This window comes from Ferdinandcohnia jepli, from assembly GCF_047246645.1.
GTDB lineage: Bacteria > Bacillota > Bacilli > Bacillales > Bacillaceae_L > Ferdinandcohnia.
This window is the reverse complement of sequence record NZ_JBFOKR010000026.1, coordinates 1-51,315: the sequence shown is the minus strand read 5'-3', so window position 1 is coordinate 51,315 and position 51,315 is coordinate 1. Positions and strand designations below refer to the sequence as shown.

Sequence of the window (51,315 nt, the reverse complement as noted above, 5' to 3'; positions counted from 1 at the left end):
GTTGGGGCATTGCCCCTGTGAGAGTAGGACGTCGCTAGGCACGAGAGAAAGACCAGCTGGAATGGCTGGTCTTTTTTTGTTTTTTTATAAAAAGGTTTTAATGTAACTGGTGTTTTTTATTTGTTTGAAATGGTTAAATATTATGACTTGTAAAAATTGCTAAAATGCATAAATTTTGATTAACATGCACAAATTCAATTTAACGCGCATAAATCCAATTAACATGCACAAATCTGATTTAACGTGCATTAATTCCAAATAACAAGCATAAGTGGTTGGTACAAGGATCCCGCTGTCTAAACAATTGATGAGGGAGTTACTGGGTCCTTCAATATAGGAGACTAAATTCTATATAACCACCCATATTAATAACAAAAAAGAGCAAATAGTAACTTTTCACCAGTAATTGATAAACCTACATGAGAGTTACTTTTTTCGAGAGGAAGCCAGTTAAAATTAAGCTGGTAGATACCGACCGAAATATCGCTAAAAACCGTAAATTTCAATTAAAAATCGTAAATCCGAATTAAAAACCGTAAATTTCAATTAAAAATCATAAATCCAAATTAAAAATCGTAAATCCAAATTAAAAATCATAACTACTATCCCTAAGAAGAATACAAGACATTATCCAACTAACAAGTCCCCTATCTAGCTTAAAATACTAAAAAAACACCAATAAACCCAAAATAAATAGCTACTTTCTTCAATTTAAAAACCATAACTCGAAAATAAAAACCCGTAAGTTAGTTTTCATGACAATTTTCAAGGTTACATTACTCATTTTTCGCAATAAGGATACTAAATTTATCGCAATCAGCTCTTCCGTATAATGAAACTCCAATAAAACCTCCCAAGAACAAAAGATTTTTACTAAAACCTTTCTATACAGGCAAAACTACCACAAAGACCGGAAAGCCTACATAAATCAAAGCAAACCTATCAAAACCTACACTTACCAAAGTAACCCCATGCTATCCACCACAACCACCAAATAACCTCTAACAACCAACCGCCCTATTCCACAATCCATCATAATAATGCACTACATCCCTAGGCGTTCAAGACTATTCAATAAATAGTAGGATATGCAAATCATAAAATAATGTTTGTTTCGTATAAATATAAAACACTCAATTTTTCTGTTTTGCTTTAAAGGTAAATAAGGGATTGTATCGAATTACATACTAAAGTATAAAGTGTATTTCTACTTCATAGGGGGATTAGAATGGCAGAATTTCTTGCAACTTTCCAAAGCGAAGATTTTATAACGATGTCTATTCGTATATTCATAGCGGCTTTATTATGTGGCCTTGTCGGATTAGAAAGGGAAGTAAATAAACATCCTGCAGGATTTCGTACACATCTACTGGTAGGGGTTGGATCATGTTTAATGATGTTAATGTCTATTTATGGTTTCCAACCTTATCTTGAGATGAGCGAAAATGTAAGATTTGATCCCGCACGTATTCCTTCATATGTCATAAGTGGGATTGGATTCCTGGGAGCAGGGACAATTCTTGTTCGCGATGCAACTGTACGAGGTTTAACTACTGCTGCTTCTATTTGGGTTGTAGCAGGATTGGGTCTGATAATTGGCTTGGGTATGTATGCACCAGCAATTCTAACAACGATAGTGGTTTTACTAAGCTTAATATTTTTGAATCGTCTGGAAGAATACTTTTTTAAATCTACAAAGAGAAAGAGAGTGCATATAATAATTAATGAAGATGTCTCTTCCTCAGGTGAAGTACTTCAACTATTTAAAACACATGGTTTTAGGGTCAAAGATTTTAACTTGAAATATTCAAAGGATAGGGATGAGGCTAACTGTCAATTTACAATAGAAGTTGAAGTCTCAAGTAAAAAAGAACGTGTTAGATTGTACGAGGAGTTTTCTAGATTAGAAAATGTACAAAAAATATTTTAAAAACAAGTTTAGAGCGGTACTTACTTTGGTAAATATAGATGGTATGAGTATTTATGAAGCAAGTACCGTACCTCGACTGTGAAATATAAGTGATTAAATGATAATTAAATTACCTTTCCTACCCGCATAAATAAAACGGCTCGCCAATCGCAAGTTTTCTTTTTCTAATTATAAAAACGCACATCAGTTGAAAAAATAGTTCAATCAATTTATATTATAGTTATAGTCAAATATAGTCAAAGTCAAGGTGAGGTGTGGATAATATGAGAAATATATCAGATATCATTGAGCAGTATTTGAAGAATGTTCTTGATATGAGTGATCGAGCGATAGTTGAAATAAAAAGAAGTGAGATTGCAGATAAATTTGAATGTGTCCCATCTCAAATTAATTATGTCATCAATACACGTTTTACTTTAGAACGAGGCTATCTTGTGGAAAGTAAACGTGGTGGCGGTGGATACATTCGCATCATGAAAGTGACAGCAAATGATGATTCTCAACTGCTTGAACAACTTGTTAGATTGATTGACCGAAGAATATCACAAACAAGTGCAGAAGATGTCATCGTACGCTTAGTAGAGGAAGAGGTCATTTCTAAAAGAGAAGCAAAGATAATGCTGAGTGTTATCGATCGCTCTGTCTTATTTATAGAGCTACCACATCGAGATGAGTTACGAGCCAGAATGTTAAAAGCTATGCTCACAACTCTTATGTATAGGTAATTCGCTAAAATATGGCCGCTCTAAACAGATTAAAGCGTAGAGTAGGAGAGGTGTTAACATGATATGCCAAGATTGTAATAAACGTCCTGCGACACTGCATTTTACTAAGATCGTAAACGGAGAAAAAACAGAGGTACATCTATGTGAACATTGTGCTCAGGAAAAAAGCGAGATGTTTATGTTTTCAGGAACCTCTGGGTTTTCAATTGATAATTTATTAGCAGGACTTCTTCATATTGAACCGTTAAAAGGTACTAAGACAAATGCTTTTCAACAAAATGAAATTTTACAATGTGAAAATTGCAAAATGACATTCCCACAATTTGCGAAGGTAGGTCGATTTGGCTGCTCGAATTGTTACTCAACCTTCGAAAAACAACTTACCCCAATTTTAAAAAGGCTACATTCTGGTAATACAAGTCATACTGGGAAAATTCCTAAGCGTATCGGAGGGACATTCCATATACGTAAGGAGATTGAACAACTAAAACAAAAGCTGAAAGAATATATTTCTCAAGAGGAATTTGAAAAGGCTGCAGAAACCCGTGACCAAGTAAGAGCCTTAGAAAAAAGAGTAAGTGGGCATGGAGAGGGGGAGGTTTAATCTATGTCACTTGAACGATTTATTAAGCAAGCCTTAAGTTCTTGGATGAGCCAAGAGGGTCCTGATTCAGATATTGTACTTAGTTCAAGAATTAGGTTAGCTAGAAATTTTAAGAACATCCCTTTTTCAACCGTATATTCTAATGAAGAGGCACAGCAAATAGTTGAAATCTTTCAGGAGAGATTTTCAGGAAGAAGTTTTCCTTCAATAGGAGACTTTGAATTATTAAAGGTTAATGAACTACAACCTATTGAGAAAAGAGTGCTTGTAGAAAAACACTTAATAAGTCCTCATTTAGCGGAGGATTCTCCATTTGGTGCATGTCTTTTATCTGAAAATGAAGAAGTAAGTATTATGATTAATGAAGAGGACCATGTCCGGATTCAATGTTTATTTCCTGGTTTCCAATTATCCGAAGCACTAGAAGTGGCAAACAATTTAGATGATTGGATTGAAGAACAGGTAGATTATGCATTTGATGAAACAAGAGGATACTTAACAAGCTGCCCTACAAATGTAGGTACCGGTTTACGAGCATCAGTTATGATGCATTTACCAGCATTAATTTTGACTCAACAAATGAGTCGGATAATCCCAGCTATTAACCAACTAGGTTTGGTCGTTAGGGGGATTTATGGAGAAGGTAGCGAAGCATTAGGGAATATCTTTCAAATTTCCAACCAAATCACACTAGGCAAAACGGAAGAAGATATTGTAGAAGACTTAAAGAGCGTAGTTACTCAACTGATTTCACAGGAACGTTCAGCGAGAGAGGCATTAGTAAAAACCTCCACGATTCAGTTAGAAGACCGAGTTTTTCGTTCATATGGGACTTTAGCAAACAGTCGGATTATCGAATCAAAAGAAGCTGCTAAATGCTTGTCAGATGTCCGATTAGGTATTGATCTTGGATATATAAAAAATATCTCTAGGAATATACTTAATGAATTGATGGTTCTTACCCAACCAGGGTTTTTACAGTCATATGCAGGAGGGTCGCTACGGCCAAATGAAAGGGACATTAGAAGAGCGACGCTAATTCGAGAAAGATTAATGCTTGAAAATAATAAGACTACTGACATGGAGGGTGATGAGTAATGATGTTTGGAAGATTTACAGAGCGTGCACAAAAGGTATTGGCGTTAGCACAAGAGGAAGCTGTACGTCTTGGTCATAACAATATTGGTACAGAGCATGTGTTATTAGGTCTTATTCGAGAAGGAGAAGGTATCGCAGCAAAGGCGCTATTAGCACTTGGATTGGGACCGGAAAAAATCCAAAAAGAAGTAGAAACATTAATTGGTAGAGGCCAAGAGGGTTCGCAGACAATTCATTATACACCTAGAGCGAAGAAGGTAATTGAGCTATCAATGGATGAAGCCAGGAAGCTAGGGCACTCGTATGTTGGTACTGAACATATTTTACTTGGTTTAATTCGAGAAGGAGAAGGTGTCGCGGCAAGAGTATTAAATAACCTGGGAGTTAGCTTGAATAAAGCCCGCCAACAGGTGCTGCAGCTGCTAGGTAGTAACGAATCTTCGTCAGGCCACCACGGTGGTGGAGCAGCAAATGCCAACACTCCTACATTAGATAGTCTTGCGAGAGATCTAACAGCGATTGCCAGGGAAGGAAGTCTTGACCCGGTTATTGGAAGAAGTAAAGAAATTCAGCGTGTTATTGAGGTATTAAGTAGACGTACTAAAAATAATCCAGTCTTAATAGGTGAGCCTGGTGTTGGTAAGACAGCAATTGCAGAAGGATTGGCTCAACAAATTGTAAATAATGAAGTGCCGGAAACGTTACGCGATAAACGTGTAATGACGCTGGATATGGGTACGGTAGTTGCTGGTACAAAATACCGCGGAGAATTTGAAGATCGTTTGAAAAAAGTGATGGATGAGATTCGTCAAGCAGGAAATATTATTTTATTCATAGATGAACTTCATACATTAATTGGTGCAGGCGGAGCTGAAGGAGCTATTGATGCTTCGAATATATTAAAACCTTCACTTGCTCGTGGAGAACTACAATGTATCGGTGCAACTACATTAGATGAGTATCGTAAATATATTGAAAAAGATGCAGCGCTTGAGCGTAGATTCCAGCCAATTCAAGTTGATGAGCCAACAGTAGATGAGTCTATTCAGATTTTAAAAGGATTGCGTGATCGTTATGAGGCACATCACCGTGTTTCCATCTCTGATGAATCAATTGTTCAAGCGGTTAAGTTATCAGATCGCTATATATCAGATCGATTCTTACCAGATAAAGCAATTGACCTAATTGATGAAGCTGGTTCAAAGGTTCGTCTACGTTCTTACACAGCTCCACCTAACTTAAAGGAACTTGAGCAAAAACTTGAAGAAGTTCGAAAAGAAAAAGATGCTGCTGTTCAAAGCCAAGAGTTTGAGAAGGCTGCGTCATTACGAGATACAGAACAACGCCTACGTGAACAATTAGAGGAAACAAAGAAAACCTGGAAAGAGAAGCAGGGTCAGGAAAACTCTGAGGTTACAGTAGATGATATTGCAATGGTTGTATCAAGCTGGACTAGAATACCGGTCTCTAAACTAGCACAAACAGAAGCAGATAAATTATTAAACATGGAAGATATTCTTCATTCACGAGTAATTGGTCAAGAGGAAGCAGTAAAGGCTGTCTCCAAAGCAGTAAGACGTGCTAGAGCGGGCTTAAAAGATCCTAAGCGTCCTACTGGGTCATTTATTTTCCTTGGACCAACAGGTGTGGGTAAGACGGAACTAGCTCGAGCGTTGGCTGAATCAATCTTTGGTGATGAGGACGCAATGATTCGTGTAGATATGTCAGAATACATGGAGAAACATTCAACTTCCCGTTTAGTAGGTTCTCCTCCAGGGTATGTAGGATATGATGAGGGTGGACAATTAACAGAAAAGGTACGCCGTAAGCCATATTCCGTAATCCTGTTAGATGAAATTGAAAAGGCACATCCAGATGTATTTAATATTTTACTCCAAGTACTAGAAGATGGCCGCTTAACAGATTCAAAAGGTCGAACAGTTGACTTTAGAAACACAATTCTAATCATGACTTCAAATGTAGGTGCTGATACATTAAAACGAAATAAATATGTAGGATTTAATGTACAAGATGAAAATCAGGACTATAAAAATATGAAGAGCAAAGTAATGGATGAACTAAAGAAAGCATTCCGTCCTGAATTCTTGAACCGTATCGATGAAATCATTGTCTTCCATTCACTTGAGAAAAAGCATCTCAAGGAAATTGTGACACTTATGTCCGATCAATTGACAAAACGCTTAAAAGAACAAGACATTGAACTTGAACTCACTGATGCGGTAAAAGAAAAGATAGCCGAAGAAGGATACGACCCAGAATACGGAGCACGCCCACTACGTCGAGCTATTCAAAAGCAAATTGAGGACCGTTTGTCTGAAGAGCTACTAAGAGGTAATATTGAAAAAGGCAAGAAAATCATTATGGACTTTGACAACGGAGAATTTATTGTTGGTGGTTCAAAGGAAACGGTAAATAAAGCATAGGGAAAAGAAATAAGCACAGAGGGGTATACATCAAAATTTGATTTTAATGTATACCTCTTTTTTTAACAGTATCATGAGTGAATTAGGATGAGACTATGTCAAAGTATAAACTAATTACTCAAGATTTATTCTGCTAAAAAGCTTTTCTTGTCTAACTGCCAATTCAAATAATTACAATCTATTGAAAGGACTAACAAGATGGCAAAAACAAAGACTAAATTCACTTGTCAAACATGTGGATATGAAACACCAAAATGGATGGGAAAATGTCCAGGTTGTAACGCTTGGAATACATTAGTAGAAGAAGTTGAACAAAAGTCAACAAGAAGAGGGGCATTTGCACATTCAAGCCCTACAATTCAACGTAAGCCTTCACCGATTACTTCTATTCAAAGTGAAAATGAGCCTAGAATGTATACAACCAATAAGGAATTTAACCGAGTACTCGGTGGCGGAATTGTACAAGGTTCTCTTGTCTTAATAGGTGGTGACCCGGGGATTGGGAAATCAACCTTATTACTACAAATATCCTCACAATTAGCGTCCCAGAAAAAGGTTCTCTACATATCTGGGGAAGAGTCGGTTAAACAAACGAAATTGCGTTCCGACCGATTGGGGATTAATTCCGAACAATTGTTCGTTCTTGCTGAAACAGACTTAGAATTTATTTCCCAGACAATTGTCGAATTAGAGCCTTCATTTGTCGTAATCGATTCCATACAGACAATCTATCATTCTGAAATAGCTTCAGCTCCCGGTAGTGTATCACAGGTGCGCGAGTGTACCGCTGAGCTTATGCGGATTGCGAAGTCGAATGGCATTGCTATATTTATAGTCGGACACGTAACGAAAGAAGGAAATATAGCAGGTCCAAGGTTATTAGAACACATGGTAGATACCGTTTTATACTTTGAAGGGGAGCGTCATCATACTTATCGAATATTACGTGCTGTTAAAAACCGTTTTGGTTCGACAAATGAAATGGGTATCTTTGAGATGAAAGAAACTGGTTTAGAGGAAGTGGCAAATCCATCTGAAATTTTTCTGGAAGAACGTTCGTCTGGTTCAGCAGGATCAATTGTTGTTGCTTCTATGGAGGGAACACGACCAGTATTAGTGGAAGTACAAGCACTTATTTCTCCAACAAGTTTTGGTAACCCACGAAGAATGGCAACTGGTATTGACCATAACCGAGTTTCTTTATTAATGGCAGTACTGGAAAAAAGAGCAGGACTACTATTACAAAACCAAGATGCCTATTTAAAAGTAGCAGGAGGAGTAAAGCTAGATGAACCAGCTATTGATTTAGCGGTAGCACTGAGCATTGCATCCAGTTTTAGAGATCAGCCGTCAAATCCGACTGATGTAATAATAGGTGAAGTGGGCTTAACTGGCGAAGTAAGACGTGTATCAAGAATTGAACAACGGGTCCAAGAAGCAGCAAAACTTGGTTTTAAACGAGTCATCGTACCAGAGCGCAATCTGGGGGGGTGGACTAGTCCAAAGGGAATTGAAGTAGTTGGGGTAAGTGATATTAGACAAGCTATCCAACATACACTAGGAAGATAACGGAAAAATAAAAGTGAAACATTTTGTTACTCTAAATCGTATATAAAGTATTATCGTTTTTTTATGTGTAAAATAAAAAAATGGTAATAATTTTATAGACATTTAAAAATAATATATTAGTATCGTTTATCTTTAATCAGTCAGGTTCACCCCGACTGATTAAAGGTAAAGCCTCGGCGGATGCCTCGATTTTTCAAAGTGAATTTTTCGAGCAAGCCCGAAAAAAATGGGCGCAAATACACCAAGGCGCATTTGATTACAATCTATGTCATTCTGTTTACATTTTAAAAAATCTATTTAATGTAGGTTTCAATTAATATAAAGTGATTATAATGATAAGAGGAGGTGAAGGAATGTTAAAACGTATTGTACAGCTATTTTTTCTAATTGTTGGAGGAATGCTTGGAATTGTATATCTTCCAGACTTACTGGGGCTGTTAAATATCGACAATATTCCATATTTGAATAATTCATATACGCTTGCGATTTTAGGTGCTATTATATTATTTATTGCTACTTTTTGGTTAGTAGATTATATCGTGGGTCTCATCAAATGGTTAGAGGAATCGTTGATTAAAGCTCCAGTAACAGACGTTCTTTTTGGTAGTTTAGGATTAATATCAGGTTTAATTGTTGCATTTCTAATTGTGATTCCATTAGATCGCATTAGTTTTTCAGTTGTAAATACGGTTCTTCCTATTTTCATTACACTTCTCTTAGGTTATCTCGGATTTCAGGTTGGTTTCAAGAAAAGAGATGAACTTGTAAATCTATTCTCGATTAATCGAATGAGCAAGAAAAAAGGGGTAGACGAAGAGGAAGTTAACCAACAAGCTAAAAAACTGAAAATATTAGATACAAGTGTTATTATTGATGGGCGAATTGCAGATATTTGTCAAACTGGTTTCCTAGAGGGAACGATTGTGATTCCAAGATTTGTGTTAGAGGAATTGCAGCATATTGCGGATTCTTCGGATGTGTTAAAACGAAATCGAGGCAGACGAGGACTTGATATCTTAAATAGAATTCAAAAGGAACTCTCCATTAAGGTGGATATCTATGAGGGAGACTTTGATGATATCCAAGAGGTTGATAGTAAGCTAGTGAAGCTTGCAAAACTGACTATGGGTGTAGTGGTAACGAATGATTTTAACCTTAATAAGGTTTGTGAACTACAAAATGTAGCTGTTTTGAACATTAATGATTTAGCCAATGCCGTCAAGCCAGTTGTACTTCCTGGTGAAGAACTAAGTGTTCAAGTCATTAAGGATGGGAAAGAGCATAATCAAGGTGTTGCCTATCTTGACGATGGTACAATGATTGTTGTAGAAGAAGGCCGTGATTATATCGGCAAACGTATTGATGTTCTCGTAACAAGTGTTTTACAAACATCAGCTGGTCGAATGATATTTGCAAAGCCTAAGCTACTAGAAAAAGCATTATAAAGCAGCCTTTATTTTCAAACTGATAGGAGCGTTATTCGATGAATTATCAGGTTGTCATTCCTGCGGCAGGTTCAGGGAAAAGAATGAATGCAGGGAAGAATAAACAATTCATCAAACTGCAATCAATACCAGTGATTATTCATACATTAAAGGTGTTTGAACAGGATCATCTTTGCACTGGAATTATATTGGTTATTAATAAGGATGAACAACAGGAATTTGAGTCATTATTGAATGAATATCAACTACAAAAGGTTATTGCACTTGTACACGGTGGTAGTGAACGTCAGCATAGTGTATATAATGGGTTACAGGAAGTAACGAATGCTACTATTGTTTTAGTGCATGATGGGGCAAGGCCTTTTTTAAAGATTGATTTGATTCATAAGCTAGTAAATGCGGCTGAGGCGCAAGGAGCTGCTATTTTAGCAGTGCCTGTAAAAGATACGATAAAACGTGCATCTAGTGATTTAATTGTTAATGAAACGGTTGAGCGTTCTGGCTTGTGGGCGGTACAAACCCCACAAGCTTTTCATGTTTCTATTTTGAAAGAGGCACACGAACTTGCTAGGCAAAATGATTACTTAGGAACTGATGAAGCAAGTTTGGTTGAACGTATACCCAAAAACGTTACCATTGTAGAGGGCGACTATTTGAATATTAAACTTACAACACAGGACGACCTATTATTTGCTGAAGCAATTTTACAAAAATGGACAACCTAGCTTTCCATTTTTTATTAGATAATAAATTATATAATTTTTAACTTACTTTTGATGTCTAGCTCCAGCGCCTAGCCCTCGAGGTCGCTTCACCCCTCCTGCGGAGGAACAGCCTCCTCGTCAGGGTTCCAGCGCTTGTCGGACTTGCACAGGATGTGCTGACTTCTACGTTCGCCACAGGACGTGGCGGTTATTAGTAGAAGTTCTACTTTTAAGGCGCTTGCGTTTTTATTAATAAGGGGGATAACAATGTTTCGAATTGGACAAGGATTTGATGTACATCAATTAGTAGAAGGACGTCCGTTAATTATTGGAGGTATAGAAATACCTTATGAAAAGGGACTTTTAGGACACTCTGATGCTGATGTGTTACTTCATACAGTATCTGATGCGTGTTTAGGAGCTATTGGCGAAGGTGATATAGGTAAGCATTTTCCTGATACAGATCCTGACTATAAGGATGCAGATTCAGCCGTATTAATGGCTGATGTATGGAAACTAGTAAGAGATAGAGGTTATCAATTAGGAAATATAGATTGTACGATTATTGCACAAAAACCTAAAATGGCACCTTACATAGAACAAATTAGAACTCGAATTGCTGAGCTATTAGAGGCAGATGCTTCACAAGTAAATGTCAAGGCTACAACAACAGAAAAACTTGGATTCACAGGACGTGGTGAAGGTATAGCAGCACAGGCGGTTGTCTTACTTCAGAAGGCAGAAAGATAATTTTATCTTTATCGAACTCCGAGTTCTTGAAGGTGTGGGGATAAAAGCAGTAAAATTAGTGGGATTCATCCCAGACTGAATTTAGCTATAGCCTCCAGAAGATGCAAGAATTGATTAAGTTGAAATTTTAAAAGTAAGCTTAAAAAGAACGGGGAATAATTCCGCTGAACACATTAGATAAAGTTCGCTTTGACACGAGTCAAAGTAGTGGTAAAATAGCTTTTAGAAAAAGCGAAGTTGTAACGGAGGGTACTATAAAAATGTCAAATAACATACGAGTGCGTTATGCACCAAGTCCAACCGGACATCTACATATTGGTAATGCAAGAACTGCATTATTTAATTATTTATTTGCAAGAAATCAAAACGGAAAGTTTATTATTCGTATCGAGGATACAGATAAAAAACGAAATATTGAGGGTGGAGAAGAAAGCCAATTAAAATATTTAAAATGGCTTGGAATTGATTGGGATGAAAGTACGGATGTCGGTGGAAATTACGGGCCATATCGCCAATCAGAACGTAATGACCTTTATGAGAAGTATTATCAAGATTTACTTGACCGTGAATTAGCGTATAAATGCTATTGTACGGAAGAGGAAATTGAAAAAGAACGCGAAGAGCAAATCGAACGTGGTGAAAATCCTCGTTATTCCGGTAAATGTCGCAGCCTGACAAAAGAACAGCAAGAGGCTTTAGAAAAGGAAGGTAGACAACCGAGTATACGCTTCCGAGTACCGGAAGGAAAAGTATATCAATTTAATGATATGGTAAAAGGCGATATTTCTTTTGAATCAGAAGGTATGGGAGACTATGTAATTGTAAAAAAGGATGGAACACCAACCTATAATTTTGCAGTTGCTGTAGATGATCACCTTATGGAAATATCACATGTTTTACGTGGAGAGGACCATATTTCAAATACTCCAAAACAAATAATGATCTATGAAGCATTTGATTGGACTATTCCAACCTTTGGCCATATGACATTGATTGTAAATGAAAGTCGTAAGAAATTAAGTAAGCGTGATGAGTCTATTATTCAGTTTATTGAGCAATATGAGGAGCTGGGTTATTTACCAGAAGCGCTCTTTAACTTTATTGCTTTATTAGGATGGTCACCGGGCGGAGAAGAAGAAATTCATACAAGAGAAGAATTTACAAAAATCTTTGATCCTAGTCGATTATCTAAATCACCTGCAGTCTTTGATACACAAAAGCTTACTTGGATGAATAATCAATATATAAAAAACTTAGATGTAGAGCGCCTTGTTGAAATATCTTTACCACATCTAATTAAAGCTGGTCGTGTGAAAGAAGCAATGAATGATCAAGAAAGACAATGGGCACATGACCTAATTGCACTTCATCAGGAAAAAATGAGCTACGGCGCTGAAATTGTAGATCTTACCGAACTTTTCTTTAAAGATGAGGTTGAATTTGAAGAAGACGCAAAAGAAGTGTTAGCGGGAGAACAGGTACCAGAGGTATTAAAGGCATTTTTACAAGAAGTTGAAGGGCTGGAGAGCTTTAGTGCAGACGAAATAAAGGCTGCTATTAAAGCTGTTCAAAAAGCAACTGGACAAAAAGGTAAAAACCTCTTTATGCCAATAAGAGCTGCAGCTACTGGGCAATTACATGGACCTGATTTACCACAAGCAATACACCTGTTAGGTAAACAAAAAATTATTTCTCGCTTAAGCGGGCTAATTAGTTAACATATTGCTAAAAATATAATATAGTATAGATAATTAAAAATCCAAATTGTAAAAGTGTTGATAAGGAGAGTAAATAAGCCTTTACATTAAAAGTGAGTGTTACATATTGCACCACGAAAAAGAGAGAACCATCACCGGCTGAAAGTGGTTTATGTATAAAGTCTTATTGAAATGCACCTTTGAGTCTTTTGTTGAAACTCATACTTGAGGAGTAGGTAAAAGCGGAGCTCACCGTTATGAGATTAAGTTGAGATAGTGTTTTTACATTGTCTAAACAGAGTGGAACCGCGCATAAAAGCGTCTCTGTGTATATCACAGAGACGCTTTTTTTATTTGGTTTTGTTTTTGGGTTATGAAAAATCAAGGAACGGGAGGGTAGGTAGATGTTTAAAAAAATGAAGGAAGACATTGAAGTTGTATTTGAGCAGGATCCGGCTGCTAGAACATATCTAGAAGTTATGCTCACTTACTCAGGATTACATGCTATCTGGTCCCATCGCATTGCGCACAGTTTGTTTAAGAAAAAATTATACTTTTTAGCAAGAGTTGTTTCACAGGTAAGTCGTTTTTTTACGGGAATCGAGATACATCCAGGTGCAAAAATCGGGAAGCGATTTTTTATTGACCATGGGATGGGTGTTGTGATTGGTGAAACATGTGAAATAGGAGATAATGTAACTGTATTCCAAGGTGTCACATTAGGTGGAACTGGAAAAGAAAAAGGAAAACGTCATCCGACAATTAAAGACAATGCTCTAATTGCAACAGGTGCAAAGGTATTGGGGTCAATCACAATTGGTGAAAACTCAAAAGTTGGAGCGGGCTCAGTCGTGTTACAGGATGTACCTCCTAATTCCACTGTTGTTGGGATACCAGGTCGAGTAGTGATACAGGACGGTGTTCGTATTAAAAAAGGAAAGGATTTAAATCATAGTGATTTGCCAGATCCAGTGTTAGATAAATTTAAAGAGCTAGAAAATGAAATAAATCGACTGAATCAGGAGATTCAAAAGAGTAAGGAAGGTGTAAAGGATAATGCCCATTCAAATATATAATACATTAACTAGGAGAAAAGAAGAATTTAAGCCAATTGAAGAAAACAAAGTGAAAATGTATGTGTGCGGCCCAACAGTCTACAATTATATTCATATAGGAAACGCACGTCCTGCAATAGTATTTGACACAGTTAGACGCTATTTTGAATTTCGCGGTTATGATGTAAATTTTGTTTCTAATTTCACGGATGTTGATGATAAGTTAATCAGAGCTGCCAACGAATTAGGTGAGGATGTTCCTACGATTGCAGACCGATTTGTTGCTGCTTATTTTGAGGATGTGTCCGCATTAGGCTGCAAAAAAGCAGATGTTCATCCTAGGGTAACTGAAAACATTGATATCATCGTTGAGTTTATTCAGGCTCTGATTGACAAAGGCTATGCATATGAATCTAACGGTGATGTGTACTATAGGACGAGGGAATTTAAGGAATATGGAAAGCTTTCACATCAGTCGATCGATGAGCTTCGCCTTGGAGCACGTATTGAAGTAGGTGAGAAAAAACAAGATTCACTAGATTTCGTGCTATGGAAAAATGCCAAACCTGGTGAAATTTATTGGGAGAGTCCATGGGGGCAAGGACGTCCCGGATGGCATATTGAGTGCTCTGCAATGGCTCGTAAGTATCTTGGAGATACAATTGACATTCATGCGGGAGGGCAGGATTTAGCATTCCCACACCATGAAAATGAAATTGCTCAATCAGAAGCTGTAACCGGTAAGACATTCGCAAATTACTGGATGCACAATGGATATATAAATATTGATAATGAGAAGATGTCGAAATCACTTGGAAATTTCGTTTTGGTACATGATATTATAAAGGACATTGATCCTCAGGTTTTACGATTTTTCATGCTTTCTGTTCACTATCGACATCCAATCAATTATAGTTTAGATCTTTTGGAAAGTACGAAAAATGGACTCGAGAGATTACGAACATCTTATACAAATTTAAAGCACCGTGTACAAAGCAGTACGAATTTAACAACCAATGATGGAGAATGGCTAGAAAAGATAGCAAATTTTAGAACTGAATTTATTCAATCAATGGATGACGACTTTAATACAGCAAATGCAATCTCTGTATTATTTGAGATGTCAAAGCAAGCGAACTATTACTTACAGGAAAAAAATACATCTGAAAAAGTAATCGAAAGCTTTATAAAAGAGTTTGAAGTACTGTTCGATGTAATAGGTCTTTCTTTAGTTGTCGAAGAAGAAATACTCGATGAAGAAATTGAAGAACTTATTGAAAAACGCATTCAAGCGCGTAAGGAACGTAATTTCGCCCTGTCTGACCAAATTCGTGATGAATTAAAAGCAAAAAATATCATTCTGGAAGATACTCCACAAGGTACTAGGTGGAAAAGAGGATAAGCGATGTCTTTTTTAATAGAAAATCAAGTGGATAGTTATCAACTCAATAGTCTTGCCCTTGCGTATATGGGTGATGCCGTTTATGAAATGTATGTACGGCATTACCTTTTAACGAAGGGAAATGTACGACCAAATCAGCTCCATAATCGGGCAAAACAATATGTTTCGGCAAAGGCGCAATCCGCGGTTATCCATCAAATGCTAGATAATGACTTTTTTACAGAGGAAGAACAAGGGGTTGTACGAAGAGGAAGAAATGCTAAAAGTGGGACAGTTCCCAAAAACACTGATGTTCAGACATATCGATATAGCACTGCATTTGAAGCTTTAATAGGCTACCATCATTTACAGAGTAATGCTGAACGAATTGAAGCCATTGTTTTGGAGGCTTTTCGAATTATTGAAAACTAAGAAAGGAGGAATAATGATGTCTAGTGATTTTATTATTGGTAAAAATCCAGTAATTGAAGCGTTACGATCTGAAAGAGAGATAAATAAAATCTGGATTGCTGAAGGTTCGAATAAAGGTCAAATGAATCAGGTTACAACCCTTGCTAGAGAAAATAACGTATTGGTACAATTTGTACCTAAAAAGAAGATTGATCAAATGGTGGAAGGAAATCACCAAGGTGTAGTAGCACAAGTAGCGGCATACGAATATGTAGAAGTGGATGATATCCTTGCTGCTGCCGTTAAGAAGAATGAATCACCTTTTATACTTCTTTTAGATGAACTTGAAGACCCGCATAACTTAGGATCAATACTTCGTACAGCTGATGCAGTTGGTGCACACGGAGTAATTATTCCAAAACGAAGAGCAGTAGGTTTAACTTCAACAGTAGCAAAGGCATCAACTGGAGCGATTGAGTATGTACCAGTAGCACGAGTAACCAATTTAGCTCGTACGATTGATGATTTAAAAGAGCGTGGGGTCTGGATAGTTGGTACAGATGCTAAAGGAAAAGACGATTATCGAAACGTTGATGGGAAAATGCCGATAGGTCTTGTGATTGGTAGTGAAGGTAAGGGAATGGGTCGACTAATTAAAGATAAATGTGATTTTCTTCTGCGACTTCCAATGCAAGGGAAGGTAACCTCTTTAAATGCTTCTGTAGCTGCGAGTCTTCTAATGTATGAGGTATATCGTAAACGAAATCCATTAGGAGAGTAATTTATATGGATATCCTGTTGGTAGACGGTTACAACATCATAGGTGCTTGGCCGGAATTAAGAGGACTTAAAATAAAGGATTTCGCATCAGCAAGGGATTTACTAATAGAAAAAATGGCTGAATACCAAGCATACACAGGATTTAAAGTTATTGTTGTGTTTGATGCGCATCTCGTGCCAGGTATTGAAACGAAAGTAAAGACAAGAAGAGTTGAAGTTATTTACACACGAGAGAACGAAACAGCGGATGAACGGATTGAAAAGTTAGCCAAACAACTAAGTAATATTAGAACACAAATCCATGTTGCAACATCAGATTATACGGAGCAATGGGCTATTTTTGGACAAGGGGCATTACGCAAGTCCGCAAGAGAATTATTGACTGAGATGGAGGTTATTGAGTCTCGTATTGAACGTAAAGTTAAAAAAGCATATAAAGAGAAACCTACTTCCAAAATACCATTAAGTGAAGAAGTTGCAGAAATTTTTGAAAAATGGCGCCGAGGACAGCGATGACCGGTTGACGCCTGGAAAAACAGTCCTGTATAATATTTCTATATAAAGAATTTTCTTGATGCAAGATAGTAACATTTTTGTATTCAGCAAATTCGAATATCTAGCAACTTCTAAATGGCAGGTCGGGGGGATCGGTGTGAGTTCAAGCTTCGATGATAATGGCAACAGGTTGTATTATGACCGACTAGAGGATGAGGAAGTCGTAGAATTGGTCCATACGGGTGAAAGTGAAGCTCTCGATTATCTAATCAATAAGTATAAGAACTTTGTTCGGGCAAAAGCCAGATCATACTTCCTCATAGGGGCAGATCGGGAGGACATCGTTCAAGAAGGTATGATTGGATTATATAAGGCAATTCGTGATTTTAAGGAGGACAAGCTTTCATCCTTTAAAGCGTTTGCAGAACTTTGTATTACCCGACAGATCATTACTGCGATTAAAACTGCAACAAGACAAAAGCATATCCCACTTAACTCATATGTCTCATTGGACAAGCCAATTTATGATGAGGAATCCGACCGTACATTAATGGATGTTATTTCGGGTGCTAAAGTATTGGACCCTGAGGAATTAATAATAAACAGGGAAAAGTTTGATGATATAGAAGAAAAGATGGCAGAGCTTCTTAGTGATCTGGAAAGAAAGGTTTTAGCTTTATATCTTGATGGTAGATCGTACCAAGAAATCTCAGAAGATCTAAATAGGCACGTGAAGTCTATTGATAACGCATTACAGCGTGTTAAGAGAAAACTAGAACGTTACTTGGAAATAAGAGAAATAAAATTGTAAAATTGTGTCTGATTATTAGGCAACCAATATTTACAGGTCCTAGATAGTATTGACTATAAAACAAGCCTGTGATACAGTTTTAAGGAAAATATAAGACTGTTATACTAATTATCTGATAATAAAAATGCAAAGTAGCATTTTATATAGAAGGTGATAAAATGCGAAAAAAGGTAGTACTTGCTTGTGTGGATTGTGGAAATCGAAACTACACAACAATGAAGAATAGTAGTTCAGCAGAGAGACTTGAAATAAAGAAGTTTTGTAAAACGTGCAATGCCCATACTACCCATCGTGAAACGAAATAAAGACGCCGTGGTCTTTGATTATAGTTGGAGGTTACTTTGATGAAACGCATAACTAAATTTTTCCGTGATGTAGTTCGTGAAATGAAAAGAGTAAGTTGGCCCAAGAGAAAAGAACTAACTCGCTACACAATCGTTACATTAACAACAGTTATCTTTGTTGCAGTGTTCTTTGCAATAATTGATCTAGGAATTTCAGAATTAATTCGTTTAGTACTTGAATAAACCCTGTACACTCATGGTATAATGATGGATAATACAGGAAGAGACATAAAAAGACCCGGTAACGGGTTTTTTTAATTGCGAAAAATATGTAGTTTTGCTGACGATAAATGCGCAAAATAGTAGTAAAATCACTAGATATTGATCTCGAAGGGGAGGGAAGGACAAGTAGTCCTAACAAATGGAAAAGAACTGGTATGTTGTTCATACATATTCGGGGTATGAAAACAAAGTAAAAGCTAATCTAGAAAAACGTGTAGAATCAATGGCTATGCAGGATAAAATATTCCGCGTTGTTGTACCTGAAGATGAGGAAACAGATATAAAGAATGGTAAAAAGAAAATAGTTAAAAAGAAAGTATTTCCGGGTTATGTTTTAGTCGAGTTAATCATGACAGATGATTCATGGTATGTAGTCCGAAATACTCCCGGAGTTACTGGATTTGTAGGCTCATCGGGTTCGGGTTCTAAGCCAACTCCACTATTACCTGAGGAAGTTACCTTTATTCTCAAGAGAATGGGTATGGATGAGAGACCGATGGAAGTTGACTTCGAGTTAAAAGAAACAGTACGTGTTAACGAAGGGCCATTCACTAACTTTACAGGTGCGATTGAGGATTTAGATCTAGACAAGCGTAAAGTAAAAGTTCTGGTGAATATGTTCGGTCGTGAGACGCCGGTAGAGTTAGACTTTTCACAAATTGAAAAAATATAAGAAATGCGGAAGCGACTTCGTAAAAAGCAAAGTTTTTTTCTACGGAGATGATTCTCTTAGTAAGCATTCCTTAGTGGGCAAAAACAAGAAAATTGGCTGCCATTAATACCACATCCTGTGGTTCTGGCAACACTTGCACATCCTAGAAAATGCTAAGTGTTTTCTTCGTGCGATGCCAGGCTGTCGAAGCCTTCCTTGTATTGTGCGGCGGATACTCCGACAAAGAAGCGTTTTTTGCTTCTGTAGGAGGAATTGGAGTTTCTCGAGTTTTTAATCGCTGAGAAAGTCACAAAAAAAATTATAAAAAACTTGATATTGTATTTCAAAAGTGGTAATATTGCATAGGTCAGTATGTCTCAATGATAAAGAGACTAGCTATGCTAATGTTCTTTATTGATATATAAAGAATGATGATGAGTGGGAGGGTATACCCCTATTACCACATCACGGACTTTAAGGAGGTGTGTCTCGTGGCTAAAAAAGTAATTAAAGAAGTAAAATTACAAATTCCAGCGGGTAAAGCAAACCCTGCACCACCAGTTGGACCAGCACTAGGTCAAGCAGGTGTTAATATCATGGGATTCTGTAAAGAGTTCAACGCTCGTACAGCAGAACAAGCTGGTTTAATTATTCCTGTTGTAATCACAGTTTATGAAGATCGTTCATTTACTTTTATTACAAAAACTCCTCCTGCTGCAGTTCTTCTTAAGAAAGCGGCTGGAATTGAGTCTGGTTCTGGTGAACCTAACCGTAATAAAGTTGCAACAGTTAAGCGTGATAAAGTACGCGAGATTGCAGAAACAAAAATGCCAGATCTAAATGCGGCAAACGTTGAATCTGCAATGCGTATGGTTGAAGGTACTGCTCGTAGCATGGGAATTGTCATCGAAGACTAATTCTCTGTATGTTACATGTGTTTGGGGGTTGCGGATGGATTCTTTTGTCTCTATTCGCAACCTTTGATGTGTCTAGCTCCGACGCCTCCCTGCTAGTCAGGATGAAAAAGGCGTCTGTGCTTTTCTACGTGGGAGGTTATTCCGCTAAAACCACAATTGAGGAGGAAATTTATTATGGCAAAAAGAGGTAAAAAGTACGCAGAAGCTGCTAAATTAGTAGACCGTACAAAAGCTTATTCAGTTGCTGAAGCAATTGAACTTGTAAAGAAAACAAATACAGCTAAATTTGATGCTACTGTTGAAGTTGCATTCCGTTTAGGTGTAGATCCGAAGAAAGCTGACCAACAAATTCGTGGTGCAGTTGTTCTTCCAAATGGTACTGGTAAAACTCAACGTGTATTAGTGTTCGCTAAAGGTGAGAAAGCTAAAGAAGCAGAAGCTGCTGGTGCTGATTACGTAGGCGATAGCGAATACATCACTAAAATCACTCAAGGTTGGTTTGACTTTGATGTAATCGTAGCTACTCCAGATATGATGGGTGAAGTTGGTAAACTTGGTCGTGTATTAGGACCTAAAGGTTTAATGCCAAACCCTAAAACAGGAACTGTTACATTTGATGTTGACAGAGCTGTTAAAGAAATCAAAGCTGGTAAAGTAGAATACCGCGTTGATAAGTCTTCTAATATCCATGTTCCAATCGGTAAGATCTCATTTGATGATCAAAAACTAATTGAGAACTTTAATACAATTTATGAAACTATGCTAAAGGTTAAGCCATCTGCAGCAAAAGGTACGTACATTAAGAACGTAGCTGTTTCTTCAACGATGGGACCTGGCGTAAAAGTTGATTCTTCTACATTCTAATTAGAAAAAAGTGGATATTGACTTTTGTGATAGCATTCAATATAATAAGTTTTGTTGTTAACAAATGAATAGCATTTGTACCGTAGACAGTAGGTGCTCCTAAAGCTTAATTTCCTACCGAGGTGTAGTAAGCATATTGATTATGCGTCGTTAATTGATAATTACTACCTCTATGTCTACTCGGCATAGAGGTTTTTTATATCTTAACACCGAACGGTTTCAAGTGTCTGAAATTACTTACAGGAGGTGTAAGAATGAGTCGTGCAGTAGAAACAAAGAAACAAATCGTAACTGAAATTGCAGACAAATTCCGTGATAGCAAATCAACAATCGTTGTTGATTACCGCGGTCTAACTGTTGGTGAAGTAACTGAACTACGTAAGCAACTTCGTGAAGCTGGTATTGAATTCAAAGTGTACAAAAACACTTTAACTCGTCGTGCTGCTGAGCAGGTAGAACTTACTGGTTTAAATGATGCTCTAACAGGACCAAATGCAATTGCGTTCAGTAATGAAGACGTAGTGGCTCCTGCTAAAATTCTTAATGACTTTGCTAAAAAGCATGATGCATTAGAAATTAAAGCTGGTGTAATCGAAGGTAATGTTGCAACTGTAGAAGAAGTTAAAGCTCTTGCGGAACTACCATCTCGCGAAGGTTTACTTTCAATGTTGCTTAGCGTTCTTCAAGCTCCAATCCGTAACCTTGCACTTGTTACTAAAGCAGTTGCAGAACAAAAGGAAGAGCAAGGCGCTTAATATAGTGAGAACAAATCAAGTTGAATTTCAAATATGTTAAACATTTTAAGGAGGATTTTCTAATGACTAAAGAACAAATCATCGAAGCAGTTAAAACTATGACTGTTTTAGAACTAAATGACCTTGTAAAAGCAATCGAAGAAGAATTTGGTGTAACTGCTGCTGCTCCTGTAGCTGTAGCTGCTGGTGGCGGAGCTGAAGCTGCTGCTGAGCAAACTGAATTTGATGTAGTACTAGCTGACGCTGGTGCACAAAAAATCAAAGTTATCAAAGTTGTACGTGAAATCACTGGTCTTGGCTTAAAAGAAGCTAAGGAACTTGTTGACAACACTCCAAAAGCTGTTAAAGAAGGCGTTTCTAAAGAAGAAGCTGAAGAAGTTAAAGCTAAGCTTGAAGAAGTTGGAGCTGGCGTAGAAGTTAAGTAATAACTGTTAACGTAAAAAAGCTCGCTGTTATAGCGAGCTTTTTTACACTTTCAACATAGATTTGTCTTATAGAGTGAATAAAAGGGTTATACTGTTAACATACTCTTATGTTGGGAGATACATAAATGGGCGAACATTATTATACAAGTAAACCCTCTGTTGCAAGCAGCGAAAGAACTTGGTCCTTTGAGTTAAGAGGTAACACTTTCACATTTACAAGTGATAGTGGAGTCTTTTCTAAAAAGGAAGTTGATTTTGGTTCAAGACTATTAATAGAAGAATTTAAAGTGCCAGATGTAATTGGAGACTTTTTAGATGTCGGGTGTGGATATGGTCCAATTGGTTTGTCTCTAGCAAAAGCTTATAATGAACGTCTTGTAGAAATGATCGACGTGAATGAGCGTGCGATTGAGCTCACGAAGAAAAATGCAGAAATTAATAAGATAACAAATATTTCTGTTCATCAAAGTGATCTTTTTACAAATGTTGAGAAAAGTGACTTTGCAGTTATCTTATCTAATCCACCTATTCGCGCAGGGAAAAAGGTTGTCCATCAAATACTTGAAGAAAGTTATAATCGGCTTGTTTCAGGCGGGGAGTTATGGGTAGTAATTCAGAAAAAACAGGGTGCTCCATCAGCAATCGAGAAGCTCGAATCAGTTTTTGAGGATGTGGAAGTGGTTTCGAGAAAGAAGGGCTACCATATTATAAAGGCTAAAAGAGAGTCATAAGCAATAGTACGAAGGTTTTATTTTATAAAAAATAATTGACGGGTAATTTTACCTGTGATAGCATTATATAATGCCAATATGTAATTTTTCCATGTATAGCTAAAAAATTAAATATATGTATAAATATAGTATGTATGGAAAAACTAATAAAATCAATAGTTCGTTTTTTGAAAATGTGGTTTTCTTAGAAGAAACCCTTTTTTTCTTTGTACTTTAAGAGGTTTTACTAAATTAGCTGATTAAAGTATTAAGTTGATCGGCAATCGCCATGCCTTTTTGGAGGTAGAGCCGTAGTTTCTCTTATGCGATAGGGATGGAATTTTGTGCTTTCCTATAGCAAAAAACATCGATTACCTATTTTAAGGTATCGTGTTTTTCTATTGTTTATGTCTTATGTTTCTTTTTAATAGAAGAATACATATGATGGTAGTTTTCGTTTTTAATTCTTACTATTTACATAAATTCGGGTGGCGAATTTGGTAGTTAGTAAGTACAAATAAAAAATTAGCAAGTTTACTAACGCTTGATATGAGGGGTGAATGAGTTGACAGGTCAACTAGTTCAGTATGGACGACACCGCCAACGAAGAAGTTATGCTCGTATTAGTGAAGTTTTAGAATTGCCAAATCTTATTGAGATTCAAACCTCTTCTTATCAGTGGTTTCTTGATGAGGGTCTGAGAGAGATGTTCCAAGACATTTCTCCAATTGAAGATTTTACGGGTAACCTTTCTCTTGAGTTCATTGATTACAGTTTAGGCGATCCTAAATACTCTGTGGAGGAATCGAAAGAGCGAGATGTTACTTATTCAGCGCCACTTCGAGTAAAGGTGCGTTTAATCAATAAAGAAACTGGTGAAGTAAAAGACCAAGATGTATTTATGGGTGATTTCCCACTTATGACTGAAACGGGAACGTTTGTCATAAATGGTGCGGAACGTGTAATTGTATCCCAATTGGTTCGTTCACCAAGTGTCTACTACAGTGGTAAAGTTGATAAAAATGGTAAGCGCGGCTTTACTGCAACGGTAATACCAAACCGTGGTGCATGGCTAGAGTATGAAACAGATGCAAAAGATGTTGTTTATGTACGTATCGATCGTACTCGTAAATTGCCGGTGACTGTGCTTTTACGCGCGCTTGGGTTTGGCTCTGATCAAGAAATCATCGATCTATTTGGTGAAAACGAGTACTTACGAAACACACTTGAAAAAGACAACACTGAGAGTACAGAAAAGGCTTTACTAGAAATATATGAGCGTCTACGTCCGGGAGAACCGCCGACAGTAGATAATGCAAAGAGTTTATTAGAATCTCGCTTTTTTGATCCAAAAAGGTATGACCTGGCGAGTGTTGGTCGTTATAAGATAAATAAAAAACTCAATATTAAAAACCGCCTGTTTAATCAACGCGTAGCAGAAACTCTAGTAGATCCTGAAACAGGTGAAATTATTGTAGAAAAAGGTACACTTCTTGACCGAAGAACGTTGGATCGTGTTATTCCTTACTTAGAGAATGGCATTGGATTTAAATCATTAACACCGACTGGTGGAGTAGTAGATGAAGAAATTACACTTCAATCTATTAAGATTTATGCTCCTAACGATCCGGACGGAGAACATGTAATCAATGTAATCGGTAATGCCTATGTAGAAGAAGGTATTAAAAATATTACACAGGCAGATATTCTTTCTTCAATTAGTTATTTCTTTAACTTGTTACATCAGGTTGGAGATACAGATGATATCGACCATTTAGGTAACCGTCGTCTGCGTTCTGTTGGAGAACTTCTTCAAAATCAGTTCCGTATCGGTTTATCTCGTATGGAACGTGTGGTTCGTGAAAGAATGTCTATTCAAGATACAAACACGATTACACCACAACAATTAATTAATATTCGACCTGTAATTGCATCTATTAAAGAGTTCTTTGGTAGTTCACAATTATCTCAGTTCATGGATCAAACAAACCCGTTAGCTGAATTAACTCATAAGAGAAGATTATCAGCTTTAGGGCCTGGTGGATTAACTCGTGAACGTGCAGGATTTGAAGTTCGTGATGTTCACTACTCTCACTATGGTCGTATGTGTCCGATTGAAACTCCAGAGGGTCCGAATATTGGATTGATAAACTCATTATCATCTTATGCTAAAGTAAATCGTTTTGGTTTTATCGAAACGCCTTATAGAAGAGTTGACCCTGAAACTGGTAAGGTAACTCAAAAAATTGATTACCTAACTGCAGATGAAGAGGATAACTATGTAGTTGCTCAGGCAAATGCACGTCTTGGTGAAGATGGCTCATTTGTTGATGAAGATATCGTTGCTCGTTTCAAAGGTGAGAACACAGTAGTACATCGTGATCGTATTGATTACATGGATGTTTCACCTAAGCAGGTAGTGTCAGCGGCAACAGCTTGTATTCCGTTCTTAGAAAATGATGACTCCAACCGTGCATTAATGGGTGCGAACATGCAACGTCAAGCAGTTCCTCTTATGCAGCCGGAGGCACCAATTGTAGGTACTGGTATGGAATATGTATCTGGAAAAGACTCAGGTGCAGCTGTTATTTGTAAACACCCTGGTATTGTTGAGCGCGTTGAAGCAAAACAAATCTGGGTTCGTCGTTATGAAGAAGTTGACGGTCAAAAAGTCAAAGGTAACCTTGATAAATACCGTTTGCTAAAATATATCCGCTCAAACCAAGGTACTTGTTATAACCAACGCCCTATTGTTTCAGAAGGGGATAATGTTGTAAAAGGAGAAATCCTTGCAGATGGTCCTTCTATGGAAAAGGGTGAATTAGCTCTAGGGCGTAACGTACTAGTTGGTTTCATTAACTGGGACGGTTACAACTATGAAGATGCGATCATCATGAGCGAAAGACTTGTGAAGGACGATGTGTATACATCAATTCATATTGAAGAGTATGAATCCGAATCACGTGATACTAAGCTTGGACCAGAGGAAATCACACGTGATATTCCGAATGTTGGTGAAGATGCATTACGCAATCTTGATGAGCGTGGAATTATCCGAGTGGGTGCAGAAGTAAAAGATGGTGATTTATTAGTTGGTAAAGTTACACCTAAAGGGGTAACGGAATTAACTGCTGAAGAACGACTATTACATGCAATCTTTGGTGAAAAGGCACGTGAGGTTCGTGATACTTCATTACGTGTACCACATGGTGGAGAAGGAATCATCCTTGATGTTAAAGTATTTAACCGTGAAGATGGAGATGAATTACCACCGGGTGTAAATCAGCTTGTTCGTGTATATATCGTACAAAAACGTAAAATACATGAAGGAGATAAGATGGCTGGTCGTCATGGTAATAAAGGGGTTATTTCTAGAATTTTACCAGAAGAAGATATGCCGTTTTTACCTGATGGAACACCGATTGATATCATGCTGAATCCTCTAGGGGTTCCTTCACGTATGAATATCGGTCAGGTTTTAGAATTACATCTAGGAATGGCAGCAAGACAATTGGGTATTCACGTTGCTTCACCGGTATTTGACGGCGCGAACGAAGAAGATGTTTGGGAAACACTTGAAGAAGCAGGTATGGCACGTGATGCTAAAACAGTATTATATGATGGTAGAACGGGTGAACCGTTTGATAATCGTGTATCTGTTGGTGTTATGTACATGATTAAACTTGCTCACATGGTTGACGATAAACTTCATGCTCGTTCAACTGGACCATACTCACTTGTAACGCAACAACCATTAGGCGGTAAGGCGCAATTTGGTGGTCAGCGTTTTGGAGAGATGGAAGTTTGGGCGCTTGAAGCATATGGAGCAGCATATACACTTCAAGAGATCTTAACTGTAAAATCAGATGACGTTGTTGGTCGTGTGAAGACATATGAGGCAATTGTTAAAGGTGAAAATGTACCGGAACCTGGAGTTCCAGAGTCATTTAAAGTATTAATAAAAGAATTACAATCTCTTGGTATGGATGTGAAAATCCTATCTGGTGATGAAAAAGAGATTGAGATGCGTGACTTAGAAGATGAAGAAGAAGGTAGTCAATCTGAGGGAATTTCTCTAGATACTGACCAACCGGTTGATGTAGAACTTGAAAAAGACGCAGTTGTTAAGGAATAAGAATTACCTTTATTCAGCGGTAGTATAAATTACCGCTGGATAAATGAAGTGCCTGGGCGTAAGCCTCAGATTTTCCAGTAAAAATTTGGGAGCAAGTACGCCAAGGCTTATTTAATCCATTAAGCATTTAAGGCGAAGGTCAATTAGGGTAATCCTGTAGATCAAAAGGGAGGTAGGCCCCTTGCTAGATGTTAATAATTTTGAATATATGAGCATAGGTCTCGCATCACCAGATAAAATCCGTTCTTGGTCATTTGGTGAAGTGAAGAAGCCAGAAACAATAAACTATCGTACGTTAAAACCAGAAAAAGACGGGTTATTCTGTGAACGTATTTTTGGTCCTCAAAAGGACTGGGAATGTCATTGTGGAAAGTATAAGCGTGTTCGTTACAAAGGTGTTGTATGTGATCGATGTGGTGTTGAGGTAACTCGCGCAAAAGTTCGTCGTGAGCGTATGGGACATATCGAACTTGCTGCACCCGTTTCTCATATCTGGTATTTTAAAGGAATTCCTAGCCGCATGGGACTTGTGTTAGACATGTCTCCAAGGGCACTTGAAGAAGTTATCTACTTTGCTTCTTACGTAGTGACTGAAACTGGCGATACTCCTTTGGATAAAAAGCAATTATTATCTGAAAAGGAATATCGTGCATATCGTGAAAAGTATGGTAATACATTCCAGGCTTCAATGGGAGCAGAGGCTATTAAAAAACTTCTTCTTGATATTGATCTTGAAAAAGAGGTCGATGGATTAAAAGAAGAACTAAAAACTTCTCAAGGCCAAAGAAGAACTCGTGCTATCAAACGTCTAGAGGTATTAGAAGCATTCCGTAATTCAGGGAATGAGCCTTCTTGGATGATTCTTGATGTACTACCTGTCATTCCACCGGAGCTAAGACCGATGGTTCAGCTTGATGGTGGTCGTTTTGCGACTTCAGATTTAAATGATTTATATAGACGAGTTATCAACCGTAACAATCGTCTGAAACGATTATTAGACCTTGGTGCACCTAGCATTATTGTGCAAAATGAAAAGCGTATGCTTCAAGAAGCAGTCGATGCATTAATTGATAACGGCCGCCGTGGAAGACCGGTAACTGGGCCAGGGAACCGACCGTTAAAATCATTGTCACATATGTTAAAAGGAAAGCAAGGTCGCTTCCGTCAAAACCTACTAGGAAAACGTGTTGACTATTCTGGTCGTTCCGTTATCGTTGTAGGACCGAACTTGAAAATGTATCAATGTGGTTTGCCTAAAGAAATGGCGTTAGAACTATTTAAGCCATTTGTTATGAAAGAACTAGTTGAAAAAGGCCTGGCTCATAATATTAAGAGTGCGAAACGTAAAATCGAACGTGTACAACCAGAGGTTTGGGATGTACTTGAATCGGTTATTAAGGAGCATCCGGTACTATTAAACCGTGCACCTACGTTACACAGACTTGGTATTCAAGCGTTCGAACCAACATTAGTAGAAGGTCGTGCAATTCGTCTGCATCCACTTGTATGTACTGCATACAACGCTGACTTTGACGGAGACCAAATGGCGGTTCACGTACCACTTTCTGCTGAAGCACAAGCAGAAGCGCGTATTTTAATGCTTGCTGCACAAAACATCCTTAATCCTAAAGATGGAAAACCAGTTGTTACGCCGTCTCAGGACATGGTATTAGGTAACTATTATCTAACTATGGAGCGTCCAGGAGCAGTTGGTGAAGGAATGGTTTTCAAAGATACAAACGAGGCTATTCTAGCTTACCAAAATGGTTATGTACATCTTCATACAAGAGTTGCAGTACATGCAGGTTCATTAAAGAACCAAACATTTACTGAAGAACAAAACAGTATGTTGCTCATGACTACTGTAGGTAAATTAATATTCAATGAGATTCTTCCAGAATCTTTCCCGTATATAAATGAACCTACTAAAACAAATCTTGAAGAGAAAACTCCTGAAAAGTACTTCATACCTAAAGGTGCGAATGTTAAGGAAGTTATTCAGAGTCAAGAAATGGTAGATCCGTTCAAGAAGAAGATACTTGGTAACATCATTGCTGAAGTATTCAAACGTTTCAAGATTACTGAAACATCTAAAATGCTTGACCGCATGAAGGATCTTGGATTTAAATATTCAACAAAAGCAGGTATCACTGTTGGTGTAGCTGATATTGTTGTATTAGCAGAAAAAGAAGAAATTCTAACTCAGGCGCAATCCAAGGTAGATAATGTATTAAAGCAATTTAGACGTGGATTAATAACAGAAGATGAGCGTTATGACCGAGTTATTTCAATCTGGAGTGCTGCAAAGGATACGATTCAAGGCAAGTTGATGGCTTCCCTGGATATTCGAAATCCAATCTTCATGATGAGTGACTCTGGTGCCCGTGGTAACGCATCTAACTTCACGCAGTTAGCAGGTATGCGTGGATTGATGGCGAACCCGGCTGGGCGTATCATTGAATTACCGATTAAATCTAGTTTCCGTGAAGGTTTAACAGTGTTAGAATACTTTATTTCAACACACGGTGCTCGTAAAGGACTTGCTGATACTGCACTTAAAACAGCTGACTCTGGTTACTTAACTAGACGTCTAGTTGACGTAGCACAAGATGTTATCGTCCGCGATGACGATTGTGGTACAGACCGTGGACTACTAGTAGGTGCTCTAAAAGAAGGTAATGAAATAATTGAACCGCTTGACGAGCGTCTAATTGGAAGATATGCAAGGAAAAAGATAGTTCATCCTCAAACAAATGAGGTATTAGTGGCTGAAAATGAACTTATTACAGAAGATCTCTCTAGAATAATTGTAGAAGCTGGTATAGAAACAGTTACAATTCGTTCAGCATTCACTTGTAATACTCGCCACGGTGTATGTAAGAAGTGTTACGGTAGAAACCTTGCAACAGGCGCAGAGGTTGAAGTTGGGGAAGCAGTAGGTATTATCGCTGCTCAATCAATCGGTGAGCCAGGTACGCAGTTAACAATGCGTACATTCCATACAGGTGGGGTTGCTGGAGACGATATTACTCAAGGTTTACCTCGTATCCAAGAACTTTTTGAAGCGAGAAATCCAAAAGGTCAAGCTGTAATCACTGAGATTAATGGTGTTGTTTCATCTATTAATGAAGTAAAAGACCGACAGCAGGAAATCGTTATCCAGGGTGATGTTGAATCTCGTTCGTATACTGCTCCTTATAGTGCACGATTAAAAGTGACAGAAGGACAACAGGTTGAAAGTGGCCAGGTACTAACAGAGGGTTCAATTGATCCAAAGGAATTACTAAAAGTAACAAATCTAAATGCAGTACAAGAGTACCTTCTGAAAGAAGTTCAAAAGGTATACCGTATGCAGGGTGTTGAAATTGGTGACAAACACGTAGAGGTAATGGTACGACAAATGCTTCGTAAAGTACGTGTTACTGATGCTGGTGAAACTGATGTACTACCTGGTTCATTATTGGATGTACACCAATTCACTGATGCAAATGCAAAAGTGTTACTAGAAGGTAAAGCTCCTGCAACTGGTAGACCAGTGCTTCTAGGTATTACAAAAGCGTCACTAGAAACAGATTCATTCTTATCTGCTGCTTCATTCCAAGAAACAACTCGTGTTCTTACAGATGCGGCGATTAAAGGTAAGCGTGATGAGTTACTAGGATTAAAAGAAAATGTAATTATTGGTAAGTTAGTACCTGCTGGAACAGGAATGAATCGATACCGTCGAGCTGAGCCTGTACAACAGGAACAACAAGAAGATACAGTTGCTGTAGACTAAGGTTACAAGAGACATACTAAGAGGATCTGGATGTTAGCTACTGTGAAAAGAATTTTATTCACAAGTAGTTGACATCCTTCTCTTGGGCATGTTACTATATCAAAGGTGCTCCTTAAACCTGATACTTTGGAGGATATTTTATATGTCTTATGAAAAAGTACTACAGGCAAAGAAGATAATTATTGGTACAAAGCAAACAGTTAAAGCGATACAATCTTCTAATGTCTTGGAAGTAGTTGTGGCAGAAGATGCTGATCGGCGTGTAATCAACAAAGTATTACAATTAGCCGAAGAACAACAAATTCCAGTACTAAAGGTTGACTCTATGAAAAAGCTTGGAAAAGCTTGTGGAATTGAAGTCGGCGCTTCTACTGTAGCGATTATTAACTAAAAACTGTTTTTGTGGACAATGCTATCTGCAAAAACTTTGTTTTTGTAAAAAAATGAACCACCTGGATATGTGGTCTTAGTGAAAATGAAGGGAGGAAACAAACAATGCCTACTATTAACCAACTAGTTCGTAAGGGTCGTGAATCAAAGATTCAAAAATCTGACTCTCCAGCTTTAAATAAAGGTTATAACAGCTTCAAAAAGTCACAAACTAACGTAAGTTCACCTCAAAAGCGTGGTGTATGTACTCGTGTTGGTACAATGACTCCTAAGAAGCCAAACTCAGCACTTCGTAAGTATGCTCGTGTACGTTTAACAAACGGAATCGAAGTAACTGCTTATATCCCAGGAATTGGACACAACTTACAAGAGCACAGTGTTGTACTAATTCGTGGCGGACGTGTTAAGGACTTACCAGGGGTACGTTATCACATCGTTCGTGGTGCACTTGACACTGCGGGAGTTAACAACCGTATGCAAGGTCGTTCTAAATATGGTACTAAGAGACCAAAAGCACCTAAGAAATAATAAAAACTATTATTATACTATGATCGAAAGGAGGAACTATAATGCCTCGTAAAGGACCTGTAGCTAAGAGAGATGTATTACCAGATCCAATTTATAATTCAAAGCTTGTAACTCGTTTAATCAACAAAATGATGGTTGATGGAAAAAGAGGTAAATCACAAGCGATTTTATATAATGCGTTTGAACTAGTTCAACAACGCTCTGGCAAGGATGCAATGGAAGTGTTTGAACAAGCAATAAAGAACATCATGCCGGTGCTAGAAGTAAGAGCTCGTCGTGTGGGTGGTGCTAACTATCAAGTTCCTGTTGAAGTTCGCCCAGATCGCCGTACAACTCTAGGATTACGTTGGTTAGTAAACTATGCTCGTCTTCGTGGAGAAAAAACGATGGAAGAGCGTTTAGCTAACGAAATTCTTGATGCAGCTAACAATGCTGGTGCATCAGTTAAGAAGCGTGAAGATACACACAAAATGGCAGAAGCAAACAAAGCATTTGCTCACTACCGTTGGTAGAATCTATAAAAGCTCTGTTAAACTAATTTTAGCAGAGCTTCATTTTAAAAAATCATACTTAACATAGGAAAGGAGAAAGACCCAATGGCAAGAGAGTTCTCCTTAGAAAACACTCGTAATATCGGTATCATGGCGCATATCGATGCAGGTAAAACCACAACAACTGAGCGTGTACTTTATTATACTGGTCGTATACATAAGATCGGTGAAACTCATGAAGGTGCATCTCAGATGGACTGGATGGAACAAGAGCAAGAGCGTGGTATCACAATTACATCTGCTGCAACAACAGCACAATGGAAGGGTCACCGCGTTAACATCATCGACACACCAGGACACGTAGACTTCACAGTAGAGGTTGAACGTTCACTTCGTGTTTTAGATGGTGCTGTAGCTGTTCTTGATGCTCAGTCTGGTGTTGAACCACAAACTGAAACAGTTTGGAGACAAGCAACTACTTATGGTGTACCACGTGTTGTATTCGTTAACAAAATGGACAAGATTGGTGCTGACTTCTTATATTCAGTAGGTACTATTCACGACCGTTTACAAGCGAATGCTCACCCTATTCAACTTCCAATTGGTGCTGAAGACCAATTCGAAGGTATTATCGACCTAATTGAAATGAAAGCAACTTTCTATGCTAATGATTTAGGAACTGATATGGAAGATCGTGAAATTCCTGAGGAGTATATGGAACAAGCGACTGAATACCGTGAAAAATTAGTAGAAGCTGCTGCGGATTTAGATGAAGAATTAATGGAAAAGTATCTTGCTGGTGAAGAAATCACAAACGAAGAGCTTAAAGCTGCGATTCGTAAAGGTACTGTAAATGTTGAATTCTATCCTGTAATTTGCGGATCTGCTTTCAAAAATAAAGGTGTTCAAAAAATGTTGGATGCTGTAATTGACTATCTACCATCTCCATTAGATGTACCAGCAATTAAAGGTACTATACCTGATACAGAAGAGGAAGTTGAACGTCATTCAGATGACAATGAACCATTCTCTGCACTAGCATTTAAAGTAATGACTGACCCTTATGTAGGTAAACTTACATTCTTCCGTGTGTACTCTGGTACTCTTAACTCTGGATCATATGTACAAAACTCTACAAAAGGTAAGCGTGAGCGTGTAGGACGTATCTTGCAAATGCACGCAAACAGCCGTGAAGAGATCTCAGTTGTACATGCTGGTGATATCGCTGCTGCTGTAGGTCTAAAGGATACTACAACTGGTGATACATTGTGTGATGAAAAGGATCTAGTAATTCTTGAATCTATGCAATTCCCAGAACCAGTTATTCAGTTATCTGTTGAACCAAAATCAAAAGCAGATCAAGACAAAATGACTACTGCTTTACAAAAGCTTCAAGAAGAAGATCCAACATTCAGAGCACATACAGACCAAGAAACAGGCCAAACGATTATCGCGGGTATGGGTGAACTTCACTTAGATATCTTAGTAGATCGTATGAAGCGTGAATTCAAGGTTGAAGCAAATGTTGGTGCTCCACAGGTTGCATACCGAGAAACATTCCGTTCTTCTGCACAAGTAGAAGGAAAGTTTGCTCGTCAATCAGGTGGACGTGGACAATACGGACACGTTTGGATTGAGTTCTCTCCGAATGAAGAAGGTAAAGGTTTTGAATTTGAGAATGGAATTGTTGGTGGGGTAGTTCCACGTGAATACATCCCTGCTGTACAGGCTGGGCTTGAAGAATCTCTTGATAGAGGTGTTCTTGCTGGTTATCCATTGGTAGATATCAGAGCAAGACTATATGATGGTTCATACCATGATGTAGACTCAAGTGAAATGGCGTTTAAGATCGCCGCTTCTATGGCACTTAAAAACGCTGCATCAAAATGTAACCCTGTTATCCTTGAACCTGTTATGAGAGTGGAAGTTGTTATTCCAGAGGAATACATGGGAGATATCATGGGTGGTATCACATCTCGTCGTGGACGAGTTGAAGGTATGGAAGCGCGCGGAAACGCACAAGTTGTACGCGCAATGGTTCCACTATCTGAAATGTTTGGGTACGCAACTTCATTACGTTCTAATACACAAGGTCGTGGAGTGTTCACAATGCACTTCGATCATTATGAAGAAGTTCCAAAATCAATTTCAGAAGAAATTATCAAAAAAAATAAAGGTGAATAATTGATTTTCATCTTTACTTAAAGTATAACTACTTATGTAGGCCATGAAAGTGAGGCATATCTTATATCTCACTTTCGGGCATATCATACTTAATTTAAATTAAAAATACTTAAGGAGGCTATTCAAATGGGAAAAGAGAAATTTGACCGTTCGAAACCACATGCTAATATTGGTACAATTGGACACGTTGACCATGGTAAAACTACATTAACTGCTGCTATCACTTCTGTTCTTGCAAAAAGATCAGGTAAAGGTGTAGCTATGGCTTATGATCAAATCGATGGTGCTCCTGAAGAAAGAGAGCGTGGAATCACAATCTCTACTGCACACGTTGAGTATGAAACTGATGCTCGTCACTATGCACACGTTGACTGCCCAGGACATGCTGACTATGTTAAAAACATGATCACAGGTGCTGCTCAAATGGACGGAGGAATCTTAGTTGTATCTGCAGCTGACGGTCCAATGCCACAAACTCGTGAGCACATCCTTCTTTCTCGTCAAGTAGGTGTACCTTTCCTTGTTGTATTCATGAACAAGTGTGACATGGTAGATGACGAAGAACTATTAGAATTAGTTGAAATGGAAATTCGTGACCTTCTTTCTGAATATGAATTCCCTGGTGATGACATTCCAGTTATCAAAGGTTCTGCTTTAAGAGCTCTTGAAGGAGACGCTGAGTGGGAAGAAAAAGTTATCGAACTAATGAACGCTGTTGATGAGTATATTCCAAACCCAGTTCGTGAAACTGACAAACCGTTCATGATGCCAGTTGAGGATGTTTTCTCAATCACAGGACGTGGAACAGTTGCTACAGGTCGTGTTGAGCGTGGACAAGTTAAAGTTGGTGAAGTTGTTGAAATCATCGGTTTAACTGAAGAACCAAAAACTACTACTGTAACAGGTGTTGAAATGTTCCGTAAGCTTCTTGATTTCGCTGAAGCTGGAGACAACATTGGTGCATTACTACGTGGTGTTGCTCGTGAAGAAATCCAACGTGGTCAAGTACTTGCGAAACCAGGTACTATCAAACCACACACAAAGTTTAAAGCAGAAGTTTATGTATTATCAAAAGAAGAAGGTGGACGTCATACTCCATTCTTCACAAACTACCGTCCTCAGTTTTACTTCCGTACAACTGATGTAACTGGAATTTGCCAACTTCCAGAAGGTGTAGAAATGGTTATGCCTGGTGACAACATCGAAATGACAGTTGAACTTATTGCTTCAGTTGCGATCGAAGAAGGAACAAAGTTCTCTATTCGTGAAGGTGGACGTACAGTAGGCGCTGGCGTTGTTGCTTCTATTCAAGAATAATAACCAGTCAGACGTTAAACAGGTGGGGTAACCCACCTGTTTTTATGTTTTCTACTATAGAATACTTAAAATATTTAACTAGATAAAAACGCTAACGCTTATAAAGTTTAAATATTATATAGTTGATTGATTGTAGATCTAATAATAGATTTATATTCTCCTTCTTTCTTCTTTATATATATAGAAGGTTTTAAATAACGTACTATTCTCTATGGATTTCATTATTTCCAAAATATAACGCAAGAATTAACGTCGAGTTTAGTTGAAATGCAGCGTAAAGGCTTGTATAATTAAAAAAGTGCGAAAAACATGCATAAAAGAAAGATTTATGTTGCATTTCGTTTTAGTTTTTTATATAATAGACAATGTTGGTCTTTGACTGCGATGATGTGGAAGGTTGCTGATACACCCGGCCGCTTTGCCATGGCGAGTGTAAGGAAATTTCCACGGAGAAGGTCTATTTTAAAAGTAGGCGATAAAGGAGGGAAAATAATGGCAAAACAAAAAATTCGTATTCGTTTAAAAGCATATGATCATAGAATTCTTGATCAATCTGCAGAGAAAATCGTAGAAACTGCAAAACGTTCTGGGGCAGCTGTATCTGGTCCGATCCCACTTCCAACCGAGAAGTCCGTTTATACGATTCTTCGTGCTGTTCACAAGTACAAAGATTCTCGTGAGCAATTCGAAATGCGTACTCATAAACGCTTAATCGATATTGTTAATCCAACACCACAAACTGTTGATTCATTAATGCGTTTGGATTTACCATCTGGTGTCGACATTGAAATTAAACTTTAATCAAATGAAATAAATGCAAATCTTATAGGAGGTGTGACTAATGACCAAAGGAATCTTAGGAAGAAAAATTGGTATGACTCAAGTATTCGTAGGTAACGGTGAACTTGTTCCGGTAACAGTTATTGAAGCTACTCCAAACGTAGTACTTCAAAAGAAATCAGTTGAGACTGATGGATATGAGGCTGTTCAAGTAGGTTTTGAAGATAAGAGAGAAAAGTTATCAAACAAACCTGAAAAAGGTCATGCAGCAAAAGCAAATACTGCACCTAAGCGCTTCGTACGTGAATTACGTGGAGTTAACTTAGATGAGTTTGAAGTTGGTCAAGAAGTCAAAGTTGATGTCTTCGCAGAAGGAGATATCGTAGATGTAACAGGAAAATCAAAAGGTAAAGGGTTCCAAGGTAGCATCAAGCGCCATGGACAATCTCGTGGACCTATGGCTCACGGTTCTCGTTATCACCGTCGTCCTGGTTCAATGGGACCTGTAGCTCCAAACCGCGTATTTAAAAACAAACTTCTACCTGGACGTATGGGTGGAGAGCGTATCACTGTACAGAACTTAGAAATCGTGAAAGTAGATACAGAACGTAATCTTCTTCTAGTAAAAGGTAATGTACCAGGTGCGAGAAAATCACTAATTACTATTAAAACTGCTGTAAAGGCAAAGTAATTTACTAGGAAAGGAGGAAATTTGAATGCCAAAAGTATCATTGTATAACCAAACTGGTTCAACAGTTGGAGAAATCGAACTAAACGATTCTGTATTCGGTATTGAACCTAATAAACAAGTATTATTCGATGCAGTTATCATGCAAAGAGCTTCTTTACGTCAAGGAACTCATAAAACTAAGATCCGTTCTGAAGTTGCTGGCGGAGGTCGTAAACCATGGCGCCAAAAGGGTACTGGCCGTGCTCGTCAAGGTTCTATTCGTTCACCACAATGGCGTGGCGGTGGAACAGTATTTGGTCCAACTCCAAGAAGCTATAGCTATAAATTACCTAAAAAAGTACGCCGTTTAGCAATCAAATCAGCTTTATCTACTAAGGTATTAGAGGAAAATGTTCTAGTATTAGATAATCTAGTATTAGAGGCTCCAAAGACTAAGGAAATGGCTGCGGTATTGAAAGGATTAAACGTAGATCGTAAAGCGTTAATCGTTACTGCTGATTTAAATGAAGCAGTAGAACTTTCAGCTCGTAATCTTCCTGGAGTAACAGTTGTTACTGCAAATGGAGTTAATGTCCTTGATGTTCTTAACCACGATAAGCTAGTGATTACTAAAGCTGCGGTGGAAAAAGTAGAGGAGGTGCTCGCATAATGAAAGATCCTCGTGATATTATTAAGAGCCCTGTTATTACTGAACGTTCATCAGACTTAATGGCTGAAAAGAAGTATACGTTTGAAGTTGATGTGAAATCTAACAAAACTGAAGTTAAAGATGCAATTGAACAAATCTTCGGTGTAAAGGTTGAGAAAGTAAACATCATGAACTACAAAGGTAAGTTCAAACGTGTAGGACGTTATAGTGGATATACAAATCGTCGCAGAAAAGCTATCGTTAAACTAACAGCAGACAGCAAAGAAATCGAATTCTTTGAAGTATAATTCTAATAGAGAAGGAGGGAAATAGAGATGGCGATTAAAAAGTACAAACCAACCTCTAACGGTCGTCGTGGTATGACAACTTCAGATTTTGCTGAAATTACTACAGATAGACCCGAGAAATCATTACTAGCGCCTTTACACAGAAAAGGTGGTCGTAATAACCAAGGTAAATTAACAGTACGTCATCAAGGTGGCGGTCATAAGCGTCAATACCGTGTTATCGACTTCAAACGCGATAAAGATGGTATACCAGGACGCGTTGCTACAATTGAATATGATCCAAACCGTTCAGCAAATATTGCTTTAATAAATTATGCAGATGGAGAAAAGCGTTACATTCTTGCTCCTAAAAACCTACAAGTAGGTATGGAGGTAGTTTCAGGTCCTGAAGCTGACATCAAAGTAGGTAATGCACTACCATTAGTAAACATTCCAGTAGGTACAGTAGTCCACAACATTGAGCTTAAGCCTGGTAAAGGTGGACAATTAGTACGTTCGGCTGGTACATCAGCACAAGTATTAGGTAAAGAAGGTAAATACGTACTAGTACGTTTAACTTCTGGTGAAGTTCGTATGATTCTAGCTACTTGTCGTGCATCTGTAGGTCAAGTTGGTAACGAACAACATGAACTTATCAACATTGGTAAAGCAGGTCGTTCACGTTGGTTAGGTAAACGTCCAACAGTTCGTGGATCTGTTATGAACCCTAATGATCACCCACACGGTGGTGGTGAAGGTAAATCACCAATCGGACGTAAGTCTCCAATGACTCCTTGGGGTAAACCAACTCTTGGATTCAAAACACGTAAGAAAAAGAATAAATCAGATAAATTTATCGTACGTCGTCGTAAAAAATAACGGGATTGTGCTACGGTTCACTGGAACCGTAGGTCAATCACGAAGGGAGGTACACTTATGGGTCGCAGCTTAAAAAAAGGACCTTTTGTAGATGACCATTTAATGAAAAAAGTTGAAGGTTTTAAAGAAGGTGACAAGAAGCAAGTTATCAAGACTTGGTCTCGTCGTTCAACAATCTTCCCTCAATTCATTGGTCATACAATTGCAGTTTATGATGGTCGCAAACACGTACCGGTCTACGTTACTGAAGATATGGTAGGTCACAAACTTGGTGAATTCGCACCAACTCGTACTTACAAAGGCCACGCAAATGACGATAAGAAAACAAGACGTTAATGAGAGGAGGATTATCTATGCAAGCTAAAGCTGTCGCGAGAACAGTTCGTATTGCTCCTCGTAAAGTTCGATTAGTAGCAGATTTAATTCGAGGTAAGCAAGTAGGTGAGGCAATCGCTATCCTACGTCATACACCAAAGGCTGCTTCTCCAATTGTAGAAAAAGTTCTAAATTCTGCGATTGCAAATGCAGAGCACAACTACGAAATGGACGCTAACAATTTGGTTATTACTGAAGCGTATGTTAACGAAGGTCCAACATTAAAGAGATTCCGTCCAAGAGCTATGGGACGTGCTAGCCAAATCAACAAGCGCACTAGCCACATTACAATCGTGGTATCAGAAAAGAAGGAGGGATAAGTAGTGGGTCAAAAAGTTAATCCAATAGGACTGCGTGTAGGGATTATCCGTGATTGGGAGTCTAAATGGTACGCAGGTAAAGACTATGCAGATTTATTACATGAAGACCTTAAAGTTCGTGAGTATATCGCAAAACGTTTAAGTGATGCTTCTGTATCTAAAATAGAAATTGAACGTGCAGCTAACCGTATTAACGTTACTGTTCATACTGCTAAGCCAGGTATGGTAATTGGTAAAGGTGGAACTGAAGTTGAAGCACTTCGTAAAGCACTTAACCAACTAACTGGCAAGCGTGTACACATCAATATCCTTGAAATCAAGAGAGCAGATGTCGACGCTACACTTGTTGCTGAAAACATTGCTCGCCAACTTGAAAATCGTGTATCTTTCCGTCGTGCACAAAAGCAAGCTATCCAACGTGCTATGCGTGCAGGTGCACTTGGTATCAAGACTCAGACATCTGGTCGTCTAGGTGGCGCTGATATCGCTCGTGCAGAACACTACAGTGAAGGAACAGTTCCACTTCATACACTTCGTGCAGATATCGACTATGGTACTGCTGAAGCTGACACAACTTACGGAAAAATCGGTGTGAAAGTATGGATCTATCGTGGAGAAGTCCTTCCAACAAGAAAGAAAACTCAGGAAGGAGGAAAATAATATGTTGTTACCAAAACGTGTTAAGTACCGCAGAGAACACCGTGGAAAAATGCGTGGTCAAGCAAAAGGTGGTACTGAAGTACATTTCGGTGAGTACGGTATCCAAGCTCTAGAAGCTTCATGGATTACAAACCGTCAAATCGAAGCTGCTCGTATCGCTATGACCCGTTATATGAAACGTGGCGGTAAAGTTTGGATTAAGATTTTCCCATCTAAGCCATATACTGCAAAGCCTCTAGAGGTACGTATGGGATCTGGTAAAGGTGCTCCTGAAGGATGGGTAGCAGTTGTGAAACCAGGGAAAGTTCTTTTTGAAATCGCTGGTGTATCAGAAGAGGTTGCTCGTGAAGCATTACGTTTAGCATCTCATAAGCTACCAATCAAAACTAAGTTTGTAAAACGAGAAGAAATTGGTGGTGAATCAAATGAAAGCTAATGAAATCCGTGATCTAACCACTGCAGAAATCGAACAAAAAGTAAAATCATTAAAAGAAGAATTATTTAACCTTCGCTTTCAATTAGCTACTGGCCAACTTGAGAACACTGCACGTATTCGTGAAGTACGTAAATCAATCGCTCGTATGAAAACAGTAGTCCGCGAAAGAGAAATCGGTCGTAAATAATCGATAACCAGAGAGGAGGTCTACTATAGTGAGTGAACGCAATCAACGAAAAGTCTATACTGGACGTGTTGTATCTGACAAAATGGATAAAACGGTCACTGTTCTTGTAGAAACCTATAAGAAGCATTCTCTTTACGGTAAACGCGTAAAGTATTCAAAAAAATTCAAAGCACATGATGAAAACAATGTTGCAAAAATCGGCGATATCGTTAAAATTATGGAGACTCGCCCATTATCCGCTACTAAACGTTTCCGTTTAGTTGAAGTTGTAGAAAAAGCGGTTATTATCTAATTATAAATTGTTCGGATCAATCAAAAATCCGAAGGGAGGTTTCATGAATGATTCAACAAGAAACTCGTTTGAAAGTTGCTGACAACTCTGGTGCTCGTGAAGTACTAACTATTAAAGTATTAGGTGGATCAGGTCGTAAAACAGCAAACATTGGTGATGTTATCGTTTGTACAGTAAAACAAGCAACACCAGGTGGCGTTGTTAAAAAAGGTGATGTAGTAAAGGCAGTTATCGTACGTACGAAGCGTGGCGTTCGTCGTAACGATGGAACTTACATCCGTTTTGATGAAAATGCTTGCGTTATTATCCGTGATGATAAGAGTCCGCGTGGAACTCGTATCTTCGGTCCTGTAGCTCGTGAGTTACGTGATAATAACTTTATGAAAATTGTTTCATTAGCTCCAGAAGTACTATAATCCGAAATTGATTGGCCTTTAAGGAGGTGCGAAATAGATGCATGTAAAAAAAGGTGACAAGGTACAGGTGATTTCCGGTAAGGATAAAGGCAAAACAGGTGTAATCCTAGAAAGCTTCCCAAAGAAAGATCGTGTTCTTGTAGAAGGCGTTAATATCGTTAAAAAGCACTCAAAACCGTCTCAAGCGAACCCACAAGGTGGAATCGTTAGCCAAGAGGCACCTATTCATGTATCAAATGTAATGCCATTAGATCCTAAATCTGGTACTCCAACACGTGTTGGATACAAAGAAGTTAATGGCAAAAAGGTACGTGTATCAAAAAAATCTGGTGAATTATTAGATAAATAGTAGAGAAGAAAGGAGGTACTTACATGAACCGCCTAAAAGATAAATTTCAAAAAGAGATTACACCTGCTCTAATGAGCAAGTTTAATTATAAGTCTGTAATGCAGGTTCCTAAACTTGAAAAGATCGTTATCAACATGGGTGTTGGTGACGCTGTACAAAACTCTAAAGCATTAGACAATGCTGTTGAAGAATTAGCTGCTATCACTGGTCAAAAGCCAGTTGTAACTAGAGCTAAGAAATCAATCGCTGGTTTCCGTCTACGTGAAGGTATGCCAATCGGTGCAAAAGTTACACTACGTGGTGAGCGTATGTACGAATTCTTAGACAAATTAGTATCTATCTCACTTCCACGTGTACGTGACTTCCGTGGTATTTCTAAAAAGTCATTTGACGGCCGCGGTAACTACACTCTAGGTGTAAAAGAACAATTAATTTTCCCTGAAATTGATTACGATAAAGTAAGTAAAGTACGTGGTATGGATATCGTTATCGTAACTACTGCAAATACTGACGAAGAAGCTCGTGAGTTATTAACAGCATTCGGAATGCCGTTCCAAAAGTAAAGGAGGCGAAAACGTGGCTAAAAAATCAATGATTGCGAAACAAAAACGCACACAAAAATATAAAGTGCAAGAGTATACTCGTTGCGAGCGTTGTGGTCGTCCACACTCTGTACTTCGTAAATTTAAATTATGCCGTATTTGTTTCCGTGAACTAGCTTATAAGGGTCAAATTCCTGGTGTAAAAAAAGCAAGTTGGTAAACCCCGAATTGGGAAGGAGGTAAAAATACTATGGTGATGACAGATCCAATTGCAGATATGCTTACTCGCATCCGTAATGCGAACATGGTTCGTCATGAAAAACTTGAAATCCCTGCATCAAAAATCAAAAGGGACATCGCTGAAATCTTAAAGCGTGAAGGTTTTGTTCGTGACGTTGAATATATTGAGGACGATAAACAAGGTATTATCCGTATCTTCTTAAAGTACGGAGCAAACAATGAACGCGTAATTACTGGCCTAAAGCGTATTTCTAAGCCTGGTTTACGTGTATATGCAAAATCTGATGAAGTACCACGTGTGTTAAACGGTCTAGGAATCGCGATCGTTTCAACTTCACAAGGTGTATTAACTGATAAAGAAGCTCGTCAAAAGCAAGCTGGCGGAGAAGTATTAGCTTACGTTTGGTAATTGCTTGAAAAGAATGGAGGTGTAGTACATGTCACGTGTTGGTAAAAAACCACTAGAAATACCATCTGGTGTTACTGTTACTTTCAATGGTAATACTGTTACTGTAAAAGGACCGAAAGGCGAATTAACTCGTACTTTCCATCCTGATATCCAAATTAACGTTGAAGAGAACGTAATTAACGTTGCTCGTCCAACTGACAATAAAGAACACCGTGCTCTTCATGGCACAACACGCAGTATCTTAGGAAACATGGTTGAAGGAGTACACAAAGGTTATGAAAGAGGATTAGAGCTAATCGGGGTCGGTTACCGTGCTCAAAAATCTGGTAATAAACTTGTATTAAACGTTGGTTACTCTCACCCAGTAGAAATCGTTCCTGAAGCTGGAATCGAAATCGATGTTCCTTCTAACACAAAGATCATTGTAAAAGGTATCGATAAAGAACGTGTTGGCGCTATTGCTGCTGATATTCGTGGTGTACGTCCGCCTGAGCCTTATAAAGGAAAAGGTATTCGCTACGAAGGTGAATTTGTTCGTCGTAAAGAAGGTAAAACTGCGAAGTAAGCCTTTTAGGTAAAAGAAAGGAGAGACGTAAATGATTACGAAACAGGATAAAAATGCAGTTCGTAAGAAAAGACATACTCGTGTTCGCTCTCGTGTAGCTGGAACTGCTACTCGTCCTCGCTTAAATGTGTTTCGTTCAAACAAACATATTTATGCTCAATTAATCGATGATGTAAATTCAGTTACAATCGCAAGTGCTTCTACTTTAGATAAAGAACTTACTGTTGAAGGTTCTAGTAATGTAGATGCAGCACAAAAAGTTGGCGAACTAGTTGCTAAGCGTGGAATTGAAAAAGGTATCAAAGAGGTTGTTTTCGACCGCGGAGGTTACCTATATCACGGACGTGTAAAAGCTCTAGCAGATGCTGCTCGTGAAGCTGGATTAGAATTTTAGTAAAAAAGGAGGGACATAGAGATGCGTCGCATTGATCCAAATAAATTAGAACTTGAAGAACGCGTAGTAACCGTTAACCGCGTTGCTAAGGTTGTTAAAGGTGGACGTCGCTTCCGCTTTGCTGCATTAGTAGTAGTTGGTGATAAAAACGGGAATGTTGGATTTGGAACTGGTAAAGCACAAGAAGTTCCAGATGCAATTCGTAAAGCAATCGAAGATGCTAAAAAGAACCTTATTTCTGTACCAAGAGTTGGAACATCTATTCCTCACCAAGTAATCGGTCGTTTTGGTGCTGGTGAAGTATTACTTAAGCCTGCATCTGAAGGTACCGGAGTTATCGCAGGTGGACCTGTTCGTGCGGTACTTGAATTAGCAGGTGTTGGTGATATACTTTCTAAGTCACTTGGAACTAACACTCCAGTGAATATGATCCGTGCTACAATTGACGGACTTACTCAATTAAAGCGTGCTGAAGAAGTAGCTAAGTTACGTGGTAAATCAGTAGAAGAACTGTTAGGATAGGAGGGAAACTAAATGTCAAACAAATTAGAAATCACCCTCACTCGCAGTGTAATTGGACGCCCTGAAGACCAACGTGTAACTGTTCGTACTCTTGGATTAAAAAAATTACATCAAACTGTTGTTCATGATGATAATGCTGCGATCCGCGGTATGATTAATAAAGTTGCTCATCTAGTTACAGTTAAAGAACAATAATTGAATTTTTTCTGAAATAAGGAGGTGCCCAAATGAAACTTCATGAATTAAAACCAGCTGAAGGCTCCCGTAAAACACGTAACCGTGTAGGTCGTGGAACTGGATCAGGTAATGGTAAAACTTCTGGTAAAGGTCATAAAGGTCAAAAAGCACGTTCAGGTGGCGGTGTTCGTCCAGGATTTGAGGGTGGTCAAACTCCATTATTCCAACGTCTACCTAAGCGTGGTTTCACAAACATCAGCCGTAAGGACTATGCAATTGTGAACCTTGAGACACTAAACCGTTTTGAAGATGGAACAGAAGTAACACCTGAACTATTAATCGAAACTGGTGTTGTAAGTAAACTTAATGCTGGTATTAAGATTCTTGGTAAAGGATCTTTAGACAAAAAGCTAACAGTTAGAGCTCACAAATTCTCCTCAACTGCTCAAGAAGCGATCGAAGCTGCTGGCGGAAAAACTGAGGTGATTTAATGTTTCAGACAATCTCCAATTTTATGCGCGTTGGTGATATAAGAAACAAAATTATATTCACCCTACTTATGTTAGTAGTATTTCGAATCGGCACCTTTATTCCAGTTCCAAATGTAAATGCTGACGTATTACAAGCAAGTGATAACTCAGCATTTGGTCTACTTAATACATTTGGTGGTGGGGCGTTGTTTAACTTCTCAATCCTTGCAATGGGAATTATGCCATACATTACGGCATCCATTATCATTCAGTTGTTACAGATGGACGTAGTTCCTAAGTTTACTGAATGGAGTAAGCAAGGAGATGTTGGACGACGTAAATTAGCACAATTTACCCGCTATGGAACAATCGTACTTGGTTTTATTCAAGCTTTAGGTATGTCATACGGTTTTAATAATATGGCAAATGGTATGTTAATTGAAAATCCGGGCATTGGAACTTATCTTCTAATTGCTACTGTTCTTACTGCAGGAACTGCTTTCCTATTATGGTTAGGTGAACAAATCACTGCTAAGGGCGTAGGTAACGGTATTTCAATCATCATCTTCGCCGGTATTGTTGCTGGAATCCCTACTGCTATTAATCAATACTATGTACAACAGTTTGAAGATGCTGGAGATCAATTGTTCTTAAGTATCATCACTGCTGTCATTCTGCTAATTGCAATCATTGCTGTTGTAGTGGGTGTAATATTCGTACAACAAGCTTTACGTAAAATTCCAATTCAATATGCTAAGCGGTTAGTTGCAAATAGTCCTGTTGGTGGACATTCAACTCATTTACCGTTAAAAGTAAATGCTGCTGGTGTTATTCCTGTAATTTTTGCAGTGTCATTCGTTATCACTCCACCGACGATTGCTTCATTCTTCGGACCAAATGACGTGACTAACTGGATAACAAAGTATTTTGATTATACTCAACCTGTTGGGATGATCATTTACGTTGCATTAATTATTGCTTTCACTTATTTCTACACATTTGTTCAAGTTAATCCTGAACAAATGGCAGAAAACTTGAAAAAGCAAGGTGGCTATGTCCCGGGAATTCGTCCAGGAAAGAATACGCAAGAATATGTAACAAAAATTCTGTATCGATTAACTTTTGTTGGTTCTATTTTCTTAGCAGCTATTTCTGTTCTTCCTGTATTCTTTATAAAATTTGCGAATTTACCGCAATCCGCACAAATTGGTGGAACTAGCTTGCTAATCGTTATCGGGGTTGCACTTGAAACGATGAAGCAGCTTGAAAGTCAGCTTGTAAAACGTCATTATAAAGGATTTATCAAATAGGGTACTGGGAATATGAATTCCCAGATCCTACAGATAAGAGGCTGAGGGGGTAAATTCACTTGAACCTAGTATTAATGGGGCTTCCGGGTGCTGGAAAAGGTACTCAAGCCGAAAAAATCGTAGAAAAGTATAACATCCCTCATATCTCTACAGGGGATATGTTCCGCGCTGCAATCAAGGATGGAACAGAACTAGGGTTGAAAGCAAAATCTTTTATGGATAAAGGTGAGCTGGTACCTGATGAAGTTACGATAGGAATTGTTCGCGATCGATTAAGTAAGGATGATTGTAAAAAAGGATTTTTACTTGATGGTTTTCCACGAACTGTACCACAAGCTGAAGCACTTGAGGCTATGCTTACAGAACTCGATAAGTTAATTGACTATGTAATTAATATTGATGTAAATCAAGAAATATTACTTGAAAGATTAACTGGACGTCGTATTTGTAAGTCTTGTGGTTCAACTTATCACCTAGTATTTAATCCTCCTCGTGAAGAGAATACTTGTGATAAATGTGGAGGCGAGTTATACCAACGTGCTGATGATAATGCAGAAACAGTTGGAACACGCCTATCAGTAAATATCGAACAGTCTAAGCCGCTTCTTGACTTTTATGAAGAAAAGGGCTATCTTCGCAATATCGATGGACAACAAGAAATCAACAAAGTTTTTGCTGATATCGACAAGCTACTTGGGGGATTAATTTAATGATTATCTGCAAGACTCCGCGTGAGATTGAGATTATGCGCGAGGCTGGTAAAATCGTTGCATTAACGCACCAAGAGTTAAAGAAATATATCGCTCCAGGAATCACAACAAGAGAACTGGATGCAATTGCTGAAAAGTTTATTCGTGGATTTGATGCAATTCCTTCTTTTAAAGGGTATAATGGTTTTCGCGGTAGTATCTGTGCTTCAGTTAATGAAGAGTTAGTTCATGGGATTCCAGGTGATCGCGTACTAGCAGATGGAGATATTATTAGTATCGATATTGGTGCGAAATACAATGGTTACCATGGTGATTCAGCTTGGACGTATCCAGTTGGTACAATTACTACTGAAAATCAAAAACTTCTCGATGTAACTGAGGAATCTCTTTATAGAGGATTAAAAGAAGCGAAGCCTGGTGAGCGTCTATCTAATATTTCTCATGCGATTCAAGTCTATGTTGAAGCTAACAATTTTTCGATTGTTCGAGAGTATGTTGGTCATGGTGTAGGGCAAGAATTACATGAGGATCCACAAATTCCACATTATGGTCCACCTAATAAGGGACCACGTTTAAAACCAGGAATGGTACTTGCCGTTGAACCGATGGTAAATGCAGGTAGTCGATACGTGAAGACGTTAGCAGATAACTGGACTGTTGTAACAGTCGATGGCAAAACGTGTGCGCATTTTGAACATACGATTGCTATTACAGAAACAGGGTATGAGATCTTAACAAAAATGTAAGAGACGAACCCTACTAATTAAAATAACATTCATCAAATTTTTGATTACGTATCTCCGGAAGTTCAGAGCAGTATTAAATAAAACTGGTCTTATGACAGGCGTAAACATATGTTTGTGTACGTGTTTGTCAATGAGCAAGTTACTGATTTGAAGAAGGGAGAACATTCCAATGGCGAAAGACGATGTAATTGAAGTTGAAGGTACTGTGGCTGAAACATTACCGAATGCAATGTTTAAAGTTGAATTAGAGAATGGTCATACTGTTTTGGCCCATGTTTCTGGTAAAATTCGCATGCACTTTATCCGTATTTTACCTGGAGACAAAGTTACGGTTGAATTATCACCATATGACTTGACTCGCGGTAGAATTACGTACCGTTTTAAATAAATGCGCTCCGTACTATCAAGGAGGTTTGAAAAATGAAAGTGAGACCATCTGTTAAACCTATCTGCGAAAAATGTAAAGTTATTCGCCGAAAAGGAAAAGTTATGGTTATTTGTGAAAACCCTAAGCATAAACAAAAACAAGGTTAATCTACAAGGAGGTGTACGTCTAAATGGCACGTATTGCTGGTGTTGATATTCCGCGTGAAAAACGCGTAGTAATATCATTAACATATATTTTTGGAATCGGACGTCCAACTGCAGAAAAAATCCTAGCTGAGGCTGGTGTTTCTGAAGATACTCGTGTTCGTGATCTTACAGAAGATGAATTAGGTAAGATTCGTGATATCGTTGACCGTTATAAAGTTGAAGGTGACCTTCGTCGTGAAGTATCACTAAACATTAAACGTCTAATTGAAATTGGTTCATACCGTGGACTTCGTCATCGTCGCGGATTACCAGTTAGAGGACAAAACACTAAGAACAACGCTCGTACACGTAAAGGACCTCGTCGTACTGTAGCAAACAAGAAAAAATAAGATAAGCAAGGGAGGTAAATCATAAATGGCACGTAAAACGAATACTCGTAAACGCCGTGTAAAAAAGAATATTGAATCTGGTGTAGCTCACATCCGTTCAACATTCAATAACACTATTGTTACAATTACTGATACACACGGTAATGCTATTTCATGGTCAAGCGCTGGTGCATTAGGTTTTAGAGGTTCACGTAAATCTACACCATTCGCTGCTCAAATGGCTGCAGAGACAGCTGCTAAGGTATCAATGGAACATGGTATGAGAACTCTTGAAGTAACTGTAAAAGGACCTGGTGCAGGTCGTGAAGCTGCAATTCGTGCACTTCAAGCTGCTGGTCTAGAAGTTACAGCTATTAAAGACGTTACTCCAGTACCACATAACGGATGTCGTCCACCAAAACGTCGCCGTGTATAATTTTATTCAGTAAGATAATTCATTTTTAAGGCTATTGGGATAAAACACTACAGGTAAAAGTTTACTCCTTCATTTGATGGGTGCCTCAGATTTTAAAGAATGCTAGCGAGCATAATGATCAAAATCTGAAAGCAAATACGCCAACGCGTATTTAAACTTTTTCTGTATAGATTTTTTTTTCATGGCTATAATGGATTAATGGGTTTTGATAAACTTTTTTACAGTGTAAGAAAGTATCAATGCTTTCTTATCTTATAAGTGTAACAACGGCGTTTGTTGGCACTTGCTTGCTTAACGCCATGTTTTCTTTATAAGTTCTTACAGAATAATAATCGAGTTGTTGTGCACAGATAGGGAACTTAACTTTTGGGAATTTCGGTTAGACGTGTCAAATAGAATTGTCTAGCCGGGGTTTCGACGTTTTGAAGGAGGGTTTATAAATGATCGAAATTGAAAAACCAAAAATCGAAACGGTTGAAATCAGCGAAGATGCCAAATACGGTAAATTCGTCGTCGAGCCACTTGAGCGTGGATATGGAACTACTTTGGGTAACTCCTTACGTCGTATCCTATTATCTTCTCTCCCTGGTGCCGCTGTAACGTCTATCCAAATAGATGGTGTACTGCATGAGTTCTCAACAATCGAAGGCGTCGTCGAGGATGTAACATCTATTATCTTAAATGTGAAGAAATTAGCTCTCAAAATCTACTCTGATGAAGAGAAGACGTTAGAGATTGATGTACAAGGAGAAGGACCAGTAAGAGCTTCAGACATTACTCATGACAGCGATGTTGAAATTCTAAACCCTGACCTTCATATTGCTACACTTGCTAAAGATTCACATTTTCGTGTGAGATTAACTGCAAAGCGCGGACGAGGATATACTCCAGCTGATGCGAACAAGCGTGAGGATCGGCCTATTGGAGTAATCCCGATTGATTCAATCTATACGCCTGTTGCACGTGTTAACTATCAAATTGAAACTACACGTGTAGGACAAGTCGCGAACTTTGACAAACTGACTCTTGATGTCTGGACAGACGGCAGTACTGGTCCAAAAGAAGCGATTGCACTAGGTGCGAAAATCCTTACAGAACATTTAAATATTTTTGTAGGATTAACTGATGAAGCGCAAAATGCAGAAATTATGGTCGAAAAGGAAGAGGATCAAAAAGAGAAAGTCCTCGAGATGACAATTGAAGAATTGGATCTCTCTGTTCGTTCATATAACTGCTTAAAGAGAGCTGGTATCAACACAGTTCAAGAGCTTGCTCATAAGACAGAAGAAGACATGATGAAGGTTCGTAATCTAGGTCGTAAATCTTTAGAAGAAGTAAAGGCTAAGTTAGAAGAGCTTGGTTTAGGCTTACGTAAGGATGACTGATTAGTTTCGCATCATGCTAAATAGGTATCTTCCTACTACATGTTCAGTCATCGTCGTTACAAGAGCCTAGTTATCTAATGCTTGTCTTTCATAATAATTCAACAAAGGAGGGAATACCTCATGTCATATCAAAAATTAGGACGTACAAGCGCACAACGTAAAGCGTTACTACGTGACCTTACAACTGATTTAATCATCAACGAGCGTATCGAGACAACTGAAGCTCGCGCGAAGGAATTAAAGTCTGTTGTAGAGAAAATGATTACATTAGGTAAGCGTGGAGATTTACATGCTCGTCGTCAAGCTGCTTCTTACATCCGTAATGAAGTTGCTAATGAAGAGTCTGGTCAAGATGCGCTTCAAAAACTATTTAGTGATATCGCTACTCGTTATGAGGATCGTCAAGGTGGATACACTCGTATCATGAAACTTGGACCTCGTCGTGGTGACGGTGCACCAATGGTAGTTATTGAATTAGTTTAATAACAATATCTAAATTAAGGGCGAGACAGTTTTTTAGGTTCTATAATATTTGTTGGGGTTCCTACACAATTAAAGGCATAAAAAATGCACGACATCAGCCAGTCTTTTATACT

61 protein-coding genes and 2 other annotated features are annotated in these 51,315 nt (G+C 38.3%); all 61 genes read left to right on the top strand.

Annotated elements, in window-relative coordinates:
* Window positions 1–1,228: 1,228 nt before the first annotated feature.
* The 61 genes from AB3M96_RS21665 to rplQ all read left to right on the top strand — a co-directional run bounded on the left by AB3M96_RS21665 (window position 1,229) and on the right by rplQ (window position 51,202).
* Window positions 1,229–1,930, top strand: a complete 702-nt coding sequence (locus AB3M96_RS21665) for an MgtC/SapB family protein (protein WP_412969690.1) — start codon at window positions 1,229–1,231, stop codon at window positions 1,928–1,930.
* 263 nt (window positions 1,931–2,193) lie between these two features.
* Window positions 2,194–2,655 carry a CtsR family transcriptional regulator gene (locus AB3M96_RS21660; protein ID WP_412969689.1) on the top strand — a complete coding sequence of 154 codons (462 nt, stop codon included), beginning with the start codon at window positions 2,194–2,196 and terminating at the stop codon, window positions 2,653–2,655.
* A 58-nt stretch (window positions 2,656–2,713) separates the two neighbouring features.
* Window positions 2,714–3,259 (top strand): protein-arginine kinase activator protein McsA, encoded by a 546-nt coding sequence (gene mcsA, locus AB3M96_RS21655; RefSeq protein ID WP_412969688.1) that lies wholly within the window; start codon window positions 2,714–2,716, stop codon window positions 3,257–3,259.
* 3 nt (window positions 3,260–3,262) lie between these two features.
* Complete coding sequence (gene mcsB / locus AB3M96_RS21650; protein WP_412969687.1) at window positions 3,263–4,357, top strand: protein-arginine kinase McsB; 1,095 nt, start codon at window positions 3,263–3,265, stop codon at window positions 4,355–4,357.
* Complete coding sequence (gene clpC, locus AB3M96_RS21645; RefSeq protein WP_412969686.1) at window positions 4,357–6,801, top strand: ATP-dependent protease ATP-binding subunit ClpC; 2,445 nt, start codon at window positions 4,357–4,359, stop codon at window positions 6,799–6,801. The genes mcsB and clpC overlap by 1 nt, the downstream gene beginning before the upstream one ends.
* A gap of 198 nt (window positions 6,802–6,999) precedes the next feature.
* Entirely contained in the window at window positions 7,000–8,370 is a 1,371-nt protein-coding gene (gene radA / locus AB3M96_RS21640; RefSeq protein WP_412969685.1) for a DNA repair protein RadA, read from the top strand.
* Between the two features lie 353 nt (window positions 8,371–8,723).
* Window positions 8,724–9,815: a PIN/TRAM domain-containing protein gene (locus tag AB3M96_RS21635; RefSeq protein ID WP_412969684.1), complete on the top strand. Its 1,092-nt coding sequence runs from the start codon at window positions 8,724–8,726 to the stop codon at window positions 9,813–9,815.
* Between the two features lie 38 nt (window positions 9,816–9,853).
* Complete coding sequence (gene ispD, locus AB3M96_RS21630) at window positions 9,854–10,540, top strand: 2-C-methyl-D-erythritol 4-phosphate cytidylyltransferase (RefSeq protein ID WP_412969683.1); 687 nt, start codon at window positions 9,854–9,856, stop codon at window positions 10,538–10,540.
* Window positions 10,541–10,786: 246 nt separating this feature from the next.
* Window positions 10,787–11,269: a 2-C-methyl-D-erythritol 2,4-cyclodiphosphate synthase gene (gene ispF, locus AB3M96_RS21625; RefSeq protein ID WP_412969682.1), complete on the top strand. Its 483-nt coding sequence runs from the start codon at window positions 10,787–10,789 to the stop codon at window positions 11,267–11,269.
* 260 nt (window positions 11,270–11,529) lie between these two features.
* Entirely contained in the window at window positions 11,530–12,987 is a 1,458-nt protein-coding gene (gene gltX, locus AB3M96_RS21620) for a glutamate--tRNA ligase (RefSeq protein ID WP_412969681.1), read from the top strand.
* A 48-nt stretch (window positions 12,988–13,035) separates the two neighbouring features.
* Window positions 13,036–13,295, top strand: a binding site (T-box leader).
* Between the two features lie 75 nt (window positions 13,296–13,370).
* Window positions 13,371–14,042 carry a serine O-acetyltransferase gene (cysE, locus tag AB3M96_RS21615; RefSeq protein ID WP_412969680.1) on the top strand — a complete coding sequence of 224 codons (672 nt, stop codon included), beginning with the start codon at window positions 13,371–13,373 and terminating at the stop codon, window positions 14,040–14,042.
* Window positions 14,023–15,423 carry a cysteine--tRNA ligase gene (gene cysS / locus AB3M96_RS21610; RefSeq protein WP_412969679.1) on the top strand — a complete coding sequence of 467 codons (1,401 nt, stop codon included), beginning with the start codon at window positions 14,023–14,025 and terminating at the stop codon, window positions 15,421–15,423. The genes cysE and cysS overlap by 20 nt, the downstream gene beginning before the upstream one ends.
* Window positions 15,424–15,426: 3 nt before the next feature.
* Complete coding sequence (locus tag AB3M96_RS21605) at window positions 15,427–15,834, top strand: Mini-ribonuclease 3 (protein ID WP_412969678.1); 408 nt, start codon at window positions 15,427–15,429, stop codon at window positions 15,832–15,834.
* Window positions 15,835–15,850: 16 nt separating this feature from the next.
* Entirely contained in the window at window positions 15,851–16,594 is a 744-nt protein-coding gene (gene rlmB, locus AB3M96_RS21600) for a 23S rRNA (guanosine(2251)-2'-O)-methyltransferase RlmB (protein ID WP_412969677.1), read from the top strand.
* A gap of 5 nt (window positions 16,595–16,599) precedes the next feature.
* Window positions 16,600–17,109, top strand: a complete 510-nt coding sequence (locus AB3M96_RS21595) for an NYN domain-containing protein (protein ID WP_412969676.1) — start codon at window positions 16,600–16,602, stop codon at window positions 17,107–17,109.
* A 136-nt stretch (window positions 17,110–17,245) separates the two neighbouring features.
* Window positions 17,246–17,899 carry an RNA polymerase sporulation sigma factor SigH gene (gene sigH / locus AB3M96_RS21590; RefSeq protein ID WP_412969675.1) on the top strand — a complete coding sequence of 218 codons (654 nt, stop codon included), beginning with the start codon at window positions 17,246–17,248 and terminating at the stop codon, window positions 17,897–17,899.
* A gap of 158 nt (window positions 17,900–18,057) precedes the next feature.
* A complete protein-coding gene (rpmG, locus tag AB3M96_RS21585; protein ID WP_412969674.1) occupies window positions 18,058–18,204 on the top strand; it encodes a 50S ribosomal protein L33 in 147 nt (48 codons plus the stop codon).
* A gap of 39 nt (window positions 18,205–18,243) precedes the next feature.
* Window positions 18,244–18,426, top strand: coding sequence for a preprotein translocase subunit SecE (gene secE, locus AB3M96_RS21580; protein WP_412969673.1), 183 nt, complete (start codon window positions 18,244–18,246; stop codon window positions 18,424–18,426).
* A 178-nt stretch (window positions 18,427–18,604) separates the two neighbouring features.
* The gene (gene nusG, locus AB3M96_RS21575; RefSeq protein ID WP_412969672.1) at window positions 18,605–19,138 is read left to right on the top strand and encodes a transcription termination/antitermination protein NusG; all 534 of its coding nucleotides are present in this window, start codon (window positions 18,605–18,607) and stop codon (window positions 19,136–19,138) included.
* Between the two features lie 470 nt (window positions 19,139–19,608).
* Window positions 19,609–20,034 carry a 50S ribosomal protein L11 gene (rplK, locus tag AB3M96_RS21570; protein WP_010285014.1) on the top strand — a complete coding sequence of 142 codons (426 nt, stop codon included), beginning with the start codon at window positions 19,609–19,611 and terminating at the stop codon, window positions 20,032–20,034.
* Between the two features lie 174 nt (window positions 20,035–20,208).
* A complete protein-coding gene (rplA, locus tag AB3M96_RS21565) occupies window positions 20,209–20,898 on the top strand; it encodes a 50S ribosomal protein L1 (protein WP_412969671.1) in 690 nt (229 codons plus the stop codon).
* Between the two features lie 62 nt (window positions 20,899–20,960).
* Window positions 20,961–21,105, top strand: a sequence feature (ribosomal protein L10 leader region).
* Window positions 21,106–21,152: 47 nt separating this feature from the next.
* Complete coding sequence (gene rplJ, locus AB3M96_RS21560) at window positions 21,153–21,653, top strand: 50S ribosomal protein L10 (RefSeq protein ID WP_412969670.1); 501 nt, start codon at window positions 21,153–21,155, stop codon at window positions 21,651–21,653.
* Window positions 21,654–21,715: 62 nt separating this feature from the next.
* The gene (rplL, locus tag AB3M96_RS21555) at window positions 21,716–22,078 is read left to right on the top strand and encodes a 50S ribosomal protein L7/L12 (protein WP_412969669.1); all 363 of its coding nucleotides are present in this window, start codon (window positions 21,716–21,718) and stop codon (window positions 22,076–22,078) included.
* A gap of 125 nt (window positions 22,079–22,203) precedes the next feature.
* Window positions 22,204–22,809: a class I SAM-dependent methyltransferase gene (locus AB3M96_RS21550; RefSeq protein ID WP_412969668.1), complete on the top strand. Its 606-nt coding sequence runs from the start codon at window positions 22,204–22,206 to the stop codon at window positions 22,807–22,809.
* 544 nt (window positions 22,810–23,353) lie between these two features.
* The gene (rpoB, locus tag AB3M96_RS21545) at window positions 23,354–26,923 is read left to right on the top strand and encodes a DNA-directed RNA polymerase subunit beta (RefSeq protein WP_412969667.1); all 3,570 of its coding nucleotides are present in this window, start codon (window positions 23,354–23,356) and stop codon (window positions 26,921–26,923) included.
* A gap of 181 nt (window positions 26,924–27,104) precedes the next feature.
* The gene (rpoC, locus tag AB3M96_RS21540; RefSeq protein WP_412969666.1) at window positions 27,105–30,701 is read left to right on the top strand and encodes a DNA-directed RNA polymerase subunit beta'; all 3,597 of its coding nucleotides are present in this window, start codon (window positions 27,105–27,107) and stop codon (window positions 30,699–30,701) included.
* Window positions 30,702–30,843: 142 nt separating this feature from the next.
* The gene (locus AB3M96_RS21535) at window positions 30,844–31,092 is read left to right on the top strand and encodes a 50S ribosomal protein L7ae-like protein (RefSeq protein WP_412969665.1); all 249 of its coding nucleotides are present in this window, start codon (window positions 30,844–30,846) and stop codon (window positions 31,090–31,092) included.
* A gap of 104 nt (window positions 31,093–31,196) precedes the next feature.
* Window positions 31,197–31,619, top strand: coding sequence for a 30S ribosomal protein S12 (gene rpsL / locus AB3M96_RS21530; protein WP_412969664.1), 423 nt, complete (start codon window positions 31,197–31,199; stop codon window positions 31,617–31,619).
* A gap of 41 nt (window positions 31,620–31,660) precedes the next feature.
* Window positions 31,661–32,131: a 30S ribosomal protein S7 gene (gene rpsG, locus AB3M96_RS21525; RefSeq protein ID WP_412969663.1), complete on the top strand. Its 471-nt coding sequence runs from the start codon at window positions 31,661–31,663 to the stop codon at window positions 32,129–32,131.
* An 84-nt stretch (window positions 32,132–32,215) separates the two neighbouring features.
* On the top strand, window positions 32,216–34,294 hold the full coding sequence (fusA, locus tag AB3M96_RS21520; protein WP_412969662.1) for an elongation factor G: 2,079 nt from the start codon (window positions 32,216–32,218) through the stop codon (window positions 34,292–34,294).
* A gap of 126 nt (window positions 34,295–34,420) precedes the next feature.
* Entirely contained in the window at window positions 34,421–35,611 is a 1,191-nt protein-coding gene (gene tuf, locus AB3M96_RS21515) for an elongation factor Tu (RefSeq protein ID WP_412969661.1), read from the top strand.
* A gap of 492 nt (window positions 35,612–36,103) precedes the next feature.
* Window positions 36,104–36,412 carry a 30S ribosomal protein S10 gene (gene rpsJ / locus AB3M96_RS21510; protein ID WP_003354783.1) on the top strand — a complete coding sequence of 103 codons (309 nt, stop codon included), beginning with the start codon at window positions 36,104–36,106 and terminating at the stop codon, window positions 36,410–36,412.
* A 40-nt stretch (window positions 36,413–36,452) separates the two neighbouring features.
* Window positions 36,453–37,082 (top strand): 50S ribosomal protein L3, encoded by a 630-nt coding sequence (gene rplC / locus AB3M96_RS21505; RefSeq protein WP_412969660.1) that lies wholly within the window; start codon window positions 36,453–36,455, stop codon window positions 37,080–37,082.
* A gap of 25 nt (window positions 37,083–37,107) precedes the next feature.
* Window positions 37,108–37,731: a 50S ribosomal protein L4 gene (gene rplD / locus AB3M96_RS21500; protein ID WP_412969659.1), complete on the top strand. Its 624-nt coding sequence runs from the start codon at window positions 37,108–37,110 to the stop codon at window positions 37,729–37,731.
* On the top strand, window positions 37,731–38,018 hold the full coding sequence (gene rplW, locus AB3M96_RS21495; protein ID WP_010285048.1) for a 50S ribosomal protein L23: 288 nt from the start codon (window positions 37,731–37,733) through the stop codon (window positions 38,016–38,018). The genes rplD and rplW overlap by 1 nt, the downstream gene beginning before the upstream one ends.
* A gap of 27 nt (window positions 38,019–38,045) precedes the next feature.
* Window positions 38,046–38,876 (top strand): 50S ribosomal protein L2, encoded by an 831-nt coding sequence (rplB, locus tag AB3M96_RS21490; protein ID WP_412969658.1) that lies wholly within the window; start codon window positions 38,046–38,048, stop codon window positions 38,874–38,876.
* Window positions 38,877–38,933: 57 nt separating this feature from the next.
* Window positions 38,934–39,212, top strand: coding sequence for a 30S ribosomal protein S19 (rpsS, locus tag AB3M96_RS21485; protein WP_412969657.1), 279 nt, complete (start codon window positions 38,934–38,936; stop codon window positions 39,210–39,212).
* A gap of 17 nt (window positions 39,213–39,229) precedes the next feature.
* Complete coding sequence (gene rplV / locus AB3M96_RS21480; protein ID WP_116354137.1) at window positions 39,230–39,571, top strand: 50S ribosomal protein L22; 342 nt, start codon at window positions 39,230–39,232, stop codon at window positions 39,569–39,571.
* A gap of 3 nt (window positions 39,572–39,574) precedes the next feature.
* Window positions 39,575–40,231, top strand: coding sequence for a 30S ribosomal protein S3 (gene rpsC / locus AB3M96_RS21475; RefSeq protein ID WP_412969656.1), 657 nt, complete (start codon window positions 39,575–39,577; stop codon window positions 40,229–40,231).
* Window position 40,232: 1 nt separating this feature from the next.
* Window positions 40,233–40,667 carry a 50S ribosomal protein L16 gene (gene rplP, locus AB3M96_RS21470; RefSeq protein WP_412969655.1) on the top strand — a complete coding sequence of 145 codons (435 nt, stop codon included), beginning with the start codon at window positions 40,233–40,235 and terminating at the stop codon, window positions 40,665–40,667.
* On the top strand, window positions 40,657–40,854 hold the full coding sequence (rpmC, locus tag AB3M96_RS21465; protein WP_010285065.1) for a 50S ribosomal protein L29: 198 nt from the start codon (window positions 40,657–40,659) through the stop codon (window positions 40,852–40,854). Before rplP ends, rpmC begins: the two co-directional genes overlap by 11 nt.
* Window positions 40,855–40,882: 28 nt before the next feature.
* Window positions 40,883–41,146, top strand: a complete 264-nt coding sequence (gene rpsQ, locus AB3M96_RS21460) for a 30S ribosomal protein S17 (RefSeq protein WP_412969654.1) — start codon at window positions 40,883–40,885, stop codon at window positions 41,144–41,146.
* A gap of 47 nt (window positions 41,147–41,193) precedes the next feature.
* Window positions 41,194–41,562, top strand: a complete 369-nt coding sequence (gene rplN / locus AB3M96_RS21455; RefSeq protein WP_412969653.1) for a 50S ribosomal protein L14 — start codon at window positions 41,194–41,196, stop codon at window positions 41,560–41,562.
* A 37-nt stretch (window positions 41,563–41,599) separates the two neighbouring features.
* Entirely contained in the window at window positions 41,600–41,911 is a 312-nt protein-coding gene (gene rplX, locus AB3M96_RS21450) for a 50S ribosomal protein L24 (protein WP_412969652.1), read from the top strand.
* Between the two features lie 23 nt (window positions 41,912–41,934).
* Window positions 41,935–42,474, top strand: coding sequence for a 50S ribosomal protein L5 (rplE, locus tag AB3M96_RS21445; protein ID WP_412969651.1), 540 nt, complete (start codon window positions 41,935–41,937; stop codon window positions 42,472–42,474).
* A gap of 13 nt (window positions 42,475–42,487) precedes the next feature.
* Window positions 42,488–42,673, top strand: a complete 186-nt coding sequence (locus AB3M96_RS21440; protein ID WP_066159591.1) for a type Z 30S ribosomal protein S14 — start codon at window positions 42,488–42,490, stop codon at window positions 42,671–42,673.
* Window positions 42,674–42,703: 30 nt separating this feature from the next.
* A complete protein-coding gene (rpsH, locus tag AB3M96_RS21435; RefSeq protein WP_412969650.1) occupies window positions 42,704–43,102 on the top strand; it encodes a 30S ribosomal protein S8 in 399 nt (132 codons plus the stop codon).
* 28 nt (window positions 43,103–43,130) lie between these two features.
* Window positions 43,131–43,667, top strand: a complete 537-nt coding sequence (gene rplF, locus AB3M96_RS21430) for a 50S ribosomal protein L6 (protein WP_412969649.1) — start codon at window positions 43,131–43,133, stop codon at window positions 43,665–43,667.
* A 31-nt stretch (window positions 43,668–43,698) separates the two neighbouring features.
* Entirely contained in the window at window positions 43,699–44,061 is a 363-nt protein-coding gene (gene rplR, locus AB3M96_RS21425; protein ID WP_412969648.1) for a 50S ribosomal protein L18, read from the top strand.
* A gap of 21 nt (window positions 44,062–44,082) precedes the next feature.
* On the top strand, window positions 44,083–44,583 hold the full coding sequence (gene rpsE, locus AB3M96_RS21420; protein ID WP_412969647.1) for a 30S ribosomal protein S5: 501 nt from the start codon (window positions 44,083–44,085) through the stop codon (window positions 44,581–44,583).
* A gap of 12 nt (window positions 44,584–44,595) precedes the next feature.
* Window positions 44,596–44,778: a 50S ribosomal protein L30 gene (gene rpmD, locus AB3M96_RS21415; protein WP_099364828.1), complete on the top strand. Its 183-nt coding sequence runs from the start codon at window positions 44,596–44,598 to the stop codon at window positions 44,776–44,778.
* A gap of 32 nt (window positions 44,779–44,810) precedes the next feature.
* The gene (gene rplO / locus AB3M96_RS21410; RefSeq protein WP_412969646.1) at window positions 44,811–45,251 is read left to right on the top strand and encodes a 50S ribosomal protein L15; all 441 of its coding nucleotides are present in this window, start codon (window positions 44,811–44,813) and stop codon (window positions 45,249–45,251) included.
* The gene (gene secY / locus AB3M96_RS21405) at window positions 45,251–46,540 is read left to right on the top strand and encodes a preprotein translocase subunit SecY (RefSeq protein WP_412969645.1); all 1,290 of its coding nucleotides are present in this window, start codon (window positions 45,251–45,253) and stop codon (window positions 46,538–46,540) included. The genes rplO and secY overlap by 1 nt, the downstream gene beginning before the upstream one ends.
* Before the next feature lie 59 nt (window positions 46,541–46,599).
* Window positions 46,600–47,250: an adenylate kinase gene (locus AB3M96_RS21400; RefSeq protein WP_412969644.1), complete on the top strand. Its 651-nt coding sequence runs from the start codon at window positions 46,600–46,602 to the stop codon at window positions 47,248–47,250.
* Entirely contained in the window at window positions 47,250–47,996 is a 747-nt protein-coding gene (gene map / locus AB3M96_RS21395) for a type I methionyl aminopeptidase (RefSeq protein WP_412969643.1), read from the top strand. The genes AB3M96_RS21400 and map overlap by 1 nt, the downstream gene beginning before the upstream one ends.
* A gap of 169 nt (window positions 47,997–48,165) precedes the next feature.
* Window positions 48,166–48,384, top strand: coding sequence for a translation initiation factor IF-1 (gene infA / locus AB3M96_RS21390; RefSeq protein WP_010285101.1), 219 nt, complete (start codon window positions 48,166–48,168; stop codon window positions 48,382–48,384).
* 32 nt (window positions 48,385–48,416) lie between these two features.
* Window positions 48,417–48,530, top strand: a complete 114-nt coding sequence (gene rpmJ, locus AB3M96_RS21385; RefSeq protein ID WP_003156543.1) for a 50S ribosomal protein L36 — start codon at window positions 48,417–48,419, stop codon at window positions 48,528–48,530.
* A gap of 23 nt (window positions 48,531–48,553) precedes the next feature.
* Entirely contained in the window at window positions 48,554–48,919 is a 366-nt protein-coding gene (gene rpsM, locus AB3M96_RS21380; RefSeq protein ID WP_412969642.1) for a 30S ribosomal protein S13, read from the top strand.
* Window positions 48,920–48,944: 25 nt separating this feature from the next.
* Window positions 48,945–49,334 carry a 30S ribosomal protein S11 gene (gene rpsK, locus AB3M96_RS21375; RefSeq protein WP_412969641.1) on the top strand — a complete coding sequence of 130 codons (390 nt, stop codon included), beginning with the start codon at window positions 48,945–48,947 and terminating at the stop codon, window positions 49,332–49,334.
* A gap of 440 nt (window positions 49,335–49,774) precedes the next feature.
* Window positions 49,775–50,719: a DNA-directed RNA polymerase subunit alpha gene (locus AB3M96_RS21370; RefSeq protein ID WP_412969640.1), complete on the top strand. Its 945-nt coding sequence runs from the start codon at window positions 49,775–49,777 to the stop codon at window positions 50,717–50,719.
* Between the two features lie 120 nt (window positions 50,720–50,839).
* Window positions 50,840–51,202, top strand: a complete 363-nt coding sequence (gene rplQ, locus AB3M96_RS21365) for a 50S ribosomal protein L17 (protein WP_412969639.1) — start codon at window positions 50,840–50,842, stop codon at window positions 51,200–51,202.
* The last annotated feature ends 113 nt before the right edge of the window (window positions 51,203–51,315 follow it).

Coding starts and splice junctions, on each gene's coding strand:
- AB3M96_RS21665 (WP_412969690.1), top strand. CDS start 1,229: ATGGCAGAATTTCTTGCAACTTTCCAAAGCGAAGATTTTATAACGATG.
- AB3M96_RS21660 (WP_412969689.1), top strand. CDS start 2,194: ATGAGAAATATATCAGATATCATTGAGCAGTATTTGAAGAATGTTCTT.
- mcsA (WP_412969688.1), top strand. CDS start 2,714: ATGATATGCCAAGATTGTAATAAACGTCCTGCGACACTGCATTTTACT.
- mcsB (WP_412969687.1), top strand. CDS start 3,263: ATGTCACTTGAACGATTTATTAAGCAAGCCTTAAGTTCTTGGATGAGC.
- clpC (WP_412969686.1), top strand. CDS start 4,357: ATGATGTTTGGAAGATTTACAGAGCGTGCACAAAAGGTATTGGCGTTA.
- radA (WP_412969685.1), top strand. CDS start 7,000: ATGGCAAAAACAAAGACTAAATTCACTTGTCAAACATGTGGATATGAA.
- AB3M96_RS21635 (WP_412969684.1), top strand. CDS start 8,724: ATGTTAAAACGTATTGTACAGCTATTTTTTCTAATTGTTGGAGGAATG.
- ispD (WP_412969683.1), top strand. CDS start 9,854: ATGAATTATCAGGTTGTCATTCCTGCGGCAGGTTCAGGGAAAAGAATG.
- ispF (WP_412969682.1), top strand. CDS start 10,787: ATGTTTCGAATTGGACAAGGATTTGATGTACATCAATTAGTAGAAGGA.
- gltX (WP_412969681.1), top strand. CDS start 11,530: ATGTCAAATAACATACGAGTGCGTTATGCACCAAGTCCAACCGGACAT.
- cysE (WP_412969680.1), top strand. CDS start 13,371: ATGTTTAAAAAAATGAAGGAAGACATTGAAGTTGTATTTGAGCAGGAT.
- cysS (WP_412969679.1), top strand. CDS start 14,023: ATGCCCATTCAAATATATAATACATTAACTAGGAGAAAAGAAGAATTT.
- AB3M96_RS21605 (WP_412969678.1), top strand. CDS start 15,427: ATGTCTTTTTTAATAGAAAATCAAGTGGATAGTTATCAACTCAATAGT.
- rlmB (WP_412969677.1), top strand. CDS start 15,851: ATGTCTAGTGATTTTATTATTGGTAAAAATCCAGTAATTGAAGCGTTA.
- AB3M96_RS21595 (WP_412969676.1), top strand. CDS start 16,600: ATGGATATCCTGTTGGTAGACGGTTACAACATCATAGGTGCTTGGCCG.
- rpmG (WP_412969674.1), top strand. CDS start 18,058: ATGCGAAAAAAGGTAGTACTTGCTTGTGTGGATTGTGGAAATCGAAAC.
- secE (WP_412969673.1), top strand. CDS start 18,244: ATGAAACGCATAACTAAATTTTTCCGTGATGTAGTTCGTGAAATGAAA.
- nusG (WP_412969672.1), top strand. CDS start 18,605: ATGGAAAAGAACTGGTATGTTGTTCATACATATTCGGGGTATGAAAAC.
- rplA (WP_412969671.1), top strand. CDS start 20,209: ATGGCAAAAAGAGGTAAAAAGTACGCAGAAGCTGCTAAATTAGTAGAC.
- rplJ (WP_412969670.1), top strand. CDS start 21,153: ATGAGTCGTGCAGTAGAAACAAAGAAACAAATCGTAACTGAAATTGCA.
- rplL (WP_412969669.1), top strand. CDS start 21,716: ATGACTAAAGAACAAATCATCGAAGCAGTTAAAACTATGACTGTTTTA.
- AB3M96_RS21550 (WP_412969668.1), top strand. CDS start 22,204: ATGGGCGAACATTATTATACAAGTAAACCCTCTGTTGCAAGCAGCGAA.
- AB3M96_RS21535 (WP_412969665.1), top strand. CDS start 30,844: ATGTCTTATGAAAAAGTACTACAGGCAAAGAAGATAATTATTGGTACA.
- rpsL (WP_412969664.1), top strand. CDS start 31,197: ATGCCTACTATTAACCAACTAGTTCGTAAGGGTCGTGAATCAAAGATT.
- rpsG (WP_412969663.1), top strand. CDS start 31,661: ATGCCTCGTAAAGGACCTGTAGCTAAGAGAGATGTATTACCAGATCCA.
- fusA (WP_412969662.1), top strand. CDS start 32,216: ATGGCAAGAGAGTTCTCCTTAGAAAACACTCGTAATATCGGTATCATG.
- tuf (WP_412969661.1), top strand. CDS start 34,421: ATGGGAAAAGAGAAATTTGACCGTTCGAAACCACATGCTAATATTGGT.
- rpsJ (WP_003354783.1), top strand. CDS start 36,104: ATGGCAAAACAAAAAATTCGTATTCGTTTAAAAGCATATGATCATAGA.
- rplC (WP_412969660.1), top strand. CDS start 36,453: ATGACCAAAGGAATCTTAGGAAGAAAAATTGGTATGACTCAAGTATTC.
- rplD (WP_412969659.1), top strand. CDS start 37,108: ATGCCAAAAGTATCATTGTATAACCAAACTGGTTCAACAGTTGGAGAA.
- rplW (WP_010285048.1), top strand. CDS start 37,731: ATGAAAGATCCTCGTGATATTATTAAGAGCCCTGTTATTACTGAACGT.
- rplB (WP_412969658.1), top strand. CDS start 38,046: ATGGCGATTAAAAAGTACAAACCAACCTCTAACGGTCGTCGTGGTATG.
- rpsS (WP_412969657.1), top strand. CDS start 38,934: ATGGGTCGCAGCTTAAAAAAAGGACCTTTTGTAGATGACCATTTAATG.
- rplV (WP_116354137.1), top strand. CDS start 39,230: ATGCAAGCTAAAGCTGTCGCGAGAACAGTTCGTATTGCTCCTCGTAAA.
- rplP (WP_412969655.1), top strand. CDS start 40,233: ATGTTGTTACCAAAACGTGTTAAGTACCGCAGAGAACACCGTGGAAAA.
- rpmC (WP_010285065.1), top strand. CDS start 40,657: ATGAAAGCTAATGAAATCCGTGATCTAACCACTGCAGAAATCGAACAA.
- rplN (WP_412969653.1), top strand. CDS start 41,194: ATGATTCAACAAGAAACTCGTTTGAAAGTTGCTGACAACTCTGGTGCT.
- rplX (WP_412969652.1), top strand. CDS start 41,600: ATGCATGTAAAAAAAGGTGACAAGGTACAGGTGATTTCCGGTAAGGAT.
- rplE (WP_412969651.1), top strand. CDS start 41,935: ATGAACCGCCTAAAAGATAAATTTCAAAAAGAGATTACACCTGCTCTA.
- rpsH (WP_412969650.1), top strand. CDS start 42,704: ATGGTGATGACAGATCCAATTGCAGATATGCTTACTCGCATCCGTAAT.
- rplF (WP_412969649.1), top strand. CDS start 43,131: ATGTCACGTGTTGGTAAAAAACCACTAGAAATACCATCTGGTGTTACT.
- rplR (WP_412969648.1), top strand. CDS start 43,699: ATGATTACGAAACAGGATAAAAATGCAGTTCGTAAGAAAAGACATACT.
- rpsE (WP_412969647.1), top strand. CDS start 44,083: ATGCGTCGCATTGATCCAAATAAATTAGAACTTGAAGAACGCGTAGTA.
- rpmD (WP_099364828.1), top strand. CDS start 44,596: ATGTCAAACAAATTAGAAATCACCCTCACTCGCAGTGTAATTGGACGC.
- rplO (WP_412969646.1), top strand. CDS start 44,811: ATGAAACTTCATGAATTAAAACCAGCTGAAGGCTCCCGTAAAACACGT.
- secY (WP_412969645.1), top strand. CDS start 45,251: ATGTTTCAGACAATCTCCAATTTTATGCGCGTTGGTGATATAAGAAAC.
- map (WP_412969643.1), top strand. CDS start 47,250: ATGATTATCTGCAAGACTCCGCGTGAGATTGAGATTATGCGCGAGGCT.
- infA (WP_010285101.1), top strand. CDS start 48,166: ATGGCGAAAGACGATGTAATTGAAGTTGAAGGTACTGTGGCTGAAACA.
- rpmJ (WP_003156543.1), top strand. CDS start 48,417: ATGAAAGTGAGACCATCTGTTAAACCTATCTGCGAAAAATGTAAAGTT.
- rpsM (WP_412969642.1), top strand. CDS start 48,554: ATGGCACGTATTGCTGGTGTTGATATTCCGCGTGAAAAACGCGTAGTA.
- rpsK (WP_412969641.1), top strand. CDS start 48,945: ATGGCACGTAAAACGAATACTCGTAAACGCCGTGTAAAAAAGAATATT.
- AB3M96_RS21370 (WP_412969640.1), top strand. CDS start 49,775: ATGATCGAAATTGAAAAACCAAAAATCGAAACGGTTGAAATCAGCGAA.
- rplQ (WP_412969639.1), top strand. CDS start 50,840: ATGTCATATCAAAAATTAGGACGTACAAGCGCACAACGTAAAGCGTTA.